This is a genomic window from Vicinamibacterales bacterium (assembly GCA_036504215.1).
Classification (GTDB): domain Bacteria; phylum Acidobacteriota; class Vicinamibacteria; order Vicinamibacterales; family Fen-181; genus FEN-299.
Genome location: DASXVO010000040.1, coordinates 115343 through 173013 on the forward strand (window position 1 = coordinate 115343; position 57671 = coordinate 173013).

Below are 57671 nucleotides of genomic sequence, written 5' to 3' on the forward strand. Positions count from 1 at the left end.
TTCATCATGTCGTTGTGAGGAGTTCCCACCGTCAGCGTCCAGATACTGGCGTTCGGCCCGAGCACCGACGTGATCCGATCACAACTCACGGTCGCGCTGAGCGCGAGAACCAGGGCCGGTGGCCCCGTAGCCGCAGTAGGCGGCTTGATCTCGAATGCAGGTGTTGGAGCGGACGCCGGCCACTCCCATGTCGGCGGCTCTCTGTGCCGCTGATAGATGTCAGCCGGGACGATGTCGCCAAGGAGGGCGCCGAGCAGTACGAGTAACGGTTGCGGGGCGAGGGCAAACACCGAGAGGTGGTCAATACCGCCTGTGGCTAGAGCAGCGCTAACTCGCTGGGTGAACTTTCGGTGCAGCTCCGCCGCCTCGACTGTCCAGAACGACGTGTCGCGATCGATGAACGAACTGTTGATGGTGCCGAGCTCAATAGGGATCTCAGAGGCAGGGTACCGGATGGGGAACAGAGCCACCGCCGTCTCCCGGAAGTTGAGCGGCCGACTGTGGAGACCGATGTTCGCGCCGTAGAGAAGAACGTGACTTCTTTTGTCCTCCGCGATTCCGGTAACAAGTTCGATCCGGCCTTCGTGGGTCGCCTTCCACTGACGGAGGATCGCGGCTTCGTAGCGTCCGCCGTCGCGTCTCTGGTCCAACTTTCGGTGACAGTCGTGGCAGACGAGCATCAGGTTGGCCAGGTCGTTCAGTTCCTCTGGATATCGGATCTCGGTGTTGCCCCTCGGCCCGCCCGAGCTGAAGGCATGGATGTGAGCCTTCTGGGCGATGTTCACTTGCTCCTGGGTGATGGGCGATTTCCACAGCGCTCTGTTACAGCCTGGAAACTCGCAGCGGCCGGCTGCCTTTCCCCAGAGCATGCACTGGGTCTTGGGGAGGACGTGTCTGGTGACGTCAATGGCGTCCACCGTGGGGCTGGTCGTCTGAGCGTCGGTTGGGGGGGGCGAATACCTCATTGCGGTCTCCGGGAACAGATGTTCAACTACAGCGAACAATAGCATGCGCTTGGGCGGACAGTCAACTATAGCGAACGGAGTGCCACTTAAGCGTATTCTTGGAGTATGCTTCACTGTTGGGGGAAGAACATGTCACTGGCCGAACGCATCCGCAGAATGAGGGAATCCGGAGGCCTGACGCTCGACGAAGTGGCGAGGCGGGCCAAGATCTCCAAGACGTATCTGTGGGAACTGGAGAAGGATACGGCTGCGGAGATCAAGCCGTCGGTAGACGTACTACTGCGTATAGCGGCGGCGCTCGGAGCCACTCTCGCGGACTTGTTGGCTTTGCCGACGGCATCCGTGAATGAAGGTGCAGTCGAGGTACCCTCGTCGTTACGCGAGTTCCAAGGGCGAATGAAGAAGTTGGGCACTCCGCTCAGTGATCGTGACATCCGCGATCTGGCGGTGATGAAGTTCAGAGGCGGCCAGCCACAGACAGCCGATGAATGGCACCAACTCTATCTCACGCTCACGGCGACGACCGGCCGGAGGCGATCGCCGTGAGTGATGCGACCTCGGCGTTGATCGCGGAACTTGTTAGATCGACGGATGCCTCCGATCCCACTGCGGCGATGCGAATCAAGGCGAGACATGCCATAGAGCTGTTTCGCTCGACGCTCGGGGAGCCTTCGCTGCCGATCAACGTAGAAGCGCTGGCGAGCCTCCTCGGGATTAGCCGTACGAACGAACGTCCTGTCTTCAGCGATGACGCCGAACTCGTGAGCATGCAGGACGGGAGAGTCGCTATCCGTGTCAACCCGGACAGACCCGAAACACGTCGTCGGTTCAGTCTCGCTCACGAGATCAGCCACACCTTTCTTCCCCACTATCGGAGCAAGACATGGTGCCGCACTGATGCACGATATCGGCGCCGTGAGAACCCAGACGATTTGGTCGAGATGCTGTGCGACGTGGGTGCGGCAGAATTGATCATGCCCGTCCCGTGGTTTCTTCGGGACGCAGGCCTGGTTCGGACCGGCTTTCAGTTGGTGCAGCTAGCCCGAACGTACGGCGTGTCGCGAGAAGCGGCCCTCCGCAGGTTTGCCGAGGCGCACTCTGGCTGCGTCGCGGCAGTGTTCTTCTCGTGGAAGCTGAAGCCCGCCCAAGAGAGGACGATCGGTCGGCTCGAGCCGAATCTCTTTGGCACCGATCCTGTTGAGGACGCGAAGCGCGCGAGGAGACTACGAATCGACTATTCCGTCCCAAGCCAAGGCTTCGCCGAGGCGGGTCACTATCTTCCGCCTGACAAGTCTGTGGCAAGCGAGGGGCCGCTCTTTGAAGCTGCGGTGATGGGGGCGCCGTCTGAGGGCGAGTGTCACTTGGACCTGGGTTCGGCGCGAGGCCGTTATCGAGTAATGGTCGTTCCATTGTGGACAGACGACGCCGATCTGGGCCCACAGGGAGAAAACGGCGTGGCAGCGGTCGTCGAACCGCTCGACGGTCGCCGGCATTCCGAGGAACAAGCACGGCAAACCGGCACTCTGTTGGGCTGAGCGGACAGACGAGGACTACCGTGAGTCCATGGGGGCGACCGGCTTCCTCATCTTTGGCCGTCTGACCATGTCGCGGTTGCGGTTGCGTCCTGCATCCTCTTGGTGGCGATATCATACTCACGCCTCAACATCAGGGGTCCGTGTCTTCTAGTCACGAGAATGCCGTTCCCGGCAATGGTGACTGCGGCTGCCCGCTTGTTCCAAATCACACGATGAGTCCGCAGGACCGCGGTCGCCTCTGGTACAAGGCTGTGGATTTCCCGCAGTTGCGCCCACTGTTCGGCGGTCGCTGTGGCGGTGACGCGGCTGTTGACGACAATGTCTTCCGCAGACACGACAACATCCTTGTAGTCCGAGAGCTGCCGAAGATAGGTTTGTAGGCGCTGAACGCCATCGCGCGGGTAAACGGGGACAGGGGCCAATGCCGCGAACACCTGGTCGGTGATCGTCTCGATCGCCTCCGCCATCGGCAGCATGCCGGCCGCCTGGCGCTCCCGCTGGTCGGGCGTTCCGTGCTTGGCGATCCAGTCCGCGATGTAGCGCTTCTTCTCCTCGTGCAGCGCTAGCTGTGCCGCGCGTTCTTGCTGGTTCCGTTCCTTCTTGGCTTGGAGGTCCGCGCGGAACCGCCGGTGGGCTTCCGGCGGGACGTCCCGCGCGAGCCCCTCGTCGGTCGCCACGTCGAAGTACACGCGACGTTGGTCGGTCGCCAGGACGCAGCCCTTCGGCGAGGGGGCCGGATGGACGAGTGCCCGCTGCGTCTTGTCCTCCAGGAAGGCCTCCGCGAGCTGCGAGCGTCGGTCCCGTTCTGCGTCCCGCTTCTTCGCCCGGGCGACGGTGCGCTCGGCCTGGTAGACACGCTCGAGTTCGTGGTTGCGGGCGGCCTCCCGGAACAGGTCGTCGAGCGTCGGCGGGGCGTCGTAGGTCGGCGCGGCGTCGACCCGGACCACGCGCTGGTCGGCGTCCATCTGGAATCGGGGCCGCAGCTTCAGACGAGCCACACCCTTCGCATCGACGCTCACGAGGTGCAGACGGGTCGCCGGAACCTGCACGTTGACCTCTTGGACGGCGCGACCGTCGCCGCCGGCCAGCAGCGACGCCTTCCGGCCCGCCTCCGAGAGCTGGTACACAGCCACCACCGCCAGTGCGTGTCCGGCGTCATGGGTCGGGACGACCGTGGGAGCGCCGTCCGTGACGAGCTCGGGTCGGCGAATGGCAGTGCGGGGGGCGGAATCCATATCCACGTCCTTCCTGGATGGGCGGTCCTGACGGTTCCGAACGCCGGGCGGCGGTCTCGTGAACGAACGTGCCCGAGGCAGCGGCCGTGACGGCGGCTGCCTCGGGTGACGATGAACGGGTCAGGACTCGACATCGACGCGGCTGTACGCGTCGAGGATCAAATCCCGGACACCGTCCGGGGACACCGGCTCTCCGTTCGCGGGGCGCAAGAGCGCAACGCTCCGGCGCTCACCGTTGACGGAGTACTGCCGGGCGGGGAACGTCACGTTCTTCCCGCCATCGCGACGTTCCCAAACGGCGAAGCCGATGAGGCGGAGTCCGCTGAGCGGACCCGCACCGGCTTCGAAGATCAGTTCCGCGTCAGCCAGCTTCCCTGAGGGACCGCCTGGCTCGGTGCGGACGACCTTCACGGACACCACAGTGCCTTTCTCCTTGGCCACGGTATCCTCCAAGACTGCCGAGGGCCTGGGCCGACGGCAGCGGCTATGTTCACCAGGGTCCTGGGACGCTGGCGAACCGGGTGAACGCACGGCCGTGTGGCGCGTGCGTGGTCGACGAAACTCACGGTGAATGACTGCGCATCGTCCCGCTTCCGAGCAGGCCGCCGATCGGCTCCCGCCCGTAGCGAAGCGCGTGCTCCAGCTTCGCGATCAACTCCCGCTCGGACCACGGCGGCTCGCAGCGCGCGTTCCAGTCGGCGAGCACCTGCAGCGCGGCGTCGGTGTCCAACTCAAAGCCACGGGCCAGGCGACAGCAGACGCGGAAGGTGCGGACATCCCCTCGCTGGCCTGCCACGGCCGGCGGGACCGCCGACAGGTATCGTCTGGCGCGGTCCATGATGGAGGCCTCGGACACCGACGCCTGTGGCGTCGACGCCGGCCGGTCGTGACCAACCATCAAAGCAGTCGGCGTCGGGAAGTCGCCCGGTCCGTAGACGGCCCTCGCGGCCCGGTACTCGACCTTGACGACCGGGGCCGGCGACCACTTCCGATTGAGGAAGCCCGGCAGACGCATCGTCTGCGAGCAGGCGGTCGCTGCAGGGTCCGCGCCCACTTCGGGAGCAAGCCACTTTTGCAGGCGTTCGACACCCTCCGGCGAGAAGCCTCGCACCCGCCAGAGGATCTGGAGACGGCCAGGCGATGAGTGGACGACGCACGACAGGGCCGGCAGGTCTGTCCGCGTCGCCAGGCGCTCGACCACGCGCGGCGCATCCTCATCCTCATCCAGGAACACGTGGCGCACCGCCCGGACCGCCTGCCTCGTGCGCTCCCTGCGACCGGGCGTCATCGCGTTGACGCTGACGTACACGTTGAAGCGGTAGGCGTTCATCACGCGCATCCATGCCTGCCACCGGGGCTCGCAGAACGTCGCCAGCGGCGCGACCCGTTGTGTCACTCGCCCGGTGTCATACGCCTTCAGGAACACCGCCACCCAATCGTCCGGTTCGAACGCCCGCCTCAGGAAGTCGGCCGCCGTCTCCTGGTTCGTCATACCGCGCGCTCCTGCCCGTCTTCCGCGTCATACCGCCGCTCGAGAACGAACCGGTCGGTGTCGCCGTCATACCGGTCCACCGCCACCATTTCGGTGACCCGGCGCCGGCTGCCCCGTCGGGCGACGTGGACGACGAGGTGGATCGCCAGCGCGATGGCCTCGCGGATGCTCCGGTGCGGCAGGCCGACGTTGGCGGTTAGGACGCAGTGCGCCAGGCGAGTCAGGGCCTGCTCGGCGGAGTTGGCGTGGATCGTCGTCAGACTCCCCAGATGTCCGGTATTCAGTGCCTGCAAGAGGTCGAACGCCTCCGCCCCGCGCACCTCGCCCACCAGGATGCGATCCGGCCGGTGTCGCAGCGTGGCCCGCACCAGGTCCGCGATGGTGACGGGCGGGAGCGGCGCCTCGTGTCCGAGCGGCGCCTGAGCCCGACGGGCCTCGAGTCTCAGGAGGTTCGGCTTGTCCAGGTGAATCTCGGCGGTTTCCTCGATCACCACGATGCGATCGGCGTCGGGGATTCCTGCGGCGAGGGCATTCAGGAGCGTCGTCTTCCCCGTGCCGGTGCCCCCTGAGATCAGGATGTTCTGCTGCGACTCGACGGCCTCGGCGAGTCGGGTGGCCAACGCGGGCGTGACCGCGCCCACCTCGACGAGGTCGTCGAGGGTGTACCGCCGCGTGAACTTCCGGATGGTGAGCGCCGGTCCGGCGACCGCGCACGGTGGGAACATCGCGGCGACCCGCGAGCCATCCTCGAGCCGCGCGTCGAGCAGCGGCTGCACCTCCGAGATCTCGTCCCCGCAGGCCCGTGCGATGTTCTTGATTGCGACGGTCAGATTCCGGGGCTCGAGCGTGCGCCCGGGCACCGGGGCGAGGGCCCCGTCGCGCTCGACGAAGACGCGCCGGCCGCCGTCGTTCACCATCACCTCGGTCACGGTCGGATCGACCAGGAGATCCTCGATGGGCCGGAGGAACGGCAGGATGCGGTCCAGGCTGCTCACAGCGCCCCCTGCGCCAGGTGGTCGAAGTAGCTGGTGTGCACGTCCAGGTAGTGCGGTTTCAGGTAGCAGAGTTGCGGCGGCAGCGGATTGAAACCGTCATACGGCAACGCGATGGCCTGCGCGTTCTGCAGCTCGGTGAACACGCGGGGCGCAAAGATGTACTCGTGGTGCGGTGCATAGCTCTTGCTTGCGCCGAGCGTCTGCTTGGCCGCGGCGGCCCGCCCGGTGAGCAGGGAGACGTGCGCGCTCTGGCCGGATTCCGACAGGCTGTAGTGCGCCTTGAGACGATCCCGCCGGCCGCACAGTTCCGCCGCCGTTCGGGCGGTGAATTCGTCGCTTGTGGCCAGGAACAACTTCGTCCGGAAGCACTGGAGGAGGGTGCGCCAGCTCTCCTCGCCGGGCAGGGCGGATCGCAGGGAGCTGATGCTCTGCGTCGCGACGATCGGAATCAGCCGCGCCTGGCGCGACAAGGCGAAGGTTCGCTCGTCGCCGGTCGGGTCGGTTTCGCCCACGGTGGCGAACGCGTGGTACTCGTCGCAAATGAAGAGCAGGTCGCGCCAGATACGCTCGGGATGCGCCGAGATCTGCGGGATCCGCTGGAGCACGGCGCGCTGGAAGTCGAGTTTGAGCATGACGCCCAGCGCGCGGGCCAGGCCCGGGTTCATGCCGACTGGGAAGTTGAGTGCCAGGAGATGGCCGGTCTCGAGCAGCTCCTCGAGCGGCGGCAAGGGGCGCGGCGAGCCCGGTGGGGGATCGTCCAGATACGCGCTTCGGGGCGGACAGAACGTCCGGTGGATCGCGGGATTGTCGTCGAAGAGCGAGAGGAACACGACGACCCCCTCCGTGATAGAGGATCGGAGGCGGTGGTCGAGGCGGCTCCACCCGTGCTGATACCACCGGTGGACGGCGTCGAACAGGTAGCGACGCTGCGCCCATCCTGACCCCTGGGCCCGCTGCACCTGGTACGGCACGTGGTGGGCAGCGAGGTATTCATCGAGGTCCGCTTGATAGGGGTGCGCCATGTGGTCGGGCCCTTCGGCGAACCACAGCGTCCACGGGGCGTGCGCACACTGCCGCCGATAGTCCTCGACGGGGACGAGGATGGCCTCCGGCGGCTGAGTGAGCGTGGTCTTCAACTGCCGGATGTCGCGATCGATCTGCGTGTCGTCCAGGACGTAGCGGTAGATCTCCGACAACGTGGTGTACCCGTCCGTGATGCGGCGCAGCAGGATGACGAACTTGAGGAGGTCGGTGTAGGCCTGCTGCCAGAACGGTTCCTTCGACTTGCCAAACAGGTTATTGAGCAGGGACGCGATGGCGTACGCCACGGCGTAGGGGTCGAGGTCGTTGTGGAGCGGGTTGTAGCAGACGTCGCCGCCCAACGAGATTTCGAGGTAGTCGTTGCTGCGGCCGGCCCGGTCGAGAATCGCGCGCGCCTGCTTGCAGAAGTCGCCCTTCACCTCGAGGAGCAGCCCCCCAATCTTCCGTTCCCGATCGTCCGCTCGCCACCGCAGCAACTGCTCGACGTAGGGATACATACAGGCGGACGTCTTGCCGGTGCCGACGGCCCCCAGGATCATCACGCCGGTGTAGAGCCCCCGCTGCGGGATCGTGAGCCACGTGGGGGCGGGCGCCCGGCCGGGCGTCGTCTCGAAGTGCCGTTCCCCGAGCACGAGCGTCGGCGTCGCCCGGTGCTCGGGGGCCGGATACGCCGGGAGCGCGCGGCGCCGCACGGCCGGGCTGTGACGAGACGCGGCGATGGCGAGCAGCGAGAGGACCATCGACGCCGCCACGAACAGGGTGCTGAACCAGAGCGTGGCGTAGCCGTAGCAGAGGACATCGAACACGAACGGCTTCCGCACATAGATCATCTGGAGCAGCACGTCGTCGGCCAGGCGGACGGGGTAGGCGTGCAGACCCCACGTGCCGACCGCGGCGGCCACGATCATAGCGAGGACGACGCGCACCTGGACGACGCCTTGGAGCATGGGTCGGGCTCCTCCTTACGAGCGACCAGGGACAGCCGTCGCTGGCCGCGTGACGGCGAGGGTCGAGGCCGGCTCGCGGGTGTCTGGGGCCGGGCCCTCCGAGCGGTGATCCGCCTTCATAACCGACGGCCGAGGCGCGCCCGAGTCCGGATGGTCCGCCCGCCATTTCACGAAGTCCTTGTCCTTAGCGAGCACGGTGTCGATCATCTCGTTGAGCACGTACTCCGTGGGCTCGCCGAGGAACTGCGCGTACGCGTGCAAGGTGTCGTGGTTCTCGCGGTCGAGACGGGTGACGAGACGGACCATCTGCTTGCCGCGCGTGCGAGGTTTGATCAGCGACATACGCCCTCCTTCACCGAGGGTCGAGACGACGGGTTGCGGCCGGCGTTCGGCGCGGGTGACGCGCCGTCCACGGGACCGAGTTCGCGGACGCCATGACGAGCCGTGACGGCGGCATCAGGCGCGGCCGATCAGAGGACGACGTGGACAGGGGCAGCCGGGCGTGAGCGACCCCCGGGGGCGGGGCGGGGCTGACCCGCCTCCCAAACCGGGGGGTCGCTCACGCCCGATCCCCTCCACCAGCTACAGGCGACGGCCGCGGATGGGCGGCTGAAGACGCCGCCCACGACACGGCAGCCCGACATCACGCAACTCGCGCCGCCAGGAGCACTTCCCGGGGCCCTGGCGACGTTTTCCGCCACGAGGCCGCTCGATCGGCGTCACTCTGCCTGCCTCGCCAACAGGGGGAACACCTTACTTCCGTGGGCGTTCCCCCACCCGTTCCCCCCTCCTCGTGGTCAGGCCGTGCCAACCAAGGGAGAGAGGTGCAGGTACTGATGGGGCACCACCTGGCACTCCAAGCCGGCGCGTCCTCGCTGGATCGCGTCCACGACGACCGTGGACATGGCGGAGTGGACCACGCGATCGCCGCCCTCTCGCCAGCCCCGGTAGAGCGACCGAAACCGAGGGGCGCTGAAGTCGCGACGGGCGGCCTGGAGGCGCTCGGTCTGGCGACCATCGCCGGTCCGCATCTCGCGGAAATACCACAGCAGTTCGTCCGCGATGTCCGGCCGGACGGGCTGCGTCAACGCCTCGCGAAACGCCTGCTCGTACGCCGGGATCGAGGCCTTCAGGTGGCGAGGCACCAGCACTCGCAGCCGCCACTCCGGGAGGGCGTAGAGCAGTTCCGCATGTCGGTGCAGGAACGCCCGGAAGTCGATCGGCACCTCGCGCGCGGCGAGGTAGACGAAGACGTGACGGCCGTCTGGGGCCACGCCGATCGGGAGCTTCTCGAGGAAGTACCGGGTCGTGGTGGTGCCACCTCGGCCGAAGGTGACGGAGGGCAGCTCCGTGGGCCGCAGGCTCGTCGTCTCGACGAAGTGCTGGACCTTCTCTCCCTCGGTCGCCAGCCAGGTCAGATCGCGGTGTGCCAGCACGTGGTCGAGGACGATCAACCGTTCAACGGCGCGGCCAATCGCAGACGGCCGACGGAACCGCGCGTCCGGCTCACCAATGGCCCTGTAGAGCGCCTTGTGGTGGACGTGATAGACGCGCGCCTTCCCGTGCCCGCAGCTATACGGGGTGGCGTAGCGGCGGGCGACCAGGCGGCCAAAGAAGTCGTGGGTCTTCTGACCGCGCACGATGCCCGCGTACGTGCAGTACTGGCGGGCCAGGCACACCCCCGCATGGCGCAGGACCGCGAGGAGGAATCCGGTCTGCCGTGCCGTGAAGCCGAAGTCCGCCATGCGCTGCAGTTGCTCGTCGTAGGTCACGACAGGAACTCCTCGGTCACCCGCGGGTCGAACGGCCGCCCGCCACCGGAGCGGCCGGACCGACCGCCCAGGCGCCCCAGCCCGGAGGAGCGGTAACACGTGAAGCCCGACCGGGCCTTGGCGGCGGCCATGGCGCCCCGATAGTGCGGCGTCAGCACCTCGACGTCCTCGATCGCCCAGCGACCGTCCGGTTGCTCGTATTCGATCCGCACATCCGGGAACTGGACGTGATCGTCGACCTCAGGGAGATCGTGCGCGCGGGCCCAGTCGGCCACCGTCGGCACCTCCTCGTCGTGGTCCGGTCGTCCGGCTCGACGGGCCCGGTTGCGCTCCTGCAGGAACCGCTGATAGTCCCGCTTCAGCTCGTAGTCCAGGACGACACGATGGACGCGGCCCCCGGAGGCGGTGAGCCGCTCGGCGGCCTCGAGATAGGCCCGGTAGGCGTGACTGTCGTGGGTCAGTTCGCGGGGCTTGACGGCGCCCGCGTAGAAGGCCTGCTCGCGACCCTCTCCGGCGATCCGGTGGCGTTCCAAGAAGTCGCGCCCGCGTTCCGTCAACGTGACCAGGGTCGTGCGCCGATGTCCGACGATGTGCGGCAGCGTCCGCACGAGACCCGCCTCCCGGAGGCGGTAGACATCGCCGCCGCCGGCGTGGGAGCGGCGTCCGGATTCCTCCCGGAGATCCTCGGCGGGCACGACGCGAAACGCGCCGACAGTGGCGAGCGTGCGGACCTGGGAGCCGCGCAGGCGGTAGGTCTGACCGTGGAGGCGAACTCGTTCACGCGACGAGCCGCGAGGCAGGCGCAGGTCCTCGGCAAAGACGTCCCGCGGATCAGTTCGACGGACGTCCCGAGGTGCGGATGGGCCTCGACCCGATCGATCCAGACCCGGACGTTCGCGGCCATCGTCACGAGGGTCGAAGTCTCGATCCATACGTTCGTCATCCCTACGAGTCGAGCCGTTCCCGGAGGTCGTCTAACGCGGTGTCTGGCGTGCCCAATTGCCGGTCGAGGTGCTGCAGCTTGCGGCCGGTATCTCGGAGGAAGAGCCACCGCGCGCAGGCGTAGAAGACCGCGACAAGGTCGAGGTACAGGAGCAACGTCGCGACGGCGATGGCGAGCCCGTGGCGCCGAAACAGGAGGCCCTTGAAGCGCGCGAGGAACGCCAGTTCCCCCGCGAGCCAGGCCGCGAACAGGAACACGGTGAGCGCGGCGAGGAAGGCGACGTTCTTGACCATCACCGCGGCTCCTCGAAGGCCTGGTCCACGCGGAAGTACCGGATCTCCATGCCGAGCGGATTCACGCGAACGAACTCGTTCGGCACGTGGTCGCGAAAGATGAAATCAATCTGGGCGACGAAGGTCTGACGGCTCCGTTCGTGCCGGGTGCCGGGGGTGTACACGACGCGCTGGAACGCGACCGAGGCCTTGTACGGCGGCTTTGCCAACTCGCTCAGGCTGACGTTCTGGACGACGACGTCCACCTCGTCGGCGGACCGGCTGGCGACGAAGGTCTCGATGGCCCGGCTTTGCTGGTCCTGCGCAATCGTCGCGTCCGCCAGGGACTGTTCCAGGAACAGGAGCGAGTCGGGATACTCGCGCTCGACCGTCGCCCGTATGCGGCTGAAGTGCTTCACGACGAACTGCGTCAGGAAGTACCGAATCTCGGGCGCCTGGGGCTGGTAGGTGGTGGCGTCGTACTGCACGGCCTCGGCTCGCCCCACGGCGTCGATGCGGACGACCAGGGGCTTCACGCGGGCGTACGTGGAGGCGATGTAGAAGTCCAGGCCGAGCAGGCCCAACGCGAGCAGCGAGACCAGGAGCAAGGCGATCTTGAGATACGTGTTCATGACCAGGGCGGAGCCGTACAACTCCACAAACTGCCGCTTGGCGTTCTCGAGCGTCTTGGGGTGCAGGTCGGCGACCGTCATCTCCATGGACGGGGGCTCCATCACTGGAAGAAGTAGTGCCGCAGCAGTTGATAGGCGACCCAGACGACGCCACAGGCGAAGCCGAGAATGACCGCCGTCAGCACCGCGATGACGAAGAGCCGCGTGAACACCGGCCCAGACTCGGTGTGCGGCACGGGATCGTGCGAAAACTGTCGAGGCATGGATTGAGCCCTTATCGTCGGAACAGACGCGTCACATTCACACTCGATGGCAGGACGCTCTCACCGCTACGGCCCGAGAAGATTGAACTCGTCAGCGACGGCACCATCAGGATTCCGAGAACAAACGTGCCGACCACCGCGAACGCCTGCAATCCGTAGATCCCGTAGTCGGCGGCCGTAATCGTCGGCGGCAGCGTGGTCACGTACCGGAAGACGAACTGCTCGAAGATCATCAGGAACGCCACGGCCACGACCGGGATGAACGAGTACTGGATGAACGACTTCAGCCAGCCCCAGAACAGCCAGTCGAGCTTCGGCACAATGAAGAACGGGACGAAGATCGGGCCAAGCAGACCGCAGACCGCCGTGGCGATCAGGCCGAACGAGACCACCCCCAGGGAGACGGCCTTCGCGATGGCGATCAGCAGGAGCACCGACCAGTAGATGAGATTCGCGAGAATCGCCCACGCGTCCGGCTGCAGGAAGTGGTCCGACAGCTCGTCGAAGTGGTGGTAGATGTTGTCGAAGGCCCTCGCCTCGAGGACGCTCAGGAAGAAGTGGGCCTGGTCGGTGATGAGGTTGCTGAACGAGAGACCGATCCCCGGGATGGGGGCCTGGTAGAAGGCGATGAACGCGTAGCCGAACGAGACAAACAGCAAGAGCTTCGCGAAGTCGAACATCTGCTCGGCCAAGCCGTCCCGGGAGAACATCATGGTGATGCCCTGCCAGGCGATCACGATGGTGGCGAACGCGATGAAGAGCTGGTACCCGAAGCGGAGGAACTCCGGTTCGTAGACCGTCAGCAGGTTGTCGATGGCCCCCTGCACGGTCGGCAGCAGATTGAGCGCAGGTTGTGGCGGCACCGTTGTCTCCTCCTCCGTCGTCTACCGCTGCTTCCAGGTCCTCAGGGCGTCGCCGGTGCCGGCCACAAACGCCTCGTTGACCACCTTCGCGGCGCGCCACTGGACGATCTGCATGTTCAGGGTCGAGGCCTCGCTGTCGCGCATCCGCTTGCTGTCCACCAGCAACTGTTCGAGGAGCGCCGTCAGCAGCTGCGTGCGGGCCTCGCGCTGCCGCGTGCCGATGAGCCCCGCGCCGCTCATCTTGTCGAGAATGGCGGCCGTACTCTGGTCGTCCGACGGGTCCACCACGTCGGCCTCCAGCGCCTCGATGGCGTCGAGTTCCCGCCGCCCGTTGAAGCGGTGGCGGCCCGCATCGTTGGTGCCGGCGATGGCCGTCGCGTCGGCCGCGTCGAGGGTCGCCAAGCGGGCCAGGAGCGTGCGCTGCGCCGTCGGACTGAGCCGCGCGACCAGATCGAACGCTGCGACGACGGGGTTCGTCGCGGCCGTGTAGGCCGCGCCCGTCGTGTCCCCGTAGTTCAGGGCGGCGTGGTAGGCCCGTGAGAGCGCCAGGAGGTCCGGGCTCTCGAAGTCGTGGATGCGCCACTCCGGCGCTCCGGGCAGCCGGTACTTCGCCAACGACGTGAGCGCGCTGAGCCGCTGCGCCATGCGCTCGAGCTGCAAGCGCTGGCTCTGTTGCGTGGCCCGGAGCGACTCCTGGAGGACGGCCGTGAGTGCGTTTCGGATGGTGACGGCCGGGTCGCTGACCACGAGTTGTGCCTGGGCTGTGGATACCCCCAAGGCGATGATCACCGACGCGAGCAGTAGACGGCGCATGATGTCCCTCCCAAGGCCCGACACTGGGCCGCTGTCGTGCCTACCGCTGTCGCCACGTGCGCAGCGCATCCCCCGTTCCGGCGACGAATGCGTCGTTGACGGCCTGGCCGTCCCGCCACGTGACGAGCTGCATGTTGAGGGCCTCCGCCTCGGTGTCTCGTTGACGTTTGCTGCGCGCCAGGAACTGCTCAAGGACGTGCGAGAGCAGCTGGTTGGCGGCCATATCCTGGCGCCGGCCGAGCAGCTCGCCGGCCGCGATCTTGTCGAGGATCGCGGTGACGTCGTGATAGCCCGCCTGGTTCGTCAACACGTCGCGCTCGAGGCTCTGGACGGCTTGCTGGATTTGGCTGCCGTAATTCCGGAGGATCGCGGTCTGGTGTCCGCCGAGCATGGCCACCGAGTCGGTGATTTCCACCGTCGCGTACCGTCGCTCAAAGGCGGTGCGCGCGGCGGCAGGGACCTGCGCGAGGACGGCGGTCGCCGGCTCCAGCGGCAGGGCGCTGGCGAGGTACAACTCGCCGCCCGGATCCCCGCTCGTCATCCCCTGAATCCACGGCCTTCCGAATTGCCATCGTGACGGGTCGAGGCCGCGGATCTCGACGGCCGGGATCCGGTACTGTGCGAGACTGGCGAGACCCTGGGCCATGCGTCGCAGGGTCAGCAACTGCGACACAAGTTGCTGGTACTGCTGCTCGGTTCGAATCGCGATCAGGATTGTCTGGACGAGGTTGCCCGGGTCGATGACGACAAGTTGGGCGTGCAGGGTCGTCGCCGCGATGGCGACGAGCAACACGGTGACGCAGACGCGGCGGGCCATGATGTCCTCCTCAAGACTCCGGCACGAACAGTGGCTGATACGCCGGCAGGTCGAAATCCGTCGTGACGTAGACGGCCACGCGGTGGCCTTCGCGGATCGTGATCGTGGGCAGGCGGTTGAGGAACCGGTTCATGACCTGCATCGCGGCCTGGGCCGTCGCCTCCGTCGCCCCACCCGCGATGACCACGGTGTGATCACCAGTTCCCGACCCCACCCCCGAGGTGGCCAGATACTGCGCGAAGCCGGAGATCAGCCCGACGGCCGCCGCGGCTCCGAAGGTCGAGAGGTAGTGCTGGTTGACCTTGTCCCGGAGGCCGGCGTCACCGATCTGGTTCAATCCCTGAAACTGATTCAGCGCGTACGTGCTGCCGTCCGGGAGGATCAGTCGATGGAAGGCGACCGCCAGCCGCGTCTCGCCGAAGGCCTGCACGGGCTTCGTCTCTCCCAGCAACCGGGCGCCAGCGGGAATCAGGACCCGCCGGCCGCTGTGGGAGTAGAGCGGCGTCGTCACGAGGCAGTCCACGGGAGCCGTCGCGCCCCCATCGAGACGATTCGTCAACACCGTATCGATGAGCGTGCCTTCCAGGACCCGGTAGAACGGCCCGGTGTCGGTCAACGGCTCCGTGTGCCCGGGCGTCGTCTGGGCGACCGGCCGTGTCAGCGACTGTGGCAGCGAACTTGGCATCTGAGTCGCCAGTGGCGCCGCGCCGGGGACGTTGTCCGTCGGCCCGCCGACCGCCGTCCGGGTGCGCGCGGTCGCGCGCACCGCCGCGTCGGCGATCTCGTCAATCGAGGGCGTCGAAGCGACTCGCTCACCCGCGCGAGCGGACGCCTGTACCTGCGGCTCGTCCGGGCGTTCGCTGGCTGGCCGCCGGCTCATGACGACGTTGCCGGCGAAGAGGCTTTCGTAGTCGCGGCGCTTCTTCTCGGCGACGATGGGATCCTCGGCGGCGTGGCCCGCCTGCGGCTCCAACGGCGGAGCCGCGGCGGGCGGGGTGGACCGGAGTGCCGCGGCCTGCTCCTCCTGAACAGCCTGGGCTTCGAGGGCGCGGAGGCGGTCCTGGTAGTCCCGCACACGACCCGCGCTCGCCGGCTGGATCGGTGGGGGAGCTGACTGGCGCGTGCTCTGGGCCGGCTTGCCCGTCAAGAAGATGATGACGAGCATGCCGAACGCCAGCGCCGCCATGAGCCAGGTCTGCAGATGACGGGGCAGGGCGGGGCGCGGCACGGGCCGATGGTCGGTCACGGTCGGCGTGGCGGTGGGGTCGGGGGACTCCGCCATGACTACTGTCCTTGCTGGCCAAACAGCAGGCGCTGGTCGCCGAGCGCCAGGTACCCGCGGTCGAGGACCTTCGGCACGACGTAGGTGCCGCCGTGAACCTGGAAGTTCACGACGGCGGCCTTGCCGTCCTTCAATTCGTACAGCGCCGGCAACTCCTGCGCGTCGGTCTTGATGTAGGTGAACTCGCCGTCGTGCCAGATCGCCCGCACCAAGAAGGGCTTGGCGTACTTCGGCGCGCCGTAGACGAACTGCAGGTGCGAGGGGTAGTCCTGTCGCTGGGCGGCGATAGTCTCAGTCGCATGGCGTTCGGCCGCCTCGGTCGCGGAGCGAGCCTCCGCCACTTCGGCCTTCAGACGCTCCACCTCGGCGGCGCTGTAGAACTTCGTCCTGGTGGGCGCGGCATTCGGATCCGCGTTCACGTATACCTTCAGATCGGGAGTCGCCGCGCCACCCCGCTCGGTGAGCAGGAACGAATAGACGGCCCCGCTCCCCGTGACGAGGTTCAGGTTGGTGGAGGTCCCTTCCTTCGCCGGCTTGACGTGCGCCATGTTGTGCGTGGCGCTGATGATCCAGAACTCCTTGTCGCCGCAGACCACGTCGAGGATCTCCTCGCCCTCAGGCAGGACGATCATCGTGGTGAAGCGGACGCGAGTCTGGAGCGGAATGACACTGCGTGCCGAGGCCGACACTTCACGGACGCCCGCCGCCGACGGATCCGGCGGGTGCTGCGCCGTGGCCTGTGCGCCGACGAGGAGCAGTCCGAGTGCGACCGACAGGACTCTCATGACACACCTCCCGGGCTAGGCGGACGCCGCGAGCCGATCGATGCCCGCCTGGAAGCCAAACTCTCGGAACATCGCCGCCACGCGGTCGTTGTCGACCGGCGTGTTCGTGTAGATCCAGTAGCTCTTCGGATCGACGGTGAGGTTCAGCACCTTCGTCAGCCCCGGTCGTTTGAGAAGGATCTGCTGGCGAGGGGCCAGGCCGGTCAGCAGGTCCAGTTCGGTCGCGTTCAACTGGAACAGTTCGGCGTAGCGCGCCCGGTCGAGCGCGGGGTTGGCGAGCAGCAGCTTGGTCGGGCAGCTCTCCACCACCGTCCGGAGCAGGTCGGCCGAGGCGAAGTCGTCGATCGTCTGGGTGGCGAGGATCATCGCGGCATTGCGCTTCCGCCACGTCTTCAGCCCTTCCTGCACGTAGGCGCGGAGCGTCGGGTGCTGGATGAAGCGCCACGCTTCGTCCAGTACGCAGAGCTTGAGCGTCGCGGCCTCGGCCGGGTCCTGCACCCGTGCGGTGACGCGGTGGATCACGTAGAACAGCAGCGGTTCGAGCAGCGACGGGTACGCGCGCATCGCCTCGAAGTCGAAGACCTGCAGGCGGTCGAAGGTGAGCGTGTCGTCGAGGTTGTCGAAGAGCGCCGCATAGCGTCCCCCGTCGATCCACTTGTGCAGGCGTCCGGTCAGCGCGCGCGGGAGCAGGTTGGCGAGCGTGAACAGGCGCCGCTGGCCCGGATCCAGCACGTAGAGGTTCTCGACCGCGTCGTAGACCTCGCGGTCTTCAAGGTCGTTGAGGCGGTAGCCGTCCTCGCCCTCGAGGAGCACCTTCACAAAGGCGTGGAGGAAATGGAGGTGCTCCGGGGTCGAGTCCAGGGCGAACGGGTTGATCGTCACCGCCTGCTGACGGAGGCCGACCTCGACGTAGCGTCCCTCCAGGAGCGTCGCCAGCTTGCGGTAGCTGTGGCCGAGATCGAGAATGACCGTGAGAGGGTCGTATTTCTGCGCGTGGGTGACCAGGAAGTTGAGGAGGAAGCTCTTGCCGCTGCCGGTGGCCCCGAGCACCAGCGTGTGGCCGACGTCCTGCACGTGCAGCGTGAAGGCGTAGGGCGTATGATGCGGCGTCTCGAAGACCGCCAGGGCATCCCGGTGGAGGTGCGGGCACACGCGGTGGCCGCCGTCCAGCGTGAAGAGGACGCCGAGGTCGGCCGCGTTGGTCTCCAGGAGCGCCAGGCGCCGGAGGTTGTGGGCGCTGTTGCCGGGCACCGTGCTCAGCCAGGCGTTCAGCAGGTTGTAGGTTTCCTCGAACAGGCTGCCGTCGTGGACCGCCACGACCTTCATCGCCTCGGCGGCCTGGTGCTGCAGCGCGCGGGCGTCCTGCCCGTGGAGGACGAGTGTCAGCGACCACGTGCCGAAGAAGTGGCCGTGGACTTCGAGTTCCGTGAGCGCGTCGCCCAGTTGGCGGACCGTGGCGCTCGCTGAATCGTCCACCAGCATCTCCTCGGGTCGCGTGTCGGGCGAGACGTAGTTCACCAGCGACACGCGCTTGTTGAAGAAGTGCCGGCGCCGTGTCTGCAACTCGCGCCGCATCCGGTCGCTGGGCAGCCGCTGCCACTCCAGGCACGCGATGAGTTCGCCCGGGATCGTGTAGAGATCGCGGAGCAAGAACGCGAACGTCTGGCTGGGCGGCTCCTTCGTGGACAACACCTTGACCAGGCGGTGGCCGACGACGAGGTGGTCGCGCTGGCACTCGACGGCGGAATCGGCCACGAAGTAGTCGAGGTGGGTGTCGTACGCGAGGGGCGCTCCGGTGGCCACCTCCGGGTCGTAATTGAGGAGGCGTCGGAAGAACCGGAAGGCCTCCGGCTTCGAAAGCCGCGCCGGGCCGAACTCGGCCATCTGCACCTCGAAGGCCTGCGCGTGATGGTGCAGGATGCCGATCGCGCGATCGAGGTCCGCCTCGAGCAGCGTCAGGGTTTCGGCGGTCGAGAGCCAGCGCCGCAGGGCCTGCCGCGGCTGACGCCAGACGTCGCGAAGCGACGTGGCGGTCCGCTGCGAGGACGGCGGTTCATAGAGGAGCACGAGGTAGAGTTCAACCTCGAAGAGTTCATGGCGCAGGCTGTTCAGATGGGTGACGCGACGTTCGATGGCCTCGCGGGCGACGGGCTGGGCGCAGGGCGAGGATTCGAACGGATCGACGATCCGCTTGACCAGATACTGGTAGACGCGGCAGTGTTCATCCAGCAGGCGGAGGGCGGCCTCGAAGCGGTGGACGAGGGCCCGGAGTTCCTCGGGCGTCAGTCCCTCGTAGTCGATGCCCCGGAGGCGATACACGACGCCGACATGACCGCCTTTCGTGAGGAACGTCGTCGAATCAACGAAGCCCCAGAGGGCGAGCAGGGCGTTGACGCTGCCGGCCTCCTGGTAGTCGTGCAGGATCCGCCCGACTTTCAGCATCGCCGGACCTCCAGGTCGACGGGGCCGCACTTGCCCGGGTCGTACCGGTCGCGGTGCCGGGCCGAGGCGAGGAGAATCCGGAGCATCTCCGGGTCGTGGCTCCCGGCCCAGAGCGCGAAGCCGTAGAGACCGGCGAACATCAGGACGCCGGCCAGGAGCGAATAGAACAGGTTGAAGGTGGCCGCCCCGAGCAGGAGCGCGAGGAAGAACAGGCGGCGGTCCACGCCGCCGATCGTGAGCGGCCGGTGGAGCGCTTTGTAGACGGGGCGGTACGTCTGGCTGTCTGCCATGACAAGACCTCCGGGTCGCGACGACCCGCGTGAGATGTCAGAACAGCCAGGCGAGGAACTGCGCGGCAAAGAGCGCGAGTCCCCCGCCAAAGACGATGCCCGAGATCTGGCGCTTGGCGCCGCCTTCACCGAACATGAACATCAGGCCGCCGATCACGATCGCCACCAGGGCGAGTGACCGGGCGAGCGTGCCCGTAAAGGCGGCCTCGAGGTTGGCGGCGGCGCGCTCCCAGGGGGACTGCGCGAACACCAGGGCGGGCATGAGCAGCAGCGCGGCACACGCCAGGGCGGCCGTGCGGCGGATGGAACGGACAACGTCGCTGGACATTGGGAGCCTCCTGCGACAGTATTTGCAGCGTTGAACCGATAGTGAATCTACAAGCACACGCATGTCAAGAGAAAAAAGACCATCGCAGTCCACATTAAATGATGAGTTGGGGCGCCTCCTGGGTTCCCGGCGCAGCGCACGCCTGCAGCGCGTGATGCGTCAGACCGGACTGCCCGCCGAGGCCCTGCTCGATCTGGCCATTGAAATGCTGGATCTCGCGAGTAGACGCCTCTCACCGACGCCAATCCAGCGAACGGCGGTCGGCTTGGGCACCGCCCGCTGGCGCAACGTCAGCCCGGAGGAACGGAGCGAAACGCTACGCCGAGCGGCGCAGGCCAGGTGGGCGAAGACGGCGGCGGAGCGCGAAGCGCAGGGAAAGAAATAGCCGCCTGACAACTACAAGCTAACGCACAAGAACCGCCAGCATCCCAGTCCGCCCCAAGCGGCGGACATCATGGGTCCGACGTGCCCGTGCGGGTATTTGCTACCCATCAAGAAGGCGGCGAAACGAGTAGCAGCTACCCATTTAGCTGTAGAGCTTAGAGCGCTGAATTACCAAAACATTAGCAAAACATGAGATCAGAGACCTGGTCCGTTCCCTGCACTTGGGCTAGGCAGCCAGCGGTGTAGGCGAAGAGAACCGCGCAGCCCCGGGAGAACGGCCATGAAACGACCCACGACGCATCCGTCTGCTCGGAAGCCGCTTCAGCGCGAACAAAAGGGGCCACTCCGGTCCCATCGGGCGAAGGCGCCGCAGAATCAGGAGGCTGGTCGACTGCACGAACCGTGGAGGAGCAAAGCGCTGGCCAGGGTCGCCAAGCAGGCGCGCGGGTTGAAGTGGAGTCGGTCGCTCCTGTTGTTGCTACTCGAGGAACTCTACGTCGGCGACGAGTTCGACGCCCTCGTCGGCCGGCCGGAGCAGCTGTCGGTCGCCCAGTACCCCGAGGCAATCGCCGTGGCCATCGCCCTCCGTCACAGCTGGCGGCTGGATGATCTGGAGCGGATCGTCAGAGATCTGGTTCCCGGGCGCTAATGCTAATGCGCTCTTACCAGGAGTTCATCTCGGCTTCCCACTCGGCGTTCTCGCCGTGGGACTCCAGGAGGTAGACGTCAATCGCCCACAGGACGTCGCGAGCGTGCTGCATCTGGACCAACAGGCGCGGATAGTCAATCCAGAGGTGGTCAACCACAGGCACCCGTTCATGCTCGGGACGCTTGTCGATGCCGAACTTCTCTCCGTGGTACCGGAAGCGGATGCCTTTCTGATCGACCGAGTGGAAGTCCAGCACCATCCGCCGCGCAAACTCGATGTCGAAAGATTCCCACGTCTCCTTGGGAATCCTGGCCTGACATTCCCTTTCGGCCGTTTGCCACAAGAAATCGAGATTGTGTGTATTCTTGACGTCCTCGATGTCCTCCTTCGGCGCATTTGTGGTTGCGTCCTGCAACCAACGGGCATGGAAGATGACGTACTTGAGCGCTATCTCAAGGTAGTGACGAAAGAGGTAGACGCCGGCGACGCCTTCGATCGCTGGCCGCAAGTGCCCTTCGACGACACCCTGGACAATCGTCTTCGCTGAATCGAAGTACGCGTCGTCCCAACTCGCGTCGACCTTCCACGGGCCGCTCGGGACGCGAAACACCGGGACATATCCGTATTTCACGCACCACGGGACCTCATCAAGCGCATCTCGATTGTCTGGGTGAGTCTCATCGGCGTCGTTCATGGTCGCCATCATAACGAGCGGCGCCCCTTTTGTCAGCGACCCTGACCTCCCCTTTCACCCTTCCGCGGTAGAATCACGCGCAACTGTGACGGCGACGTCGCGTCCGAACTCGTGAAGGCACCCTATGGCGACGAACTTGGAGCCGGGAGAATTGCTGATCGAGCGAATCTACTGCTTCGCCGAGGCGCGCGAGGTGGATAAAGCCGTCTTCGCGTGCCTCCGACTCGCGCGAGAGAACACGGACACGTTCAACGTCATCGTTTTCTTGCGCGAGGCCTATCCCGACCGAACTCAGATGCAATCGGCTTTCCAGGCTGAGACGCTCCATTTGAATCAGGAGGCACGACGGGACATCTGGAAGGCGACACAAGACCGGTGGATAGAAGAACGAACGGTCTCGCCCGAACTTGTGGGCGGCGAAGAAGGCAGAAGCGTGCTCGCCATGGGCGTTGGCGAGATGGAACGCGACATTGAACAGATGGAAGCTGGCATTCGGGACCTTGCCCTGCCGCCGGGCTTGGGTGAGTACGACGCGGCTGCCTTCACCGACCGCAACCTGCAGCTAAAAGGGCAGATGCGGCTGAAGATCCGCGCCTGCCAGCAGGTTCTCGAGCGCGTTCGAACCCGATGCGTTTACTACGCCACCCGGGTTCAGGCGCAGATCGCCGCCGAAGCGCGAACCTCAGACCTCGTCGGTGAGGTTCAGCGCGAGGTGCACAACTTCTATGCTGAGAGGTGCGATCTCGCCTATCAGAGCTTGCGCAAGGCCGCCAGCCTCATCGGCTCCACGGACCCGGAGGATCACGCACTGCTCTTGACCTCAGTTCGAAGAGCGATGAAGGCAGTGGCGGACTACCATTACCCGCCCGTACAGGCGCCGGTGTCGTGTTCCGACGGGAACGCTCGTCTCCTGGGCGAGGAGCAGTACCTGAACCGGCTCCAAGAGTTCTGTGCGCGGAATGCGGGCGCCGGATCCTCCGGGTCGCTTCTTCGAACGGAGCTGGAGCACCTGACCCTATTCATGCGGCGCCTTAACGACGTGGCGTCGAAGGGTGTGCATGCCCAGGTGTCGGCATCAGAGGCACGTCAAGGACTGCTGGGCGTCTACATGTTCCTTTGCAATCTGATCGCCCGACTCTCGGCGCCTGCCAACGTTCAACAACCGGGGGACTGAAAGGCGCGGCGGAAGAGAAGCTCACAGCCATCGCGGCCAACGACGCCGGTGTCTGGCAGGTCGTTTTGCGAGGCCGAGCGGGTGAAGGCACACACCATATGGCTCTGAACTCGCACTTCGTATCCAGGTTCCTCACGGAACCATGGGAACACGACCAGCGAGAACTCTGGTACTACGACTTTGATCGGGGCGAACTCCGATCCCAGTCATCAAGGTCGCTGTTCGCACGAGAGGGCGTGCACTCCTCCGAGATCGAAGCGCGACTCAACCGGTACATTGAGACCCCGATCGCGGCCGCACGAGCGCGGCTATGGGCGTCGGTCGGCGACGTGTCGCAGCAACTTGAATGGCCGCTATTCAGGGCTCTTTCATTGTTACTGCTGCTTCAGCCGCTTCGCGCTACTGATGCGCTCGATGGCCCAGCTACGGTCGAGGACGCGCTCAGCAAGCCGGAGCGGGACATCGACGGCCTAGCGTCTGCGATAGGTGACCGGTATCGGCTGATGCGGATCACCGTGAATCGGCGAGCCCCGTTGTACTATCCGGCCGACGGCTGGTTTCCACTGGTGGGCACTCCGAACGGCGGCACGTGTCCACTGGGTATCGCGATTCCCTTGAGTGATTCACATGCCTTCATCGGAGTCAGGTCCTCTGTGGACCTGGCGCAGACTGAGGCTTGGACCATCAACGGTGCAGGCATCGTGTCGAACTACTCAGTGGGATACAGATCGTCAAAGGTGGTGGTGCACCCAGACGCAGTGAACCACGTGCCGGAGCATGTGCTTGTCGATGCAATCCGGTCCGCCCGCGCGGGCGTTGAGCAAGGGATCGCCCTCTGTGCGGAGCTGGCACGTCTTGTAGAACGCATGGACGATATGTATCGCGTCTGAATGCGGTGCCCCGGCGCGCGCCGAGCCGGTTGACTGCGAACGTCGGCCTGGTCCCCGATCCACGACAGCAAGACTGAGATCGGACGGTCGGGGTGTTCGTGCGCCCGCGCCCGCCCCGCCCCGCCAGGCTCCCGGTGTGATCGACGCCAGGACCTACTTTGACCTCCCCTGACACCCTTCCGCGGTAGAATCAGCCCGCAAGTCCCCGGCCCGGCTGTCGGACGGTGCCGAATCTGCCCGCAGGCTTCGCATGACCAAGCTTGACGATCTCACGCCCAACGCCGCCGTCCGCGGCGTCCTCCCGGACGGCCTCGTCACCGTCGTCAGCGTGCAGTGGTTCGGGTCGGAAGCTCTCGAACTCACGTACAAGACGGCCGCCGGCAAGGTCGCGAACGAACTGCTCTATCGCGATGACGAGGCGCGGCTCGAGATCGTCGAGCAGGGACGGCCGTGGAGCTTCGACGGCGACGGCGGCTTGTTTCGGCTGGTGTCCGAGGCGCAGCGAATTCGCCTCGCACACCTGTTCGACCCCGTTCTCGCCGTCCACACGTCCGTTGTCGAGCCGCTGCCTCACCAGATCACGGCCGTCTACGAGGCGATGCTGCCGCGCCAGCCGCTCCGGTTCCTCCTGGCGGACGACCCGGGCGCCGGCAAGACCATCATGGCGGGCTTGCTGATCAAGGAGTTGATCGCCCGCGGCGATTTGCAGCGGTGCCTCATTGTCTGCCCAGGCAGCCTCGCCGAGCAGTGGCAGGATGAGTTGTACCGCCGTTTCCACTTACCCTTCGAGATCCTAACGAACGACAAGCTCGAGGCCGCCAGGACCGGCAACTGGTTCCTGGAGGCGAACCTCGTGATCGCGCGTCTCGACAAGCTCTCGCGCAACGAGGACGTGCAAGAGAAGCTCAAGGTGCCCGACGGCCGGTGGGATCTGGTCGTGTGCGACGAGGCACACAAGATGTCCGCGACGGTATTCGGCGGCGAAATCAAGTACACGAAGCGCTACCGCCTCGGACAACTGCTCTCCACCCTGACCCGGCACTTCCTCTTGATGACGGCCACGCCGCACAACGGCAAGGAGGAGGACTTCCAGCTGTTCATGGCGCTCCTCGACGGTGACCGCTTCGAAGGGCGATTCCGGGACGGCGTGCACTCCTCCGACGTGTCGGACCTGATGCGACGGATGGTCAAGGAGAACCTGCTCAAGTTCGACGGGACGCCTCTGTTCCCCGAGCGCATCGCCTACACGGTCCCCTACCGGCTATGCGACGCGGAAGCGCACCTGTACAAAGAAGTCACCAACTACGTGCGCGAGGAGTTCAATCGGGCGGAGGCGCTCGAGAACGACAAGCGTGCGGGCACGGTCGGCTTCGCGCTGACGATTCTGCAGCGACGACTCGCGTCATCCCCAGAGGCGATCTACCAGTCACTCCGACGCCGTCGGGAACGCCTCGAGAGCCGGCTGAGGGAATTGGAGTTGCTCGCCAGGGCGGCGGAGGTCACCCCGGCCCTCATCGCCAGCCAACCCACGCTCGATGCGGATGACGTTGAGGACCTGGATGACGCGCCGGACAACGAGGTGCAGGAGGCCGAGGAGCAGATCCTCGACCAGGCCACCGCGGCGCGCACGATCGCCGAGTTGAAGGCCGAGATCGCGACGCTGCAGCGGCTGGAGGTGCTCGCCCAGGCCGTGCGGCGGAGCGGCCAGGACAGGAAATGGCGGGAACTGGCCACCCTCCTCAGCGAGATCTTCACCTCCGCGGCCGTCGCCAATCGCGTCGCCGAGGGGCCGCCCCCATATGGTGCCGGCCCGATCGCTCCCCCCGCGTCGTCGCCAACTCAGAAGCTGGTGCTGTTCACCGAGCACCGCGACACGCTCTCGTACCTGGAAGGCCGCATCACCACACTGCTCGGCCGTAAGGAGGCGGTGGTGGTGATCCACGGCGGCATGGGCCGCGAAGATCGCATGAAGGTGCAGGAAGCCTTCCGGCACGACCCGGAGGTCCAGGTGCTCCTCGCGACCGATGCCGCCGGGGAGGGCATCAATCTCCAGCGCGCGCACCTGATGGTCAATTACGATCTGCCCTGGAACCCGAACCGCCTTGAGCAGCGATTTGGCCGCATCCATCGCATCGGTCAGACCGAGGTCTGCCACCTGTGGAACCTGGTGGCCGAGGAGACGCGCGAGGGCGATGTCTACCGAAAGCTGCTGGAGAAACTCGAACAGGCGCGGCAGGCCCTGGGTGGCCAGGTCTTCGACGTCCTCGGCAAGCTGCAATTCGAAGGTCGTGCCCTCCGCGACCTGCTCATCGAGGCGATTCGGTATGGTGACCAGCCGGAGGTGCGAGCGCGCCTGACCCGCGTCGTGGAACAAGCGCTCGATCGCGGTCAGCTCCAGAGCCTGCTCGAGGAACGCGCGCTCGCGCACGACGCGATGGACGTCAGTCGCGTGCAGCGGATTCGCGAGGACATGGAACGGGCGGAAGCCCGACGACTGCAGCCGCACTACATCGAGTCCTTCTTCCACGCCGCCTTTCAGCGCCTGGGTGGGACGTCGAAGCGCCGCGAGCCGAGGCGCTACGAGGTGACGCACGTACCGGCGGCCGTGCGGAGCCGGGACCGGCTCATCGGCATCGGCGAACCGGTGCTGCCGCGGTACGAACGCATTGCCTTCGAGAAGTCGCTGGTCGCGCCGGTCGGCCAACCGTTGGCCGCCTTCGTGTGTCCGGGCCACCCGCTGCTCGATGCCGTCATCGACCTCACCCTCGAGCGGCATCAGGATCTGCTCAAGCGAGGCGCGGTGCTCGTGGACGAGCGCGACCCTGGTCTGCAGCCGCGGGTCCTCTTCTACCTCGAACACGCGATTCAGGACGCGACGCCCACCCGGAGCGGCGACCGGCGTGTTATCTCCAAGCGAATGTTCTACGTCGAACTGGCCGCGGACGGCACGGCGCGACACGTCCACTACGCCCCGTACCTCGACTACCGGCCGCTGGCGGAAGGGGAGCCGACCGTCGAGACCATCCTCCACCGTCCGGAGTGCGCGTGGATCACGCGAGAGATCGAGCAGAAAGCGCAGGGGCACGCCGTCGCCCACATCGTGCCCGAACACGTACAGGAGGTGCGCGGGACCCGGCTCGGCCTGATCGCCAAGACCGAGGCCGCCGTCAAGGAGAGGCTGACCAAGGAGATCACCTACTGGGACCACCGGGCCGAGCAACTGAAGCTCCAGGAGCAGGCGGGCAAGCCGAACGCCCGGCTCAATTCAGGCGAGGCTCGGAAGCGAGCCGACGGGCTCCAGGGGCGGTTGCAGAAGCGGTTGGAGGACTTGAGGCTCGAAGCGCAGCTTTCCGCGCTGCCGCCCGTCGTGCTCGGCGGTGCGCTGGTGGTGCCCGCGGGTCTGCTCGCCGCAATGACCGGCAGGACCGAGCCGGCCGTGACGCATCCCGTTGACACTCAGGTCAGCGCCGCCCGCGCACGCGCCATCATCATGGACGTCGAGCGCCGTCTCGGCTTCGACCCGACGGACCGGGAGTTCGATAAGCTGGGCTACGACATCGAGAGCAGGGTGCCAGGGACTGGAAAGCTGCGGTTCATCGAAGTCAAGGGACGGGTCGAGTCCGCCGCGACGATCACGGTGACGCGGAACGAGATCCTCTACTCGCTGAACAAGCCGGACGACTTCATCCTGGCCATCGTCGAATTCGGCCAAGATGGCACCCATCGCATCCACTATTGTCGCGAGCCGTTCCGCCGTGAGCCGGACTTCGGGGTGACGAGCGTGAACTACGACTTTGGCGAACTGTTGGCGCGGGCGGGAGAGCCGCAATGACGGCTAGGCTGAGAGTCTTCGTCAGCTCGGTTCAGAACGAACTGGAGGATGAACGCCTCATCGTCCAGAACCTGGTGAACACCGACGCGTTCCTTTCGTCCCATTGCGCACCGGTGCTCTACGAGTTCGAGCCCGCTTCCCCAGACCGGGCACTCGAGGGGTGCTTGACCGCGCTGAACACTTGCCAGGTGTACCTGCTCATCGTCGGGCTCCAATACGGCACCATCGTCGACGGGTTGTCGATCACGCACGCCGAGTATCGCCGCGCCAAGGACCGCACGCTCCCGGTGCTGGCCTTCATCAAGGGGGACCGACGAGTCAAGCGCGAGCCGGGCACGACCGCTCTGCTCGACGAGCTCGACGCGGACGGCCCCAAGTACAAGCGCTTCGGGAACGTGATCGAACTGCAGAAGGAAGTCCGCGCAGCGCTGGTCAGGCTCCTCCGCGATCGGTTCGCGATCGCGCCCACGAGCGACGAGAACGAAACGGCCCATCAGACCATCGAGGCGACGTCTCCGTTCGAATCCCGGCAGGTCGCTCGGATGCGGTGGCGAGATCTCGAGAGGGTTGTCGCGCGCCGACTCATCGGCGTGGCCGAGCAGCGCCAGCCGGACGGGATCTCCGACGAGGATCTCCTCACCGGCGTGTCTCTCCGCGGACTGGTGTGGCACGAGGCGTCGTCGGGGGAACATTACGCCACGGCCGCCGGGATCGTGCTCCTGGCACGTGATCCCTCGGCGGTCTTTCCTCAGTGCCGCATCCTGGCCGACGCGTATCGGGGCGCCGAACCGGACGGTGATCCTCGGGACCACGAGGATATCCGCGAGCCGATGCCGGTCGCCATTGAGCGCGCCCTGGCGTTCATCGATCGCAACACCCGGCATCCGATGCGCGTCGTTGGGCTCAATCGCGTCCGACTGGACGAGTACCCGGCGTCCGGGCTGCGCGAGGCGCTCGTCAACGCCGTGGCCCACCGACAGTATGAGGACGCAGGGCGCAAGATCATGCTCGAGGTCTTTGCCGACCGCGTCGTGGTATCGAGCCCCGGCCTGCCGCCGGCGCCCATCACGTTGGCGGCGTTGCGGAGAGGCAAGTACCGGCCTTGTTCACGCAACCCCGTTCTCGCGCAGTGCCTGTCCTACTTCCATCGGATCGAGGAGCGTGGCAGCGGGTTCCGCCGTATGCGCGACCAGATGCTCGACCACGGCCTCGATCAGCCGTTGCTCGGGACGGACACGGGCTATTTCCAGGTCACGTTCCCGGGACCGGGCGACAACATCGACCGCCTGCGAGTTCCAGAGAAGCAACTGCTGATCGGTCCCGCGGTGGAAACACAGCTCAATGAACGGCAGCGGAAGATGGCCGTGATGCTCGCCGAAGGCCAGGCGCTGACAAGCCGGCGATGTGAAGACGAGTTTGGTGTGACCCGAGACACCGCCGCGCGGGACTTCAACCTGTTGCTCGAGCTGGGCTTGGCCAGGAAGGAGGGGCGGGGACGTTCGACGAGGTACGTCCTCGGCTCCAGCGGCTAATCGTCAGATAATCGTCAGGCATCCGGCCCTAATCGTCAGATGTGCGGTTGGGCTGGGCAACCAAGCTAATCGTCAGCTAACCGTCAGACGACGCACTGAAATCGTCAGATGCCCATGCTGAGTCCGGGAGCTCGCTATGGCCGGGGCCCCTTCCGTCGCCAGCTGGGATGACGCGCGTCAGCTACGATTTCTCGGAGCTTCCATCGCGGGCAACCAGCCCGACCGAGCGCAACTGCGACCGAAGAGCGATGGGGTGGAGGCGGAGATGGCGGATGAGACATGGGCCGACACGCTACGCGCAATCGATCAGGGTCTCGGGGAAGCTCTGAAGGCCCTCTACGAATCCCCGAACGCGAGCGACCTACGGCCCGAGTTGGGCAATCGCTTGTCTGAGATCAGGAGCCGGTGCGAAACGCTGTTTCATCGGCTGGTCTGGGAACCAACTGGGCGGTTGACGTCCGGCTTACCCCTTTCGCGAGAGCAGTACCACCTGTTGGCGGCACAGGGATGCACGTGGGCAGACAACAAGATGGTCGGTCTGTCGCCGTACACAGACTTCGAGGTCGCAGAGTTCTTCGATTACGAGGACGAAGAACGATCCTGCCGAATCGACCCCGCCCTTCCGCTTCCTCCGGGACAGATCAAACTCAAATTCGGAGTCTCTCCCGAGAAGCTCAGATTCAACGCACTTCGTCCCGAGCAGCGCCGCTTCTTCGAGGAGCACTTGCCAGAGGTCGCCGCGAGATTCGCGCGCGAAGCGCCGACGCCCCCTTCTGACAGAGGAGCGGAATGACGAAGAAGCTCATCGAGGTGGCGCTGCCCCTCGACGCCATCAACGTGGCCTCGGCCCGCGAGAAGTCCATCCGGCACGGGCACCCGAGCACGTTGCACCTGTGGTGGGCGCGTCGGCCGTTGGCAGCCGCGCGGGCGGTGATCTTCGCCCAGATGGTGGATGACCCTTCGGCCCATCCTGATCTCTTTCCAACCGAGAAGAAGCAGGAGAAGGAACGCCAGCGGCTGTTCGAAATCATCAAGGACCTGGTGAAGTGGGAGAACACCACCAACGAGGAGGTGCTGGAGGCCGCCCGGGCGGAAATCTGGCAGAGCTGGCGATACACCTGCGCGGAAAACGCTGACCACCCTCGGGCGAAGGAGCTGTTCGACCGCTACAAGCTGCCGGCGTTTCACGATCCCTTTGCCGGCGGCGGTTCGCTGCCTCTCGAGGCGCAACGACTCGGGCTGGAGAGCTACGCGAGCGACCTGAACCCGGTGGCGGTCCTGATCAACAAGGCGATGATCGAGATCCCGCCAAAGTTCGCAGGCCGGCCACCGGTCAACCCCGACGTGCGCGCGGACAAGAGACTGTTCGACAGGAAGTGGAAGGACGCCGAAGGGCTCGCCGCGGACGTTCGCTACTACGGGAAGTGGATGCGCGACGAAGCCGAGAAGCGCATCGGCCACCTCTACCCGAAGATCGAGATCACCGCGGAGATGGCGACGGAGCGCGACGACCTGAAGCCGCTTGTTGGCCAGAAGCTGACCGTGATCGCCTGGCTCTGGGCGCGAACGGTGAAGAGCCCAAATCCGGCGTTCGCGCATGTAGACGTCCCGCTCACCACGACGTTTACCCTCGGCATCAAGCCTGGCAAGGAAGCATTTATTGCGCCGGTCGTAGAGGGTGGCCGCTACCGCTTTTCCGTGAAGGTGGGTCAGCCAACGGACGCTGACGCGACGAAGAAGGGAACCAAGCTCACGGGTGCTAACTTCGTATGTCTAATGTCGGGAGCGCCGATTGGGGGAGATTACATCAGGGCTGAGGCCAGGGCAGGGCGTATGGGCGAACGGCTGATGGCCACTGTCGCCGAAGGACACGGCTTCCGTGTCTACCTGACGCCGAACGAGGCGGCCGAAGGCCTTGCGCGTCACGCAAAGCCAGTGTGGAAGCCTGACGTCGAGTTCTTTCAGCAGGCGCTCGGCTTTCGCGTAGGAAACTATGGGATGACGAGGTGGAGCGACATCTTCACATCTCGCCAACTTGTGGCGCTGACGACGTTCGCCGACATGGTCCACGAGGCACGCGAACGAGTCCAGCGGGACGCGACGGCAGCGCGTCTCCCCGATGACGGCAAGCCCATCCTCGCCGGAGGCACCGGTGTTACCGCCTATGCTGACGCTGTCGCCACGTATCTCGGATTGGCGACGGCCCGGTACTCAAATGCGTGCTCGACCTTGTGCTCGTGGAATCCGGGGGAGAAGAAGGAGGACATTCGATTCACGTTCAGTCGGCAAGCGCTGTCCATGACTTGGGACTTCGCCGAGGGGAACCCGTTCAGTTCTTCCTCGGGTAACTTCTCGGACAACTTCGACACGTGGCTTTACAAAGCGCTGCTCTTTCTTCCTCACGCAACTGCACCTGGCACTGCAATTCAAGCCGATGCATCCTCTCAGGCTGTCTCCGTTGGGAAGGTGGTCTCGACCGACCCGCCGTACTACGACAACATCGGCTACGCTGACCTGTCGGACTTCTTCTACATATGGCAGCGTCGGTCGCTGAACAGCATTCTGCCCGACATCTTCACGACACTTGCGGTCCCGAAGATCGAGGAATTGGTAGCCACCCCCCATCGCCACGGGAGCAAGGACAGTGCCGAGGCTTTCTTTCTTGCTGGCATGACCCAGGCGATGCATCGGCTCGCGGAGCAGTCTCATCCCGCATTTCCGGTCACGGTCTACTATGCCTTCAAGCAGGCTGAAAGCGACGATGCAGCAGGAACGGCGAGTACCGGCTGGGACACGTTTCTAGAGGCAGTGATCCACGCGGGGTTCGCAATTACCGGCACGTGGCCGATGCGGACAGAGCGCGATGTTCGTGGCCGGGGCATCGGCAGTAACGCCTTGGCGTCTAGCATTATCCTCGTCTGCCGCCACCGTGGGGCCACTGCACCGACCGCCACGCGTCGCGAGTTCACCTCCACGCTGAAGGCGGAACTACCGACCGCCCTCGGTCTCCTGCAACGCGGAAACATCGCGCCCGTCGACCTCGCCCAAGCCGCCATCGGTCCCGGCATGGCGGTCTACACCCGGTATGCGAAGGTCCTCGATGCCGAGGGCAGGCCCTTGTCGGTTCGCGACGCGCTGGCGCTTATCAACCAAACCCTTGACGACGCGCTGGCCGAGCAAGAGGGCGACCTGGATGGCGACAGCCGCTGGGCGCTGGCGTGGTTCGAGCAGTCCGGCTTCTCGGAGGGCGATTTCGGCGTCGCGGATGTGCTCGCACGTGCAAAGAACACCGCAGTCCAGGGCCTGGTGGAGGCGGGCATTGTCGCGGCCGGCCGCGGGAAGGTGCGTCTCCTGAAGCCCAGCGAACTGCCGGACGACTGGGATCCTGCGACGGACAAACGTCTGACGGCCTGGGAGATCGTGCACCACCTGATTCGAGTACTTGAAGCAGGTGGTGAAGGTGACGCTGCAACGCTGGCGGCGAAGCTCGGGAGCAAGGCAGAGACCGCGCGGGAGCTGTGTTACCGGCTCTACACCTTGTGCGAGCGCAAGAAACGAGCGCCCGAAGCGCTCGCCTACAACGCGCTGGTCCAGAGCTGGCCCGAGATCACGCGTCTCGCGCGCGAGAGCGGCAAGGTCGAGGCCGCAGAGCCGACGCTCTTTGGGGAGAACGAGGAATAGCCCATGGCCATCACCAACCACGAACGCGTCGGCAAGGCGCTGGATCTGCTGAAGGCCGGCCTGGGACCCTTCGTCGAGCGCGAGTTCGCGAGTGTCTATCAGGGACGGGCCGCGGCGGAGGCCGCTCGGTTCCTCGGCGACGACCGGCTCAACGCGAAGCGTCCGATTGCCGAATGGGACGCGGCGGCGCTCCTGAAGTTCATGTGGGAGACGTGGAACGACGTCTTTCGCCGCACGCTGGGTCCCGCCGAACGGAGTCTCCTCTCTGAACTCCGCGACCACCGGAACAAGTGGGCGCACCAGCAGACGTTCTCGAGCGACGACGCCTATCGCGCGCTGGATTCTGCAGGGCGGCTGCTGGCCGCCGTGTCGGCGCCGCAATCGGACGAGATCGAACGAATCAAGATGGAGCTGCTGCGCCTGCGCTTCGATGAGCAGGTGCGCAGTGAGAAGCGCAAGACGGCCGGCATCGCGATCGAGAGCGCGACCACCGGCCTGCTGAAGCCCTGGCGTGAGGTCGTGACACCGCATCGGGACGTCGCGAGCGGCCTCTATCAGCAGGCGGAATTCGCGGCCGATCTCTGGCAGGTCCACCTCGGCGAGGGCACCGCGGAGTACAAGGACCCGGTCGAGTTCTTCCGCCGCACCTACCTGACGGAGAGCCTGAAGGCCATGCTCTCCGGAGCGGTTCGGCGTCTGGCCGGCAAAGGCGGCGACCCGGTCGTCCAGCTCCAGACGAACTTCGGCGGTGGCAAGACGCACTCGATGCTGGCGCTCTATCACCTCTTCTCCGGCATCGCGCCCAGCGACCTGCCGGGAATCGACGTGGTGATGCAGGCGGCTGATGCCACGACGCTCGCGAGCCCACGTCGGGTGGTCCTGGTTGGCAACAAGATCTCGCCGGGCAATCCCGGCGTCAAGCCGGACGGCACAGTCGTCCGGACGCTTTGGGGAGAGCTGGCCTGGCAGCTCGGCGGCAAGAAGGCGTTCGCGCGGATTCAAGCCGACGATGAGAAGGCGACGAGCCCGGGCGATGCGCTGCGCGAGTTGTTCAAGGAGTACGGGCCGTGCCTGATTCTGATCGATGAGTGGGTGGCCTACGCACGGCAGCTTCACGACCAGAGCGACTTGCCGGCCGGCGGGTTCGAAACCCAGTTCACCTTCGCCCAGGTGCTGACTGAGTCGGCCAAGCTGGCCAAGAACTGCCTCCTGGTCATCAGCCTGCCGGCTTCCGACACCACCGGCTCGCCCCACACCCAGGCCAACGACGTGGAGGTTGGTGGACAGCGTGGACGGGAGGCGCTCGATCGCCTGCGGAACGTCGTCGGGCGTCTCGAGTCGTCGTGGCGGCCTGCGAGCGCCGAGGAGGGTTTCGAGATCGTGCGTCGGCGTCTGTTCGAGCCACTGGCGACCGATGCCCAGTTCAGGGACCGGGACGTGGTCGCGCGAGCGTTCGCCGACTTCTACCGCGCGCAGCACCAGGAGTTCCCCCCGGAATGCCGCGACGCCGAGTACGAGAAACGGATCAGGGCCGCCTATCCGATCCACCCGGAGATCTTTGACCGGCTCTACGCCGACTGGTCCACCCTGGTGAAGTTCCAGCGCACCCGGGGTGTGCTGCGCCTGATGGCCGCGGTGATCCACAGCCTGTGGGAAAAGGGGGACCGGAACCCGCTGATCCTCCCGGCGAACATCTCGATCGACGAGACGCGCGTGCAGTTCGAGTTGACGCGCTACCTGTCCGACAACTGGGTCCCGGTGATCGAGAAAGACGTGGACGGTCCGAACTCGCTCCCGTTGCGGATGGACGGGGAAGTGCCGAACCTCGGCAAACACGCCGCCTGCCGGCGCGTGGCGCGGACCATCTACCTGGGGTCGGCGCCGACCGCCGCTGCCGCTCACCGAGGCCTCGAGGATCGGCGGGTCAAGCTTGGATGCGTGATGCCTGGCGAGTCGCCCGCGGTGTTCGGCGATGCGCTGAGGCGGCTCGCCGGCGCGGCCACCTACCTCTATCAGGATGGTCCCCGCTATTGGTACTCGACGCAGCCCACGGTCACCAAACTCGCGGAGGACCGCGCCGAGCAGCTCAAGCGCGATCCCGACAAGGTGGTTCAGGAATTGGACCAGCGACTGCGCAGGGACTTGCAGCACAAGGGCGACTTCAGCCGCATCCATCCGATGCCGCAGTCGGGCCAAGACGTGCCGGATGACCTCGACGCGAGGCTCGTCGTGCTCGGTGTCGACTATGCCTACACGAAGGAGCCAGGGAGCGCGGCCGAGACCAAGGCCCGGGCGATTCTGGAATCGCGCGGGGGAGCGCCGCGACTCTATCGCAATGCCCTGGTGGTCCTGGCGGCGGACAAGACGCGGCTTCAGGATCTCGACGAGGCGGTACGGCGCTTCCTCGCCTGGGAGTCCATCCTGGCGGAGAAAGTGGTTCTCAATCTCGATCCGCAGCAGGTCAAGCAGGCCGAGACTCAGAGAAGCGCGGCGGACGGCGCGGTGACGGCGCGGCTGCCCGAGACCTACCAGTGGCTCCTCGTGCCGGTGCAGTCGTCGCCGCAGGCGGCGATCGAATGGCAGGCGATTCGCCTGTCAGGCCAAGACCCGCTTGCCGTGCGCGCCAGCAAGAAGCTCCGCAGCGACGAACTGCTGCTCACCGGATTCGCGGCCACCCGGTTGAAGATGGAGCTCGACCGCGTGCCGCTCTGGCGCGGCAACCACGTGGCGATCAAGCAGCTCGTCGAGGACTTCGGCCGCTACCTCTATCTCCCTCGCCTCCGATCGTCCGCGGTGCTGACGGCGGCCATTCAGGACGGCTGCGGTCTCCTGCTCTGGGAACAGGACTCGTTCGCGTACGCGGACAGCTACGACGAGGAGGCCGTGCGCTACCGGGGCCTTTGCGGAGGCAAGCAGATCGCGCTCCCGGATGCCGACTCATCCGGGTTGCTCGTGAGACCTGACGTCGCGCAGAAGCAGCTCGAAGCCGCCTCGCCTTCAGCCGGTCCAACTCCGACAGGGCCAGGGCCGACGCCGCCAGGACCTACGCCTCCTGGACCGGGCCCGGCCCAACCCACACCGAAACAGGCTCCCAAGCGTTTCCATGGCTCCGTGAGGCTTGAAGCGGCTCGAGCCGGTCGTGACGCCAGCGTGATTGCCGACGAAGTGATCGCCCACCTCGCCGGTCTGGTGGGCGCGAAGGTGACCGTGACGCTCGAAATCGAAGCCGAGATGCCAGGCGGCGCGCCGGAGACGGTGGTGCGAACGGTGACAGAGAACAGCCGGTCGCTGAAGTTCACGAGCCAAGGGTTCGAGACGGAGTAGCCGCCGGCAGAGGACATCGCTCAGGACCAGGGGCTGAGCCGACCCCTCGTACAAAGTCGCGCGGAGCGCAGATGTACCCATTCCTACTGGCGGATCACTGGGCTGCTACCGATACTCAACATGATCGACAACCGGTGATCCGCGCGGACGTCCCCCTGCCAGTCTGTGTAGTCCTTTGACGCGCTTCACCGGCCAGCATCGTTGTTAGCCGGGCTCGGTCCACGATCTATTCAGCGGACTGTCTTTGGGCGGAGAGACCATGGGAAATGACCTTCTGGCCCTATTCGCGCCGGCCGGTGCGGCTCTGACCGTTCCGAACAAGCCCGTTCGCGCGGTTGGGATTGATCTCGGCACGACGAATTCCACGCTGGCAGAAGTGACGTGGATGCCCGGACAGAGGGAGTTTCCGAGCGCCCGCTGCGTAGAAGTAGAGCAAGAGACACTGGAAGGGGTGGCCATTCACACGCTGGTACCCTCAATTGTGGCGTTCCACGATGGTCGCATGTGGGTTGGGGAGGGAGCCAAGCGATTGCGGGCGAGGGCAGCAGAACTGCAACTGCGCCAGGAGCAGAACCTCTTCTATGACTGCAAGAACGACATGGGGGTTCGGAAGACCTACCACCGGGCGCCCGAAGGCTGCCGTAGCGCTGCGGAGGTGGGAGGGCAGGTTCTTCGTTTCCTGAACGGCTGCGCCGCGAAGGGGGCCGGCGAGCCGGTCAGCCGTGCGGTGGTCACCGTTCCCGCTTCGTTTCAGGCCGCCCAGCGCAAAGACACGCGCGATGCAGCCTCCAGGGCGGGCATGAACATCAAGGGCGGTGACCTCCTCGACGAGCCGGTGGCCGCCTTTCTCGACTACCTGGTCGGTCACCGCGAGACCTTCGCCGGCCAGTTGACTGGGCCGAAGAACCTCCTGGTGTTCGACTTCGGCGGTGGCACGTGCGACGTGGCAGTGCTCGCGGTGCAACCGCTCGATCAGGACAGGCTTGCCGTCTCCCCCAGAGCAGTGTCTCGCTACCATCGGTTGGGCGGCGGGGACATCGATGCGGCAATCCTCTACGAGGTGTTGCTGCCCCAGTTGCTCGAGCAGAACCCCCTCCCGGGTTTCTCGCCTGGCTTCACCGAAAAGAAGAAGCTCATCGAGCCGGCGCTGCTCGGAATTGCGGAAGCCCTGAAGATAGGGCTCTCAATTCAGATCAGGCGGCTTCGCAGCTTCGGAAAGTACGAGACTGCGGACAAGACGCAGATCGTCAAAGTCGTCTCCGGTCAACATCCCTGCAAGGTGGGAGACCACAGACTTCTCCTCCAGTCCCCTTCACTGTCAGCCGCCCAGTTTGAAGCCCTACTCAAGCCATTCCTGGACCGGGATTCCCTGACCGCGGTCGATACCGAGTACAGGATGACCGCGTCGGTCTTCGCGCCGCTGGACGACGCACTGAACCGAGCCGAATTGAATCGAGGCGACATCGACTTCTGCTTGCTCGTCGGCGGGAGCACGCTGATACCACAGGTCGAAGACGCGATCCGCGGCTACTTCGTCAATGCGAAGCTGTTGACCTACGAAGGTTCGGACGCCGCCCAGACAGCAGTCGCCAGAGGTGCCGCCTACCATGCCTTGTCTCTTGCCCTCTTCGGGGTTGGCCTGATTCAACCGGTCTGTCAGGACGACATCTCCATCAGGACGACGTCTGGTTTGGTGACGCTCGTCCGCAGGGGCACGCGACTTCCGTTTCCGCCGGCGGATGAGTTCGAGAAAGTAACTAGCATTGCTGTCCCAGAATCGGTGCTCGTCGGAAACTGTGACGTCAAAGTGGAACTCCTCGCGTCGCACGGAGGCGTCAGCCGGACACTTCTCGATGCCTGCTTTGCCGTACCGGGGCCTGTGAACGAGGGGACTCCCCTGCTTTTGGAATACCGGTACGACCAGAACCAGGTGTTCGACGTGAAGCTGTCGGTCCGAGGGACCGATGCGGCGTTCGACGCCCGGATCGAGAGCCCACTCACCAATGTCGTGAATCCCCAGGTTGATCGTCTGAAGATCGCGGAGACCGAGGAGAACCTTCGGCTCGGAAGAGTCGAACGTCATCTCGTGCCCGATACCTTCGCCGAACTGGCTGGAGCCTACGGCAAGATCGGACAGCATGAGAAGGCGATTGACTACCTGCGCCAGGCCATTCGACAGAGAGGACGACCAGACAGCTGGTTGTTGGACAGGTTGGCCGGAGAATATGCAGCGCTCGGGGATGTCGAACGAGCGGAGCGGTTCTACCTCGAAGCGTCGAGATGCTCCGGTAGCGGAGGCTCGCTCTTCAACCTCTCGCTGTACCAGCATCGTCGCGGGGAAGTGACAAAGGCCGGGGAGAACATCGACGAGGCCCTTAGACGCGACCGGAGTGCGCCCTACCTTGTTCAGAAAGCCAGGGTCGCAGATGCGATGGGGGATGCTGTCACCAAGGCGGCGTGTCTGACGGAGGCTCTGACCGCCTTTGGACAGAACTTGCGGGCGCTGGATGATTGGCGGTTGGCTTGGCTCCAGACCGCAGCTGGGATGCAGGGGGACCGGGAGGCCGAACTGCGGGCACAACAAGAGCGACAACGACGACTTCAAGGCGAACCCGCAGGGGACCTCGGTGGCAAGCTGCCAATTCTCCTGCCTGCGCTGGAGAGGGGCGGTGCGGCATGAGCTGGTTGGTGGCTCCAGAGGAGCTCACGCCAGACCAGAGCCGGGCCATCGCGTTGGAGCCAAGCGAGCATCGGGCGATCATCGGCGGTCCTGGTTCGGGGAAGACCCAGATTTTGCTCTACCGGGCGCAGTTCCTGGCTCGGAAATACCACGTTCCTCCGAATCGCTTCCACATCTTCGTCTACACCAACGTCCTTAAGTCGTACATACGCACGGCGCTCAACTACCTGGACTTGCCGCTCGATTGCGTGTCCACACTGGACGGTTGGTGCAAGACCTATTTTCAGACCCACATCGGTGGTCGGGTGCCGTGGGACGCCCAAGCGAAGAGGCCTGACTTCGACGCCATCCGAAATGCCATCCTTCAGCGGACCTACTCGAATCTGCTGCACGAGCCGGCCTTCGATTTCGTCCTGGTGGATGAGGGGCAGGACCTCGACCGACCTGCCTTCGAGTTGCTCTCTCGACTGAGCAAACATGTGACGGTCTGCGCGGACCGAAAACAGCAGATCTACGACCGCGGGTCCGAGGAACGGGAGATTCTGACGGCGCTCGGCCTCCGAAGCGGCAGCGTTGCCTTCCTTGACGCCTATCGGTGCTGTCCGTACATCACACAGCTCGCCGCTTCCCTTCTAGACGACCCGGTTGAACGCACCCGCTACCTACGCCAGGTCAGGACCACCCAAACAGAACGAGAAAAGCCTCTCCTCTATCTCGCCCAGGACTTTGAGGACGAGAAGAAGCGCCTGGTTGAAATCGTGCGAAGTAGGCAGGTCAAGGGCGAGAGGATCGCGATTCTCTTTGGCGCGCAACGCCAGATCCACGGGTTTGCCAAAGGGCTTCGCGAGCAAGGCCTCGAAGTGGAGATACAGGAAGAAGCCGACTTCTCGTCGGATCTACCGAAGCTGATCACGTATCACAGCGCCAAGGGGCTGACGTTCGACACGGTGTTGCTTCCGCGGCTCGTCGGCCGTTCTTTCCCGTATCTCACGGACCGTCGGCTTGCCAGCCTGCTCTTCGTGGGCGTCACCCGCGCCGTGAAATGGGTCTACATGAGTACGACGGAAGATGGACAGCAGTTGCGTTCGGTTCTAGAACGAGTAATCCCCCTGGCGGACGGTGGAGGCCCGTTGGTAGTTCAGCGTGGTCGTGCCGCTGCCGGCATCCAGAAGTCGCTCTTTGGTTCGGGAACGCCCGATTCACGCGCGGGAGATACGGACGACATCCTGGATCCCCTATAGCCGCACCATGGCGCAATTGACCGCAGGGAGTCGTCTTCCAGGGAACAGCAGCGAGAATCGAATGGAGCCATCCGTCAATACATACGTGGACCAGGCTCGCCAGGGCTGGATTAGAAAACTCATCGATCTGTCCAGACGCAACAACCTGCTGTACTTCCGGGACCTTCAAACGGGCACCGTCGACATCAGTTCGGCCCCGAATGGAAGCTTGGCGAGGTTGCTCGAGTGGCACGCGCCTGGCGAGGAACTCGGCTCAGTGCCGCTGCTCGACCTCGTTTCCGAGGACGACGAGAAGAGCGTCGCTGGAAAACTGCGTGACATCAAGCGTCGCACGATTGCGAACTACGAAGAACGAGGACTGGAGACACTGTTCCTGGCCCTTGGCCTTGCGACTTGGATTCCCCGCGATGATGGTCGTCCGGCATCGGCGCCTGTGCTGTTGATGCCAGTAGACCTGACTTCGCGAGGACGCGAGGGGCGGTACTGGCAGGTCCGCCGAACGGGGGAGATCCAGGTGAATCCCGTTCTCCTCTTCGCGCTGGAAGCCGAGCACGGGCTGATAGTGACGCCTGAGCAGATCATCAAGGAGATCCAAGGCGACGAGGAAGGCGAGGCATTCGATCTCAACCCCGCGTTTGACCGGCTTTCTGGGCTTGCCGCGAAGGTCAGCGGGTTCGCCGTCGAACGGCGATGGGTCATCGGGAACTTCTCGTTCCAGAAGATGGCCATCGTCAAGGATTTGAAGGAACGCATCGGGGAGATGTCGGGCAACGCGATCATCGCCGGAATTGCCGGCGATCCCAAGGCACGCGAACTGGCCAGGGGAATGCGGACGGAGCCAGACGCGACCAAGTTCGATACGAACTCTCCCGAGGCAGAATTCCTGGTGCTGACGGCCGACTCGACCCAACAGAAGGCGGTTGCTGCGACGCTCAGCGGCCAAAACGGCGTGATTAGTGGCCCGCCAGGGACGGGGAAGAGCCAGACGATCGCGAACCTCATCGCCGAGTTGGCTGCGAGGGGAAAGTCCGTCCTCTTCGTAGCCGAGAAGCGAGCGGCGTTGGACGTGGTCCTTCATCGCCTGAAGGAAGTTGGTCTACTGCACCTGTGCCTCGACCTCCATGGAGCAGATGTCTCTCGTCGCCACATTCGAGACCAGATGGCGGAGAGTCTGGAGCTGCACAGGACGACGGCCGTGCCCGACGCGGCGGAAATGCACCGCAAGTTTATGGACCGGCGTGGCCGCCTGAACGGCCACGTCAGGGCCCTACACCAACGCCGGGAACCGTGGGGTGTGAGCGCGTATCAGATTCAAGGGCAACTTCTACGGCTGCCCGCGGGCGTGAGCACGCCCGTTCGATGGTCAGAGAAGGCACTGCAAGGATTCACCAGGGAACGAGTGGAACTGATCCGCGACACGCTCCGCGAGGCAGCGGGCTTCGCGCCGTTCTTCCGTCCTGGGCATCCCTCTCCTTGGGCGACGGCGTGGCTGCCGGATGAGCAGGCTGTCCGCACCGCAATGGAGCGGTCGACGCGACTCGCACGCGAGACGTGGCCGAGGTTGGCCGAGGCCCTGCGGAAGATGTCCGCCGCCTGCTCGCTACTTCCTCCAGCCACCTGGCGAGATCTAAGGGAGACGGTACGTCTTGTTGAGGATGTCAACGACGTCCTCGGAGTTTACCGGCAAGAGGTCTTCGGGACCGAGTTGGACAGCCTGCTTCGTGATCTCGAGCCGTCCGCGTCGCTCGGCAGGCACATCACCGCCAGTCTGTTCAATGGCGCTTACAGGTCCGCGCGAAAACGGGCGAAGGCGCTCCGGATTGGCGGTCCGGCATCTGCCGCTGCACAACTCGAGGAGTTGGGTCGGCTTCCAGGCATCCTCGCTCGATGGAAGGCGCGGTGCTCTGGCGCCGATCTACCGACTGGTTGTGAGGCCGCCGCCTTGGTCCGACAGTGTCTCTCGAATGTGGAAGCAGACCTGCTGCCCATGGCGGAGACATTTCCGCTCTTGGTGTTGGACCTGCTTGAGGTCTCCCCCTTGGAGGCCTGGCTAGCGATGCTGGCGGAAGATCGCGGCACACCATTCCAGCGATTCCGGTGTTGTCAGCTTGAGATTGTTCTTCGCGGCAACGACGCAGGCTGCCTCCTTCCGCACCTCCGAAATCCGAAGTCCGATCCGGCGAAGTGGCCCGATTTGTTCCAGCATGCCTGGCTCTCTTCATGCCTGGAAGCGATCCACATCAAGGAACCCGGACTGGCGGGGTTCAACGGTAGAACGCACGAGCAGTTCGTCAGCGAGTTTCGTCAGTTGGACGAGGAACGTATTCGGACCGCGGTCGCGAGAGTACGACGGGCGTGTGCGGAGAAGGCGATTGAGACACGAAACCTGCACTCGGACCAGGACGCGATCGTCTGCCGAGAGGCACAGAAGAAGTCCAGACATCTACCGCTGCGTACCCTGTTCGCCCAGGCTCCGGAGGTGCTGCTGGCACTGAAGCCCTGTTGGATGGCCAGTCCGCTGTCGGTGAGTCAGTTGCTCCCAGCCGAACGGCCCTACTTCGACGTGGTCCTCTTCGATGAGGCGAGCCAGGTGCTTCCCGAAGACGCCGTGGCCTCGCTCTTGCGGGGGCGCCAAGCCGTTGTAGCTGGAGACAAGCACCAACTCCCGCCCACCACCTTCTTTGCGACCGGTACCGGGGACGACGAGAGCGGCGACGAGGCCGGAGCGACCGAGGGCTTCGAGAGCATCCTTGACCTCATGTCGTCGTTTCTCGAGCCTCCCTGGTCGTTGGACTGGCACTACAGGAGTCGCGACGAGTCACTCATCGCCTTCTCCAACCACCACATCTACGGCGACCGCCTGGTGACGTTTCCGGGTCCTGGTGTCGCGTCTTCGATTTCGCACGTCTTGGTAAACGGCTCAGGGCGAGAGGGCGAAGAAGAGAGTTGCAGCGCCGAGGTAAGCAAGATCATCGGAATGGTCCTGTGGCACGCCGAACACCGGCCATTCGAATCACTCGGCGTCATCACCATGGGCATCAAGCACGCCCAGCGGCTGGAGGCGGCCCTGGATAAGGCCCGTCAGTCCAGACCCGACTTGGACGAGTTCTTCAACCCGGAGGCTGCCGAACGCTTCTTCGTGAAGAACCTGGAGCGTGTTCAGGGCGATGAGCGGGACGCTATCATCCTGAGCATCGGCTACGGAAAGGACTCGTCTGGTCGCCTGCCGTATCGATTCGGCCCGCTGCTCAGCCAGGGTGGTGAGCGGCGGCTGAACGTCGCTATTACCCGAGCGAGGAAGAGCCTGGCGTTGGTCTCCTCGTTCTCCCATCTCGATATGGCCCCCTCGCGTAGCAAGGCGAAGGGGGTGGAGCTTCTGCGCGCCTACCTGGAATACGCGTCGAGTGGCGGCAGCCGGCTGGGCGGAGACGGCAGCCGAGAGGTGCCTCTGAACGACTTCGAGCAGGCGGTCTTCGACGCACTGACCGCCCACGGCGTGAAACTGCTTCCGCAATACGGCACGTCTTGCTACCGCCTCGATATGGTCGCCCAGCATCCGCGGCAGGAAGGGCGTCTCGTGTTGGCCATCGAGTGTGACGGCGCGACCTACCACTCAGCGCCGACGGCCCGGGATCGAGACCGACTCCGCCAACAGCACCTGGAGGCGCTTGGCTGGAACTTCCACCGCATCTGGTCGACCGACTGGTTCATGCGTCAAGACGAGGAGATCCAGCGGACGATGACCGCGTACGAGCGGGCGGTTGAGCGTGCGGACCGCGGCGGAGGCGGGCTGCCACAGCCCGCTCCGGGGAACGGAAGGCCAAAGGAACCTGAGGAACCCACACCTGGCAATAGTGTGCAGGAACGTTCGCCTCGACCTTCCATTGCTCGCAAAGCGAACATCGCGGAGTACTCCGATGGTGACCTTCGCCGACTCCTGAAGTGGATTCTGGAAGGCGAGTTGCTCACGGACGACGAAGTTGTCGAGCGAGCGGTTGGGGAACTGGGATTTCAACGACGTGGCAGCCGGATTGAAGCGGCGCTTCGGCGAGTCATACCGGAGGCTCGAAGGGCTCTACGGTGACTTGGAAGCCACCGTGCGCTGGCTGAGACGGAAGAACACGACATGGCATTAGGAGGACGGCTGGCGGTCGACGTCGAGGAATTGCGCCAAGCGTTGACCTTTCTCAAGGCCGCCAAACGTGGCGGAGGGAGCGTCACCCTCTCCTTCCGGGCGGGCGGCCTCGAGATCAGCCGAGGCCTCTCAGTAACCCGCGCGTCGGCTACTGGTTCCTGGACCGGCACGACGGAGGTCCCGCTCAAGCCACTGGCCGGTTGCGCGGATGTCGCGAGCCGAGAGGGAGCAGCCAAATTGAGGGTCGAGGCACGCGGCGAGGACTTGGTCCTGACATTTGGCCCGGCGGGCGAAAGCCGCAGAACTTCTATGTCCGTCCAGGCGCAGTGGTTCCAGTAGGGTGGAGGATGCAAAACGGAAGGAAGATCACCCAACAAGGCGCCCGACGATTGGAGCACCGGTCCTGGGGACACGATCAGCGGCCGGATCCTCACGAATCGCGACCTCGGAGCCGAGCAACCACCGATAGTGGAGAGTGAGAGGAAGCTGGTGGAATCGACGATAGGGCCTTGTCCCGAGTCATCGGGAGCAGCGATGACAAAGACACAAGTCTAGTCGGGTTCTGGTGCTGGCTCCGGATCGGTTCTTGGGCCGGCCACCGGCTGAGACGCTGAACGAACGGAGCCTGCTATGTCTCGCCATGACCCATACTAAGCGGGATGCGCCGCTATGTTCGGAAAAGCAGGACGGCGCGTGGGCCCGCGGATGAAAACGCATGGAAGTCTTCGGCATCGATTTCACCAGCCGTCCATCTCGTTCAAAGGCGATTACGTGCGCGGGATGCCAGTTTGACGGTGATCGCTTGGTCGTCGAGGACCTTCAGCGACTGGAGTCCCTCGATGCGTTCGGTGCCTTCCTCGATTCACCTGGACCATGGATTGCTGGCATCGACTTCCCGTTTGGCCAGCCTCGCCGCCTTATCCAGAATCTGAACTGGCCCGGTTCCTGGGCCGGCTACGTTGCGCAGGTTGCGGGCCTGTCGCGCGAGGGATTTCGGAACGTCCTCGAAGACTACAAGCGTGACCGGCCGGAGAACGATCGGGAGCACCTTCGGCTCGTAGACCGCCTCACCGGGGCGCAAAGCCCGTCGAAACTCTATGGTGTCCCCGTCGCATTGATGTTCTACGAGGGTTCGCAGCGGCTCTTGAGAAGCGCGACATGTGTCATTCCGGTTCGCCCCACAACGGACGACCGAGTCGTCGTTGAGGCGTACCCTGCTCTGGTCGCTCGAACGCTCGTGGGAAAGGACCGGTACAAGCCGGCCGAACCAGGGGATGTGCAGGCAGTTGCGCGCGCCGTGCGCGAGCGAATCGTTCAGAAGCTCGGTGACGGCTCGCTCTTCGGCCGGTACAAGATCAGAGTCGAATTGACCGAGCGCGTCCGCCGGGCATGCGCCGACGATACCGATGGTGATTCGCTCGATGCCGTGCTCGCGGCCATACAGGCTGCCTGGGCTTGGGTGCGGCGCACCGACGGCTACGGCGTGCCGGAGGACTGCGATCTTGTTGAAGGCTGGATCGTCGATCCGGTGACGCAGCCGAGCGTCAACAGTTCTATAACCCGCGTCCGCCCCGTCTTTCGGCGGCTGTTCGGGATGGATCCGACCGGAGCGTCCTGGCTGCCCAAACTTCTGCGGCTTTCCAAGTCGGACGTGTCAGGGAGGATGCTGTCCGAGCCTGGCACAGTGCTCCCGGCGGTCAGCGAGAAGCGGCCGTACGCCGACCCTGTCCAGGGGAACATCGAGTTGGAACGCTGCTTTGAGTTCTCCGTAGTCCCGGGGGCGTCGTTCTTGCGTTGGCTGATACAGAACCCTGATCGGCTCACATGGCCCGGGCCTGACGGGCGCCGTGTGAGCTACAGTGCGACAACCCAGGAGCGTCGTGAGGAGCTCGTTGGGCTCAAAGGTCATTCCGCGAGGATCAAAAGCCAGGCTGCCGCGATGGGCGCCCTCGACCGTTACGGCCCAGAGAAGTCCGGCCGTAAGTGGTGGGCCTTTGAAGGGTTCACGGAAGTGGATTGCTGTATTGAGACCGACCAGATCGCTCTACTGGTTGAGGGGAAGCGAACAGAGAGCCTCGCCGAGTCCACAGCCTGGTACGCCGGCAGGAACCAGCTGCACCGGAATCTGGAGGCTGCCCGCGACCTGGCGGCCGGTCGCGAATTCGGTGTGTTCATCATCGGCGAGTACGGCCTTCCTGACCAAGCCCTGGGCGACCCACGCGGCGGCCTACCTCACCTGAATGATGCCGAGCGCGCAGAGTTGATGACGCATTACTTGGGATGCCTGCGGTGGTCTCAAGTCTGCGAAGTGACTGGAATTGACCCGGCGTCGTTGCCGAGGAATGTCGCTCGCCGTGTGAAACGGGCACGAGTTCGATCGGAGCGCGAATACACTCCTTGATGGAAACGTCTCCAGATGCCGTGACGCTGCGCCCGAAGGCAGGTTTCCGTGCGTCGCCGGCTAAGGTCAGATGCCCGATTCCGCTAACATCGCCGCAGCCAACCCCCTTGGTGAAAGACGCGGATCGGTTCCGAATGGACGTCCCGCCTGTGACCCACCCTGTCAGACGGCTCGGATACGGTTCCAATGAGGCCGCGAACGACTCCCATCGCAGCCAATCGACGGAGTCGTACTGCGCGTTGTGCGTATTGCGGATTCTCGCGGCCTACCGGAAGGCAATCCTGAGACCGACACTTGGGATAACCAGGTTCTCGACTAAGAAGTCGGCGAACGCCCGATAGTCGATGCGCCGGGCTGACCAACTTGCGCGTTGGAAGGCCGTTCTTCAGACGACGTGTGGCACATGACAATTTCCCTTCCGTTCCTCACGAGTTACGACCCGCCGGGCACGAGCGAGGGGTCGTTGGATCCGCTCGGTCTCTATCAGATTGCCGACCAGCTCGCGACGTTGTTGGTCCCCGCTGTGCGCGAGCGCATGCAGCGCATCCGGTTCCTGACCGCGATGGCAGTCGGCGCCCTAGTCTGCGAGGGACTTGACGACGACCCTGGGAAGCGCGACGCGTCACCCTATCTTGTCTGGGAGTGGTTGGTCGTCGAGGCGCTTATCTGTCACGGCGCCGGCAGCGGCGCAATTTGGGGCGTCCCGGGTACGCTGGTCGCCCGGCGGACTCGGGGACAGCACGGGTACCTCGACGCTCGCAGCTACTTGAAGACGCCGCGGATCTTCGGATTCCACGGAGTCTATAAGCGGCTGGCGACGCACCTCGGGCTGGTGGACGTTCACCTTGGGTCCGGGCCGGACGCTGAGGGGTTGGTGGACGCCTGGGCGCGCGACCGAGGTCTGGGACGCTTCGAAGACGCCCGGAAGACGGTTGTCAAGAAATGGTCGAAGGCCGTGGAGCGAAGCCTGGCCGAGGCGCCGCCGCGGACGAAGCCTGGATGGGACACGGAGGCTTGGCAGGAACTGGCCACGGCGTTCGACCCGTCCGGGTGCCGGGCGCGCGAGAAGCGGTGGTTGCGCGACGCGTTGACGGCCGGCGGCGAGCGCCGGCTCGGAGCGTTGCCGACTATCTGGAGCCTACAGGCTGACGCACAGGATGACGAGTTGCCGGAGGAGACGCTCCACGACCGGCTGGAGACACAAGAGCCATCATACGGGCCGTTGCTGGCGGCCATTCGCGCCTACGAGGGCTTCGCAAGGCATCTCCAGGATGCGTTCGACGTACTGAAGGCCGACGCGTCGCGTCAGGACGCGAGCGGTTACGTCGTCCCGAACATCGCCAGTGACGCGGACTTCAAGCAGTGCGTTAGCGGCCTCGACAGGCGGTTCGAGACAGCGCATCGCACATTGGGGAATGTCATCCTTGCGAACGCCCCGCTCCAGAGCCTGTTCCACCGGCGGTTTGCGGCTTTCGGCGAACCGACGGATCCCGAGCGGTGCGCCCTCCTGCTGTGCTCGCATCACGAGGCCGTTCAGCGAGCAAAATCGGCGGAGGGCAAGCGGCCTTGGTTCGACCGAATCGGGCCGGAGCGCATCTCTGTCCGCCACGCGTACCGGGAAGAACCGAGGGAACTCCGGCTCGATCGCTATCTGCACACCTATCGCGGCCGGCCGGTCCGCCAGTTCTACGGGGACCTGACATGAGCAAACGTAACGGGACATCGACCAGTAGCGGTGCCATGCTCGACCTGTGGAGGCCTCCGAACGATGCGGGCGATCCCGTCGGGTGCCTGGCCACGACCTACACGTTTACTCCTGGGCTGTTCGACGAACAGTGCCTGGCGCGGTTCCTGGACATCGACTCGGAGCCGAATCGTGAAGACCTCGCCTTCCTTCTCGAACGGGAACGCCAACTCGATCGCCGCTACGCCGGCGTCCTTGTCGATCACACTCAGGCTGGCGTTGAGCATTCGCTGCGGTGGGACGTGCTCCCGGTTCGAATCCGGGCCGGCAAGCAGCACGCTAAGCTGAGCCTTCTGGCATGGAGTCAGCGCATCCGGGTCATCGTGACATCGGCCAACGTGACCGACCCCGGCTATCGTTTCAACCATGAAGTCTCGGCGTCTGTTGACCTGACGCCAGGCGATGCCGACCTCGACATTCTCGGTCAGGCGATCGAGTTCCTCCGAAGCCTCGTGTCGCTCGTTCAAGGCGCTTCCGTGAATCCACCGGAGGTCGTCCGAGCGCGAGGTTTCTTGGACGACCTAGAACGGCAGACGCGGAAATGGAAACACCCGTCGCGACGGACGACCGTGCGGCAGCAGCTCGCCTGCACATTGCCAAGGGTCGAGGCTGACGGTACCGGACGGAGCAGCCTTCAAGAATCGATCGACGCGTGCCGGCGTCGAGGAGGGTCACCGACCGAGGTTCGGGTCGCATCTCCGTTCTTCGACGTGGGCGACGAGAGCGGCAGGGTGACCGCGGAGCTGTGCAAGGCCATGGCGCGTGGAGCGAAGCGCCAGGTCTTCTTCTCCGTGCCGTCCGTTCACAACGACGAAGCACCCGGCCTGCCGCGACTTGCGGCCCCGAGGACGCTTCTGACAATTCCGCCGAAGTACGCCGCCGAAGTGACGGTGGAAATCCTGCCGGAGACGGACCAGGACAAGAACCCGCGACCGTGGCACGCGAAGATGCTCTCACTGCGGGCGGACGGTTACTTCGCGTTGATGATCGGTTCCTCCAACTTCACCTGTGCGGGCATGGGCGTTGGGCATTACCGAAACGCCGAAGCGAACCTGCTGAGCATTGCCGACAGCGTTGACTACGGACGCGACACCGGGCGGCTCGAGGCGGTGTGGCCCGACGTCGAGGAAGTGGACAACCCGGAGATGGCGGAGTGGCTGGGTGTGCGTCCCCCTGAGGGCGAGAAAGCAAAGGCTCCGGTTGTGCCTGACGGCTTCCTGGCGGCGACCTACTGCGCGGGCGACACTCGCCAGATCGTACTGCGATTCGAGCCGGACCTCCTTCGAGATGACTGGGCGATTCACGCCTGCGGGCGTCATGAGCGGGAATTGCTGGCGGCGTCGAAGTGGGTCGCCTCAGGTCGTAGACGCGTCGAGACGGTCAAGTGGCAGCCAGTGGAGCCACCGGACCGGCTGCTGGTTCGTTGGGGCGGATGCGGGGCGTATTTGCCCCTGAACGTCGAGGACAGCCGGCACCTGCCACCTCCCTCGACGTTGCAGAACATGACCGCAGACGACATGCTCCTGATTCTGGCAGCGAGCGATCCCAGCGCGGCTATCCGCGGGTGGATTGGGCGCGGAAGCCCAAACGACTACGAGGGCGAACTCGATTCAGCCACGCCCATCGACCTGGACCCCCTTCGCCGCTACGACCTACAGGCAACCTTCCTCCACCGCATTCGCCGGCGCGCGCGTGTGCTCGCCCAACTCCGCGAGAGTCTGCAGCGGCCTGTATGGGGTCGGCAGGGCCTCGATTGGCGTCTGCGCGGCTTGATCGGCGTCGAGGCATTGGCCGATCGTCTCTTTGGTGAGTTCAAGGCGGCGGACGGTCGAGTAGACGAGGCGTTGTTGACGCTCGCCGACTTGCTGATCGTGCTTCGCGAAGTGGACTACACGGCGACCGAGACCTCGCTGTCGAGAGCTGAGTTCAACAATGTGTTCCTGGAATTCCTGCGGGAGCTCGTGGAGAAGCTGGACAAACAGCTCGGGGACCTGCCTCACCAGACCTCTCTGGAGGTGATGGCCTTCTGGAAACGAGTGGTGGAAAGATGCGCGAACTGACCGACATGTACGCGCCCCCAGACGAGCTGGTTCTCGGCACCCGGATCAACAGACGGGTCCCCCTCGTAGAGCAGAAACGCCAGCGCAAGGAGGTTGTGGCCATCCTCGCGCGCCTGCGTAACCGGCCCGGCGTCGTCCTTGCCGACGAGGTGGGCATGGGCAAGACGTTCGTCGCGCTCGGAGTCGCCTACAGCGTCGCTATGCGCAGTCCCGCCGGGCCCGTGATCCTCATGGTGCCCGCCAACCTCGTGGACAAGTGGGAGCAGGACCTCAAGACGTTCTGCGAGTTGTACCTCGACGGCAGACTCGCAGTGAGCCGCGACCTCGCGTCGCGTCAGGAATTGCTCGATGGTACTAGCCTGCGCTACGGCATCGCCAGGCATAGCGTGGAGCTGCTAAAGCTGCTCGACGACAGGCCCCGGGAGCGGTGTCACTTCATCTTCGTCGCCCAGGGTGCGATGGGCCGGCAGCAGACGGACAAGTGGGTGCGCTTGGCCCTGATCGCGGAAGCGTTGCGCCGACATGGACGAGGCAGGGCGAGCCGGCTCATTCAGGTGAAGGAGCAGATTCATCGCTACCTCGGAGAACTCCTATGGGCTCTCGGCGAAGAGCGCGCGCACGATGGTGGCGAGACGCTGTGGAAAAGGCTCTTGCAGACCGACCCGCAGGCGTGGAAGGACATCTACAACAGCGCCGTTCGGGAAGACCGGCGGCTCAACGACGATCCGGTGCCGAAGGCGGTGACGCGAGCGATGGCTCGCGTCGACCTGAAAGCGCTGGCCGAAGCGCTCGAACAGATGCCGGTCCGAGCGCGCGGCGGGAAAGATCGCGTCACGGAACGACTGACCGCGACGCGCGTCGCACTCCGGAAGGTTGAAGAAGCGCTCTGGAAGCCGGTTCTCATGGAGGCTCGATGGCGCTCGTCTCTGCTCGTGATGGACGAGGCGCACCATCTCAAGAACCCGGGGACGCGCCTCGCGCGACAGCTCCAGGATCCCGAGTCGGAGAAGGACCTGCGCACCGGGGACGGTGCCATGGCACGCGCGTTCGACAGGATGCTGTTTCTGACGGCAACGCCGTTCCAGCTCGGCCACCATGAACTGGTGAACGTCCTGGTCCGATTCGGGGACGTGCGTTGGGACCCACGTCAGCTAGGCGAACGGCAACAGTTCGCCGAGCAGCTCGAGATCCTTCGAAGTCGCCTCGACGACAGCCAGCGGACCGCCATCGGGTTGCAGCGAGCGTGGAGCCGTCTCCGGCCGGAGGACTGCGACGCGGATGTTGACGCCTGGTGGCTGCGTCTGTGCCGTTCCGATCGCGAATCGCTGAACCACCATCAGCGCGCTGTTGTGGACGCGTTTGTCGCCGCTAAGCGGTCACGCGATGCTGCGGAAGAGGCCTTGCGGCCCTGGATCGTGCGTCACAACAAGGGGAACCATTGGGCGGGCACGACGATTCCGCGGCGCGCGAGGATGAACGGTGGCGCCGTGGTCGGCGTGGCGGGATCGACGGGGCTTCCCGTGCCTCCCCAGCAGATGCTGCCGTTCTTCCTTGCCGCACGAAGCGCGGTGAGGCCCGGCCAGGATCTTCTGGGCGAGGCGTTGTCCTCGTCATACGAGGCCTTCCGCAAGACGCGTGAGGACAGGAAGGTGGTTCGGGACGATCAGGAGGTGCCGCCGGAGACCGTCGTCGATCTGTCGCAGGCCAAGTGGTACCTGAGTGAGTTCGATCGCGCCTTGGAAGAGTGCTCAGGCGTCGCGCATCCCAAGGTGAACGCAACGGTCAGAAAGGTGGTTGATCTCTGGGAGTCCGGTGAGAAGGTGCTGGTCTTCGCCTTCTATCGGCACACGTGTCGCGCCCTGCGCATCCATATTAGTCGCGAGGTCGAGCGCCGAATCAACGAAACGGCCCGGCAGCGCCTTGCCGTGGTCGGGCGCCAGCCGAGCGACAAGGAGATAGAGCGGCTGCTCGAGCGGGTCCAAGGGCGCTTCTTCGACGATAGCGATTCTCCAGGGCGAAAGGCGATCGACCGTTGCCTCCGCGAGATTCTCGTGGCTCACAATCGCGGGCTCCGGAAGGCGCGGGTATCGGCAGATCAGCGGGGCGTTCTAACGGAAGTCATGCGACGGTTCCTCCGCGTGCCGACCACGCTCGTCAGGTGCTTCCCGCTAGGCGAACTGGAGACGCTCCAGCCTGCCGAGGCCGTTGCCGCGATGCTCGAGTACCAGGACGGCTCCGGAGTGTCGTGGCGTGCCAAGTTCAACTACTTCATCGAGTTCTTGACCGAACAGTGTTCCACGAACGAGCGTGACCTCTACCTGGGAGCCGCGAAGCACACTCAGACCGGCGGCATTCGCGTCGAAGATCAGGACGACGAAGACCCTGACGGCGAACGAGGGACCGTGCTCCTCGCCAACGTCCAGGTGGCGACCGGCGCCACGAAGCGCGACGCGCGTAGCCGCTTGATGCGCGCTTTCAACACGCCCTTCTTTCCAGACATTCTCGTCTGTAGCCAGGTGATGGGCGAAGGCGTGGACCTCCAGCGGTTCTGCCGCCACGTGATCCATCACGATCTGGCGTGGAATCCGAGCACCATCGAGCAGCGGACAGGACGGATCGACCGCATCGGGTGCAAGGCGGAGGGTCGGCAGCCAATCGTCGTGTACCTGCCGTACCTGGCCGGCACCGCCGACGAGCGGCAGTACCAGGTGATGTCGGAGCGGGAGCAGTGGTTCCGGGTGGTGATGGGCCAATATGAGGTGGCGAAGCTCATCACCCCAGAATCGGCGAACGCTGTGCCGCTGCCCGAGGCGATCTCGACCGAGCTGACTTTCGAACTGGGCCTGTCCGTTCAAGATGCGAAGACGAGCCGCCAGGTGCCGGCGAAGTCGGGGGGATAGACGCACCCACAATCGCTCGCGCGATACGACCGCGAGCCGCTTTACGGCGAGGGTCTCGTCTGGACCGGCCCAGAAGGTGGCGGCGCGACGTCGTCTCCGGCATGTTCAGCCGCGCCACGCCGCGATCACGACTCGCGCACTACAATGACTACGGTGTCCGGGCGCTGCGAGTGAATTTGCTACTCGCGCGCGATGCGCGGATAATTCGCTCGGGCGCGGCGTCTCTGGAGGCGCCCCCACCAGGGAGCTGACGACCAGAACCGGCCATCACAAGAAACCAGCCAACGACCGAGTGAGCCGTGACCGGCCAAGCGCACTCCGCGGCGACGAGAACCTTATGTGGCCCGACAACGAAACCGCCGACGATCTGATTGGCTTCCAGGTCCACGCCGACCTCGTTCGCGCGGTGGTCCTCAACCCCAAGTTGTTGCCTGTTACCGTAGGCGTGTTCGGCGACTGGGGCGGGGGCAAGACGAGCATCATGCGGATGCTCGAGCACGGCCTGTCGCCCGAGTCCTGGGAGAAGGGGAGTCTGGAGGCCATCCAGTGCGAAGGGACAGCCGTCGTTTATGTCAACACCTGGGAGTTCGAAGGCTACGACGACGCAAAGGCGGCGATCCTGAGCGCCGTCCTGCTGCAGCTCCATGAGCATCAGCGATTCGGTGCAAAGGTTCGTAAGAACGCCCTTAGACTCCTCAAGGGCATCAACGCAATGCGCCTCGTGCGGCTTTCCTTCAAATATGCAGTGCTCCCGGCGGCCGCCGCAGCTATGACAGGCGGCGCGGCGGCGGTGCCCGCTGCGGTGCTCGCGGCCTCAGGCCTGAGCCAGTTCTTCGCTGCAGGTGGGAAGTCCGAAGGGGAGCCCGAGACTCCGGCGCTCGATGATTCCGGCGAGCTGTGGAAGGGACTGCCCAAGGACGAAGCGATTGATGTGCGGACGTTCAGAAGGGAATTTGCCACGCTGCTGGCCGAGGCGAAGATCGAGTCGCTCGTCGTCCTGATTGACGACCTTGACCGTTGCTCCCCGGACCGCATCGTCGAGAATCTCGAGGCCGTCAAACTGTTTCTGAGCGTGAAGAATACAGCCTTCGTCATCGGCGCTGACCGCCGCATAGTGGAGCATGCGATCCGCTCTCGTTACGCGCGTCCGGTATCACACGGCGGCGACGAAGCGCGCCGAGCGTCGGCGCTCGCTGCGGAAGATCAGCTGGTGCGCGACTACCTTGAGAAACTGGTCCAGGTGCCGTACGCGATTCCGCGGCTATCCGCGGCGGAGATTGAAACGTACATGACGCTGCTCTTTTGCAGCGTGCACTTGAAAGACGAGGATGCAGGCCTTTGCGTGAAGGCAGCGCACGCAGCGCGCAAAGCCAATCGTTACGGGGCATTCGGCTACGGCGGCGTCTGGCAGGCGTTGTCTGGCAACGTCCCGAAACCTCTGGCCTCGCATCTTGCTCTCGCAGTCGCCGCAAGCCCGCTCATGGCGGATGGGCTGAAGGGAAATCCGCGTCAGGTGAAAAGGTTTCTGAACGCGCTGATGCTGCGCAAGGAGCTCGCCAGCGTCGCTGGCCTCGACCAGACGATCGAGACGAATAAGCTGGTGAAATTGATGATTCTCGAGTACGTCGAGCCCGACCTGTTTGTTGATCTGTTCAACAGGATCAATGCCGACGGCCACGTCGAAATCCTTGAGATTGTGGAGAACCAAGGCCGCGAGCCCGCGAAGGCGAAGGTGAAGGACACGGCGAAGGATCTCCTGCCGGGCTGGTCGAAGGCGTGGACAACGAGGTGGGCCGCGATGGAACCATCGCTGGTCCGCACGGACCTTCGGGATTACTTTTGGGTCTCGCGCGACCGGCTGGAGTCGACGTTCTCCGGTATCACGATGGTGCCGCCGATCGTACGCGCAGTGATCGGTGACTTTGCCACTGGTCTAGCGCCAAAGCGCAATCAAGCAGTCGCGACGGCGAAGACGCTCGGGGCCGACGAACGTGCTGTCATGTACCAGTTACTTGAACGGGAGATTGCGGTACGACCGGCGGATCTCAAATCCTACGAGCCGCTGCGAGCGCTGACTGAAGCGGACGTGGACGGTGCGGCGGCCACTCTCGCCCGGGTGCTGACCAACACTCCAGCGCCCGAGATGCCGGGTACCTTGGGCCTGTGGACCGTAACGCTGCTCAAGAACAAGCCGGCCTATCGCGATGTGCTCGGACCGGCAGTCGATCAGCTGCGCGGAACCGACACCACGGTCGGCAAGGCGATTGACACAGCGAACGAGTAGCCGATGGGGACGTCAACCAGCTATAGCGCGCCGGGATCGTGGGGACCGCTGAAGCGGGAAGTGACGGCGGCCGCCAATGAGGGAGCTGCGAGCGCGGCAACCGCCGGGCGCATCATCGGTCATTTCATTCAGGCAAATGGCGGGCCTGCTGGTATGAGCAGCAGTGCCGGTTCCGGGGGCACGATCGGCGGCAGCGCCGGGAGCGCAGTCGCGCGGCGCCTCGGCGGCTTCATTAGCGCCGTCGCCGCAGTCGGCCTTGCCGAAGCGTTGCGGCGCGAAGGCCTCGCCGATCTTGTAGGAAGACCGGTTCAGGAAATACTGGCAGCGCTCATCGACCGACTCGGCGGATCAGCCAGCACGATCGACGACGTAGATGCGCGCACGGCGCTCGCGCGCCTTCAGGAGGAACTTCTCAAAGACGCGCAGACGCCCGACCAGCTTGAGCGGATTCTCCAAGAGCAACCCGCGAACCTCGATGTCGTGCTGCGCGACTATTTCGGCTTATATCTATTCGAGCAGTTCTGCCGCGTGTTCTTCGAGCGGCTCGTGCAGAAGAAGGGCGAGTCGAAGGCGCTCGCATTTCTCGACGACATCAGGGAGTTCATCAAGGCAACACTCATCAACCGAGTGGGTCGTCGCGTCATCTCGACAATCCAGTGGGCGGCACAGGAAGGCGCCAAGCTCTGCGCCGACATCATGCAGGCCACACTTGCCGTGTTCGTGACGTGATGCACAATATCGACCTCAGGATTGGATGCGAAGCGCACCGCGACGAAGGGATCGCGGTGATGGCGTTGTACGAGGATGGCACGCGCCTCTGCACGCTCGACATTCAGTATTCGATGCTGCGTACGCTTCGGAATCCGAATCCGCTGGCCCTGGACTTCCTGGTCCTGGCCAGCGCCGTATACGCGCTCGACAAGACAATCGTCAGAGCGACGGCGCAGGATGGCTGGACGCGCGAGTGTTCGCTGTCGATGCCGGTGTCAGATCCCGGACGTTGGAACGCTGCGTTACCGGAGCTGACCGAAGCGATCACGTTTCTCACCGGCGATCGTTGGCGCTTTGCATTTGCGCCGCTGAGCGGACAGATTGCGTTTCTGCGCCGTGCTCCACGCACACGCCACAGGCAAGTCGTCATTCCGACAGCCGCACTCAACACGGTCTGCCTGTTCTCCGGTGGTCTCGACTCGCTCGTCGGTGCGATCGACCACCTAGAGCAGGAAGGGTCGAAGCTGCTGCTGATCGGGCACCATGACGGCGACATGGCCGGACCGTTCTCCGACCAGCGCAACCTTATCGAACCGCTTCGGGCTGCGTATCCGCAGCGGCTGCGGCCGATCTTTGTTCGGATCGGCCAGGCCCCCTCGGGCGATGAGATCACATTGCGCAGTCGTTCGTTGCTTTTCATCGCGCTGGGGATGTACGGGGCCTCAACGATCGGTCCTGAGGTGCCGCTTCTGATCCCGGAGAACGGAACCATTGCGCTCAACTTTCCGCTCACGCCGTCGCGGCGCGGGTCATGCAGCACACGAACTGCGCACCCGTACTACCTTGAGGTGCTCGGGCGCGCGCTTCGACGCGTCGGCTTTGCGAACAGGTTCGCAAACCCGCTCGCGGGCAAGACCAAGGGTGAAGTCGTCAGTTACTGTGCGAATCCGGAGCTTCTGGCCCGGCTGGCACCGTTGACTGTGTCCTGCGCGAAGCGCAGCCGGCGCGGGCACTGGAAGCGCACGACGGCGAGGAGCTGCGGTCAGTGCATGCCCTGCATCTACAGACGCGCAGCGCTTCACCAGGCGGGGCGCGACGACGAGGTGTACGGCAACGATGTGTGCGCCGGCGAGGTGGACGTATCCGGCGAGGATGACGCCGGCAGAGATTTCAGGGCTTGCCTGTCGCTGCTCCGACGCAATCCATCGTCTGAGGAGATTGCCAGCACCTTGATGGCGAGCGGGCCTCTGGACGTCAGCCGTCTGACGGGCTATGCGTCGCTGGTGCAGCGAGCGATGGACGAGATTCGGAATCTGGCGCGGGACAAAGGGACGGCCGCGATTCAACGCGCGGCCGGGATGACGCGCTGAACATGCTCGACAGCCACTGCCATTTAGATCGATACCGCGACGCGCGCAGCGTCGCGGAACAGGCGGCGGACAAAGGCGTGTTCACGATCGCGGTAACGAATCTCCCGAGTCACTTCAGGGCGGGCCTCCCCCATGTCCGCAAGCTGGCGAAGGTGCGGCTCGCGCTTGGCCTTCACCCGCTGGCGGCGGCAGAGCATTGTGGCGAGCTCGCCGACTTCGAGGCGTACTTCGCCACCACGTCGTTCATCGGTGAAGTGGGTCTTGATTACTCGA

43 protein-coding genes (2 of these 43 running past the window's edge) are annotated in these 57671 nt (G+C 64.9%); 22 read left to right on the plus strand and 21 right to left on the minus strand.

The genetic code is table 11. From position 1 onward, the window contains the following. Positions 1-917 carry the 5' portion of an SAVED domain-containing protein gene (locus tag VGK32_12500; protein ID HEY3382585.1) on the minus strand. It extends 241 nt beyond the left edge of the window, so the window shows 917 of its 1158 coding nt (coding positions 1-917); it begins with the start codon at positions 915-917; the stop codon falls past the left edge of the window. A 177-nt stretch (positions 918-1094) separates the two neighbouring features. Between VGK32_12500 and VGK32_12505 the strand changes: the two genes are divergently transcribed. Next, entirely contained in the window at positions 1095-1511 is a 417-nt protein-coding gene (locus tag VGK32_12505) for a helix-turn-helix transcriptional regulator (GenBank protein HEY3382586.1), read from the plus strand. Further along, positions 1508-2500, plus strand: a complete 993-nt coding sequence (locus VGK32_12510; GenBank protein ID HEY3382587.1) for an ImmA/IrrE family metallo-endopeptidase — start codon at positions 1508-1510, stop codon at positions 2498-2500. The genes VGK32_12505 and VGK32_12510 overlap by 4 nt, the downstream gene beginning before the upstream one ends. A gap of 47 nt (positions 2501-2547) precedes the next feature. Here the strand turns inward: VGK32_12510 and VGK32_12515 are convergent, their stop codons facing one another. The 19 genes from VGK32_12515 to VGK32_12605 form a co-directional block, all read right to left on the minus strand. Then, positions 2548-3735 (minus strand): hypothetical protein, encoded by a 1188-nt coding sequence (locus VGK32_12515; protein ID HEY3382588.1) that lies wholly within the window; start codon positions 3733-3735, stop codon positions 2548-2550. 120 nt (positions 3736-3855) lie between these two features. Beyond that, positions 3856-4176 carry a hypothetical protein gene (locus VGK32_12520; GenBank protein ID HEY3382589.1) on the minus strand — a complete coding sequence of 107 codons (321 nt, stop codon included), beginning with the start codon at positions 4174-4176 and terminating at the stop codon, positions 3856-3858. Between the two features lie 121 nt (positions 4177-4297). After that, positions 4298-5227: a DNA-primase RepB domain-containing protein gene (locus VGK32_12525; protein HEY3382590.1), complete on the minus strand. Its 930-nt coding sequence runs from the start codon at positions 5225-5227 to the stop codon at positions 4298-4300. Continuing rightward, complete coding sequence (locus tag VGK32_12530; protein HEY3382591.1) at positions 5224-6222, minus strand: ATPase, T2SS/T4P/T4SS family; 999 nt, start codon at positions 6220-6222, stop codon at positions 5224-5226. Before VGK32_12530 ends, VGK32_12525 begins: the two co-directional genes overlap by 4 nt. After that, positions 6219-8210 carry a type IV secretion system DNA-binding domain-containing protein gene (locus VGK32_12535; GenBank protein ID HEY3382592.1) on the minus strand — a complete coding sequence of 664 codons (1992 nt, stop codon included), beginning with the start codon at positions 8208-8210 and terminating at the stop codon, positions 6219-6221. The genes VGK32_12530 and VGK32_12535 overlap by 4 nt, the downstream gene beginning before the upstream one ends. A 15-nt stretch (positions 8211-8225) precedes the next feature. Next, a complete protein-coding gene (locus VGK32_12540; protein ID HEY3382593.1) occupies positions 8226-8552 on the minus strand; it encodes a hypothetical protein in 327 nt (108 codons plus the stop codon). A 455-nt stretch (positions 8553-9007) separates the two neighbouring features. Further along, positions 9008-9982 (minus strand): hypothetical protein, encoded by a 975-nt coding sequence (locus VGK32_12545; GenBank protein HEY3382594.1) that lies wholly within the window; start codon positions 9980-9982, stop codon positions 9008-9010. Then, the gene (locus VGK32_12550; protein HEY3382595.1) at positions 9979-10914 is read right to left on the minus strand and encodes a hypothetical protein; all 936 of its coding nucleotides are present in this window, start codon (positions 10912-10914) and stop codon (positions 9979-9981) included. The genes VGK32_12545 and VGK32_12550 overlap by 4 nt, the downstream gene beginning before the upstream one ends. Positions 10915-10927: 13 nt before the next feature. After that, positions 10928-11218 (minus strand): hypothetical protein, encoded by a 291-nt coding sequence (locus VGK32_12555; protein ID HEY3382596.1) that lies wholly within the window; start codon positions 11216-11218, stop codon positions 10928-10930. Beyond that, positions 11218-11916, minus strand: a complete 699-nt coding sequence (locus VGK32_12560; GenBank protein HEY3382597.1) for a VirB8/TrbF family protein — start codon at positions 11914-11916, stop codon at positions 11218-11220. Before VGK32_12560 ends, VGK32_12555 begins: the two co-directional genes overlap by 1 nt. Before the next feature lie 14 nt (positions 11917-11930). Further along, positions 11931-12092 carry a hypothetical protein gene (locus VGK32_12565; GenBank protein HEY3382598.1) on the minus strand — a complete coding sequence of 54 codons (162 nt, stop codon included), beginning with the start codon at positions 12090-12092 and terminating at the stop codon, positions 11931-11933. An 11-nt stretch (positions 12093-12103) separates the two neighbouring features. Then, the gene (locus VGK32_12570; GenBank protein HEY3382599.1) at positions 12104-12955 is read right to left on the minus strand and encodes a type IV secretion system protein; all 852 of its coding nucleotides are present in this window, start codon (positions 12953-12955) and stop codon (positions 12104-12106) included. Positions 12956-12976: 21 nt separating this feature from the next. Then, entirely contained in the window at positions 12977-13768 is a 792-nt protein-coding gene (locus VGK32_12575) for a hypothetical protein (protein HEY3382600.1), read from the minus strand. Between the two features lie 40 nt (positions 13769-13808). Further along, positions 13809-14585: a hypothetical protein gene (locus VGK32_12580; protein ID HEY3382601.1), complete on the minus strand. Its 777-nt coding sequence runs from the start codon at positions 14583-14585 to the stop codon at positions 13809-13811. Positions 14586-14595: 10 nt separating this feature from the next. Then, complete coding sequence (locus VGK32_12585; protein HEY3382602.1) at positions 14596-15867, minus strand: TrbI/VirB10 family protein; 1272 nt, start codon at positions 15865-15867, stop codon at positions 14596-14598. 2 nt (positions 15868-15869) lie between these two features. Then, positions 15870-16652, minus strand: coding sequence for a TrbG/VirB9 family P-type conjugative transfer protein (locus tag VGK32_12590; protein HEY3382603.1), 783 nt, complete (start codon positions 16650-16652; stop codon positions 15870-15872). A gap of 15 nt (positions 16653-16667) precedes the next feature. After that, positions 16668-19094 carry a hypothetical protein gene (locus VGK32_12595; protein HEY3382604.1) on the minus strand — a complete coding sequence of 809 codons (2427 nt, stop codon included), beginning with the start codon at positions 19092-19094 and terminating at the stop codon, positions 16668-16670. After that, on the minus strand, positions 19088-19384 hold the full coding sequence (locus VGK32_12600) for a VirB3 family type IV secretion system protein (protein HEY3382605.1): 297 nt from the start codon (positions 19382-19384) through the stop codon (positions 19088-19090). The genes VGK32_12595 and VGK32_12600 overlap by 7 nt, the downstream gene beginning before the upstream one ends. Before the next feature lie 37 nt (positions 19385-19421). Then, the gene (locus tag VGK32_12605) at positions 19422-19712 is read right to left on the minus strand and encodes a TrbC/VirB2 family protein (protein ID HEY3382606.1); all 291 of its coding nucleotides are present in this window, start codon (positions 19710-19712) and stop codon (positions 19422-19424) included. 154 nt (positions 19713-19866) lie between these two features. Here VGK32_12605 and VGK32_12610 point away from each other — a divergent pair, with 154 nt between their 5' ends. Beyond that, positions 19867-20097 (plus strand): hypothetical protein, encoded by a 231-nt coding sequence (locus VGK32_12610; GenBank protein HEY3382607.1) that lies wholly within the window; start codon positions 19867-19869, stop codon positions 20095-20097. Between the two features lie 279 nt (positions 20098-20376). Then, positions 20377-20745 (plus strand): hypothetical protein, encoded by a 369-nt coding sequence (locus tag VGK32_12615; GenBank protein HEY3382608.1) that lies wholly within the window; start codon positions 20377-20379, stop codon positions 20743-20745. A gap of 13 nt (positions 20746-20758) precedes the next feature. Here VGK32_12615 and VGK32_12620 read toward each other — a convergent pair whose 3' ends face one another. Then, entirely contained in the window at positions 20759-21376 is a 618-nt protein-coding gene (locus tag VGK32_12620) for a hypothetical protein (GenBank protein HEY3382609.1), read from the minus strand. A gap of 187 nt (positions 21377-21563) precedes the next feature. On the opposite strand from VGK32_12620, the gene VGK32_12625 reads away from it, so the two are divergent. The 18 genes from VGK32_12625 to VGK32_12710 all read left to right on the plus strand — a co-directional run. Further along, positions 21564-22613 carry a hypothetical protein gene (locus tag VGK32_12625; protein HEY3382610.1) on the plus strand — a complete coding sequence of 350 codons (1050 nt, stop codon included), beginning with the start codon at positions 21564-21566 and terminating at the stop codon, positions 22611-22613. Between the two features lie 98 nt (positions 22614-22711). Then, positions 22712-23503, plus strand: a complete 792-nt coding sequence (locus VGK32_12630; GenBank protein ID HEY3382611.1) for a hypothetical protein — start codon at positions 22712-22714, stop codon at positions 23501-23503. Positions 23504-23753: 250 nt separating this feature from the next. Further along, entirely contained in the window at positions 23754-27335 is a 3582-nt protein-coding gene (locus tag VGK32_12635; GenBank protein ID HEY3382612.1) for a helicase-related protein, read from the plus strand. Then, on the plus strand, positions 27332-28867 hold the full coding sequence (locus tag VGK32_12640) for a helix-turn-helix domain-containing protein (protein HEY3382613.1): 1536 nt from the start codon (positions 27332-27334) through the stop codon (positions 28865-28867). The genes VGK32_12635 and VGK32_12640 overlap by 4 nt, the downstream gene beginning before the upstream one ends. Positions 28868-29132: 265 nt before the next feature. Next, positions 29133-29660, plus strand: coding sequence for a hypothetical protein (locus VGK32_12645; GenBank protein ID HEY3382614.1), 528 nt, complete (start codon positions 29133-29135; stop codon positions 29658-29660). 17 nt (positions 29661-29677) lie between these two features. Continuing rightward, the gene (locus VGK32_12650) at positions 29678-32548 is read left to right on the plus strand and encodes a DUF1156 domain-containing protein (GenBank protein ID HEY3382615.1); all 2871 of its coding nucleotides are present in this window, start codon (positions 29678-29680) and stop codon (positions 32546-32548) included. Between the two features lie 3 nt (positions 32549-32551). Continuing rightward, positions 32552-35872 carry a Swt1 family HEPN domain-containing protein gene (locus VGK32_12655; protein HEY3382616.1) on the plus strand — a complete coding sequence of 1107 codons (3321 nt, stop codon included), beginning with the start codon at positions 32552-32554 and terminating at the stop codon, positions 35870-35872. A 259-nt stretch (positions 35873-36131) separates the two neighbouring features. Further along, positions 36132-38552, plus strand: coding sequence for an Hsp70 family protein (locus VGK32_12660; protein ID HEY3382617.1), 2421 nt, complete (start codon positions 36132-36134; stop codon positions 38550-38552). Continuing rightward, the gene (locus tag VGK32_12665) at positions 38549-39793 is read left to right on the plus strand and encodes a 3'-5' exonuclease (GenBank protein HEY3382618.1); all 1245 of its coding nucleotides are present in this window, start codon (positions 38549-38551) and stop codon (positions 39791-39793) included. Before VGK32_12660 ends, VGK32_12665 begins: the two co-directional genes overlap by 4 nt. Before the next feature lie 61 nt (positions 39794-39854). After that, complete coding sequence (locus tag VGK32_12670; protein HEY3382619.1) at positions 39855-43877, plus strand: AAA domain-containing protein; 4023 nt, start codon at positions 39855-39857, stop codon at positions 43875-43877. Between the two features lie 766 nt (positions 43878-44643). Continuing rightward, positions 44644-46329, plus strand: a complete 1686-nt coding sequence (locus VGK32_12675; GenBank protein ID HEY3382620.1) for a DUF429 domain-containing protein — start codon at positions 44644-44646, stop codon at positions 46327-46329. Positions 46330-46732: 403 nt separating this feature from the next. After that, on the plus strand, positions 46733-48034 hold the full coding sequence (locus VGK32_12680) for a hypothetical protein (protein HEY3382621.1): 1302 nt from the start codon (positions 46733-46735) through the stop codon (positions 48032-48034). A 35-nt stretch (positions 48035-48069) separates the two neighbouring features. Continuing rightward, positions 48070-50133 carry a hypothetical protein gene (locus tag VGK32_12685; protein HEY3382622.1) on the plus strand — a complete coding sequence of 688 codons (2064 nt, stop codon included), beginning with the start codon at positions 48070-48072 and terminating at the stop codon, positions 50131-50133. Then, positions 50121-53033 (plus strand): DEAD/DEAH box helicase, encoded by a 2913-nt coding sequence (locus VGK32_12690; protein ID HEY3382623.1) that lies wholly within the window; start codon positions 50121-50123, stop codon positions 53031-53033. Before VGK32_12685 ends, VGK32_12690 begins: the two co-directional genes overlap by 13 nt. Positions 53034-53370: 337 nt before the next feature. Further along, positions 53371-55317, plus strand: coding sequence for a P-loop NTPase fold protein (locus tag VGK32_12695; GenBank protein HEY3382624.1), 1947 nt, complete (start codon positions 53371-53373; stop codon positions 55315-55317). Between the two features lie 60 nt (positions 55318-55377). Continuing rightward, positions 55378-56046, plus strand: coding sequence for a hypothetical protein (locus VGK32_12700; GenBank protein ID HEY3382625.1), 669 nt, complete (start codon positions 55378-55380; stop codon positions 56044-56046). Between the two features lie 59 nt (positions 56047-56105). Further along, complete coding sequence (gene qatC, locus VGK32_12705; protein ID HEY3382626.1) at positions 56106-57398, plus strand: Qat anti-phage system QueC-like protein QatC; 1293 nt, start codon at positions 56106-56108, stop codon at positions 57396-57398. A 2-nt stretch (positions 57399-57400) separates the two neighbouring features. Continuing rightward, a protein-coding gene (locus tag VGK32_12710) for a TatD family hydrolase (GenBank protein HEY3382627.1) crosses the window boundary here: on the plus strand, positions 57401-57671 show its 5' end (the start). The gene runs 470 nt beyond the window's last position; 271 of the gene's 741 nt are visible here — the first part of the coding sequence; its start codon is at positions 57401-57403; its stop codon lies beyond the right edge, outside the window.

Coding starts and splice junctions, on each gene's coding strand:
- VGK32_12505 (HEY3382586.1), top strand. CDS start 1,095: ATGTCACTGGCCGAACGCATCCGCAGAATGAGGGAATCCGGAGGCCTG.
- VGK32_12515 (HEY3382588.1), bottom strand. CDS start 3,735: ATGGATTCCGCCCCCCGCACTGCCATTCGCCGACCCGAGCTCGTCACG.
- VGK32_12525 (HEY3382590.1), bottom strand. CDS start 5,227: ATGACGAACCAGGAGACGGCGGCCGACTTCCTGAGGCGGGCGTTCGAA.
- VGK32_12535 (HEY3382592.1), bottom strand. CDS start 8,210: ATGCTCCAAGGCGTCGTCCAGGTGCGCGTCGTCCTCGCTATGATCGTG.
- VGK32_12540 (HEY3382593.1), bottom strand. CDS start 8,552: ATGTCGCTGATCAAACCTCGCACGCGCGGCAAGCAGATGGTCCGTCTC.
- VGK32_12550 (HEY3382595.1), bottom strand. CDS start 10,914: ATGGATCGAGACTTCGACCCTCGTGACGATGGCCGCGAACGTCCGGGT.
- VGK32_12555 (HEY3382596.1), bottom strand. CDS start 11,218: ATGGTCAAGAACGTCGCCTTCCTCGCCGCGCTCACCGTGTTCCTGTTC.
- VGK32_12560 (HEY3382597.1), bottom strand. CDS start 11,916: ATGGAGATGACGGTCGCCGACCTGCACCCCAAGACGCTCGAGAACGCC.
- VGK32_12565 (HEY3382598.1), bottom strand. CDS start 12,092: ATGCCTCGACAGTTTTCGCACGATCCCGTGCCGCACACCGAGTCTGGG.
- VGK32_12575 (HEY3382600.1), bottom strand. CDS start 13,768: ATGCGCCGTCTACTGCTCGCGTCGGTGATCATCGCCTTGGGGGTATCC.
- VGK32_12580 (HEY3382601.1), bottom strand. CDS start 14,585: ATGGCCCGCCGCGTCTGCGTCACCGTGTTGCTCGTCGCCATCGCGGCG.
- VGK32_12585 (HEY3382602.1), bottom strand. CDS start 15,867: ATGGCGGAGTCCCCCGACCCCACCGCCACGCCGACCGTGACCGACCAT.
- VGK32_12590 (HEY3382603.1), bottom strand. CDS start 16,652: ATGAGAGTCCTGTCGGTCGCACTCGGACTGCTCCTCGTCGGCGCACAG.
- VGK32_12595 (HEY3382604.1), bottom strand. CDS start 19,094: ATGCTGAAAGTCGGGCGGATCCTGCACGACTACCAGGAGGCCGGCAGC.
- VGK32_12600 (HEY3382605.1), bottom strand. CDS start 19,384: ATGGCAGACAGCCAGACGTACCGCCCCGTCTACAAAGCGCTCCACCGG.
- VGK32_12605 (HEY3382606.1), bottom strand. CDS start 19,712: ATGTCCAGCGACGTTGTCCGTTCCATCCGCCGCACGGCCGCCCTGGCG.
- VGK32_12610 (HEY3382607.1), top strand. CDS start 19,867: ATGCGTCAGACCGGACTGCCCGCCGAGGCCCTGCTCGATCTGGCCATT.
- VGK32_12615 (HEY3382608.1), top strand. CDS start 20,377: ATGAAACGACCCACGACGCATCCGTCTGCTCGGAAGCCGCTTCAGCGC.
- VGK32_12625 (HEY3382610.1), top strand. CDS start 21,564: ATGGCGACGAACTTGGAGCCGGGAGAATTGCTGATCGAGCGAATCTAC.
- VGK32_12630 (HEY3382611.1), top strand. CDS start 22,712: ATGGCTCTGAACTCGCACTTCGTATCCAGGTTCCTCACGGAACCATGG.
- VGK32_12635 (HEY3382612.1), top strand. CDS start 23,754: ATGACCAAGCTTGACGATCTCACGCCCAACGCCGCCGTCCGCGGCGTC.
- VGK32_12640 (HEY3382613.1), top strand. CDS start 27,332: ATGACGGCTAGGCTGAGAGTCTTCGTCAGCTCGGTTCAGAACGAACTG.
- VGK32_12645 (HEY3382614.1), top strand. CDS start 29,133: ATGGCGGATGAGACATGGGCCGACACGCTACGCGCAATCGATCAGGGT.
- VGK32_12655 (HEY3382616.1), top strand. CDS start 32,552: ATGGCCATCACCAACCACGAACGCGTCGGCAAGGCGCTGGATCTGCTG.
- VGK32_12660 (HEY3382617.1), top strand. CDS start 36,132: ATGGGAAATGACCTTCTGGCCCTATTCGCGCCGGCCGGTGCGGCTCTG.
- VGK32_12665 (HEY3382618.1), top strand. CDS start 38,549: ATGAGCTGGTTGGTGGCTCCAGAGGAGCTCACGCCAGACCAGAGCCGG.
- VGK32_12670 (HEY3382619.1), top strand. CDS start 39,855: ATGGAGCCATCCGTCAATACATACGTGGACCAGGCTCGCCAGGGCTGG.
- VGK32_12675 (HEY3382620.1), top strand. CDS start 44,644: ATGGAAGTCTTCGGCATCGATTTCACCAGCCGTCCATCTCGTTCAAAG.
- VGK32_12680 (HEY3382621.1), top strand. CDS start 46,733: ATGACAATTTCCCTTCCGTTCCTCACGAGTTACGACCCGCCGGGCACG.
- VGK32_12685 (HEY3382622.1), top strand. CDS start 48,070: ATGCTCGACCTGTGGAGGCCTCCGAACGATGCGGGCGATCCCGTCGGG.
- VGK32_12690 (HEY3382623.1), top strand. CDS start 50,121: ATGCGCGAACTGACCGACATGTACGCGCCCCCAGACGAGCTGGTTCTC.
- VGK32_12695 (HEY3382624.1), top strand. CDS start 53,371: ATGTGGCCCGACAACGAAACCGCCGACGATCTGATTGGCTTCCAGGTC.
- qatC (HEY3382626.1), top strand. CDS start 56,106: ATGGCGTTGTACGAGGATGGCACGCGCCTCTGCACGCTCGACATTCAG.